We start from the raw sequence: 57,671 nt of genomic DNA, 5'->3' as shown, positions 1-57,671 counted from the left end.
AAATGAAAGAAGCAACTATTGAGCAAAGCAGAGTTTTCCCTGAACAACACACACCTATTGGTAGATCAGGTACAGGTGAGGATATAGCACGTTCCGTATTATTTCTTTGTCAAAAAGATTCAGATATGATAACTGGTTCAGTATTTGAGATTACAGGCGGATTAGATGTTATTCATCGACACCTTTGATTATTGTTAATCATGTTAGAAGCAATTGGTATAACGCCAGTTGCTTTTCTAGACTTTGAGGCTTATTCAAGTTAATAACTAAAATTTCACACCAAAAAAATAAATGATATCCGTTGGCTATTTTAGTTTGATGTAACGTTCCTTGCGTCGCACTTACCATCAACTACGACATAATTTAACGGCTTATCTCGCTTTAAAAATCCACTACGCTTTCCGCAGGCACGTCTTCAGCTAACTTCTTGAAGCAAAAAGCGCTTCAAGAAGTGGATCTTCAGATCGCGCTGTTCCTGCAGGAGTCGTAGTGGATTTTCATCGCTGGTCGGTAATATGTTTATTGATGAAGTTGCAACAGCAACAATATCAGGCCTTTTCGAATAATGTTCATATAACTAAACACTGTCATAAACGTAATAAAACTTTAGGAGCCAATAGATAGCTGAGGTTGTGCCCACGGAAAGCGAAACCATTTGCTGACATAGCGGTTAAGAAAGTTAAATTACGTCGCAGTTTCTATCAAGTTCGTCAAATGAAATCCATGCTGCTTATAAATGTTGCATAAAGTTATATTTTATTTTATATCAAGTATTCTTTGCCTGTTTCATTCTGCGAAAGTTAAGTTATTCTTATTAAATATATTATAAAAGAAGTATTTAAAGCTATTTGTTTTAGATGCTGAAAGATTATGTTAGAGTAAGGTGTAAATACTTTTAAAAAAATGAAACCTTTTTTTAGATTCATTCGTACAATTAGTATAAGGTTTTTAGAGAAGAGGTGTTTAATATGGGAATGTTCTCTAAACTTTTCCAAAAAAAGAATACAAAACCAAAAGTGAAAGAAAGGGATCCATTATCGATAAGAATTGGTGATATTATTGAGTATGATTTAGGTGACTATGAAGTAGTTGGAAAAATCACGTATCGACAAGATTCATATGAATGGATTAGCTACCAACTTTTAGAAGGAAGGAACACCATTTGGTTATCAGCTGAGATGGATGATAAGCTAGAACTAGGTATTTATAAAACAATACCTTTATCTGTTCAAAAACCTTTCCCGAAACAATTAACTTACAAGGATAAAACATATTATTTAGATGAGTATGGTGAAGCCAGGGTTGTTGGAGAGGGCAGAAGTGTTAATATTAATGGACGCGAAATGGAGTACGCAGAATATTACGATGATAGTGAAAGTGAATTTATCAGTTTAGAAGACTGGGGTAGTGAAATAGAAGTAAGTATCGGTTTTGAAATTAAAGATTATGAAGTTAAAATTATAGCTGGTTCTAATTAATCAAGGAGGAATATAAATGTTTAAATTTTTTAGTCGAGTAAAAACGGTAGTTGGAGCAGAAATGAATGCAATGTTAGACAAAGCAGAAGATCCGGTGAAAATGCTTGATCAATTTATGAGAGATATGGGATCAGATATACGCGATGCGGAAGCTGCTGTGGCAAAACAAATTGCCAATGAGAAGATGTTGAAAAGAAAGTATGACGATGCCAATGCATTGGTTGAGAAAAGACAGACACAAGCAGAGAGAGCAATAGAAGCTGGCAATGAAGATTTAGCTCGTCGCGCATTAGAAGATAAAAAAGATCAAGTAGAACAAGCAGACTCCTTATATCAATCATGGGAACGTGCGAAGCAAGATGCAGATCAATTGCGCAAAAAATTAGATGAAATGAAAAAAGAATATCAAGAAATGAAACTGAAGAAAGATTCGCTTAAAGCACGTGCAGAATCTGCTCAAACAAGAACTAAAATGAATCGTACGATGTCTACTGTTGGAAGTGACGACTCAAAACAAGGCTTTTCTAGAATGGAAGAGAAAGTTATGCAGTACGAAGCAGAAGCAGATACAAGTGATGATATGTCAGAATCAAGCAAAACATTAGATGATGAATTCGATCAACTTGGTGATAGCGAAGTTGATGATGAGTTAGCAGCATTGAAGAAAAAGATGGGTAAAGAGTAAGAATAAAATTTCTCTTTCTCTAAATGATATATATGAAATTAATAGGAAGATGAACCTCTGTAATGAAAGTTTGCAGAGGTTCGTTTCCTGCTAAATATGGAGTGGAAGGGAGGCATATAAATTTCATGAAAAAGACTATCGGTTTTTTTTCGTTATTCATTCTACTCATGCTCTCAGCATGTTCTGAAGCAGAACCTGCGTCAGTAGATGAAATACCTTCAGAATCATCACAATCTGAAATAACCAGCCAATTAGAAAGCTCGAGCACCTCTGACATTGAAATATTGTTATCAGATGCATTTTATAAATTGGATACTATTGTTGGGGATCATGAGGAAGCAAACATCTATGCAACAAGGTTATTCACAATTGATGAAATTGTTGATACTGTATCAGGAGTTATTACACCCGATGAAATCAGTGAAAAAAAGGGTAGCGAACAGATGCTAATTTATCCAAATCATTTTGTTACATTTAAGCAAAGCGAGGAAGATGCAGAAGTTGTTTTAATGGAAGTAGCAACAGATACTTTTGTTCGCAATAATTACTCACCTAACTATTTGAATAGTTTTTTTACATACGTCATGATAAACAGAATGTTATCTTCTAATAATTGGGCGCAGAATAGACAGAGTCAATGTGGTACTAGTGGCTCTTGTTATGGTGGTTATAGCACAGGAACAAGTACATTTGGTGGTAGCGTTTCTACAAATCGAGCAAATAGAGGTATGTCAACAATTCGTGGTGGTGGAACAAGTTCAGGAAAATAATATGAAGGAGGCGTTATAATGGACGCGTTTATTAGTACATTTATTTATTTTGTAATCGCAATTATTGTTGTATTGATAGGGTTGGTGATTTTCGAATGGATCACAACGAAATATAAGGATTGGGATGAGATTGCGAATAACAATCAAGCCGTGGCTTTATCAATAGCAGGTAAGATAATCGGAATATGTATTATTTTAGCTTTTGCAATTTACCATAGTGTTACAGTTTGGGAAACATTAATTTGGGGTGGATACGGCGTTGTATTACAAATGATTGCATATTTTGTCTTTGAATTCGCTACTAGAAAGTTCTCAGTAGAAGAAAAAATCAAGGGAAACAACGTTTCAGTTGGTATTATATCATTAGCTGTTTCAATCGGTTTAGCATTCGTAATTGGTGCGTCAATTACATAATAAACATGATTGTAAAAAAAACTATCTGGTAGTAAATGATTTGGCCTGACCTCTATTCTAGGGTCAGGCCAGTATTTTTTAGTTAATATATATATAGTCGGAGTGAAGAAGTTTGGATCAATTAGCTATAAAACAGAGTTATTTTATTTATTGGGCATCTGGAATAGTCTCCATTTGTGGAATTATTTTTGAGGTTTTATTTGGCGCTCTAGGTTCTTACATATTAGGTGATGGCGTTAAACAATATACACTTGTCATCTCGTTATTTTTAACAGGTATGGGAATAGGCGCTAGTTTGAGCGAGAGAGTAATGAAGAACCTTATTATTGCGTTTATTTATATCGAATTTATGGTCGCTTTAATTGGAGGTTTTTCAAGTTTTATTATGTTCGGCATAACGGCCTTTTCACCAGCAGGGACAGATGCATTATTCCTGTACTTAATTACCATAACTGTCGGTGCTTTAACAGGTGTTGAACTTCCAATTCTTATTCGGAAGGCAAATGCTATTGGTGTGTCACTAAACCGAAGTACAGCGCGTGTATTATTCTCTGATTATGCAGGTGGGTTAATTGGGGGCTTATTATTTGCTTTTCTACTTCGTCCACAGTTAGGTATGGTAAAAACAGCTTTTCTTGTCGGTTTTATTAATTTAATTGTAGCTTCAATTGTACTTTGGCTGTTTCGAAAAGAGATAAAACGTTTTATGGTTCATGGAATAGTTGCTACTGTGATTGGTATTTTATTACTGCTAGGCTTCCTATTTGGAGAAGAGATGGCTTTTACATTTGAACAAAAACTGTACAAAGATCCAATTATTCATATGGAAGAAAGTAATTACCAGAAAATCATTCTTACTCAAAAAGGAGATGATTTAAGGTTATATCTTAATGGTGGTTTGCAATTAAGTTCGATTGATGAGTATCGTTATCATGAAACGCTTGTTCATCCGGTCATGGAACAAGCAGACCAACCTAAAGATATCTTGATATTGGGTGGTGGCGACGGTGTTGCAGCGAAAGAGGTATTAAAATATGAAGAAGTAGAGTCAATTACACTAGTAGATTTAGATCCGGCAGTTGTGGCACTGGCAAATAAAAATGAAAAATTATTAAGTATAAATGAACATGCCCTACAAGATGAGAAAGTAGAAGTTATTAATCAAGATGCTTATAAATTTTTAGAAGAAACAGAACAAGTTTTTGATGCAATTATTGTCGATCTCCCCGATCCGAACGATGAAAGCTTGAATAAATTGTATACAAAGGAATTCTATGCTTTAGCAAGAAATCATATGGCACTAAATGGTGCAATGATGGTACAGGCTACTAGCCCTATTTTTGCAACAGAAGTATATTGGACCATAAATGAAACAATTGCATCCAATGATTTAAATACGGAGAATTTTCATGTTGATGTCCCGAGTTTTGGCAATTGGGGATTTGTTCTTGCCAGCAGACAAGTAATCGATGTATCAGAATTAAGTGTATCAGTTGATACACGCTACTTAACTACAGATATATTAGAAGGTTTAACTGTCTTTGGTAAAGATATTGATCAAACGATTACAGCGGAAAATGGTAATAATATTGAGTTAAAACCTAACACGTTAATCGATCCGCATTTAATTCAAATATATGAACGATCTTGGGAATATTATTAAATCAACTTTCACTACCATCATGGCGTTTCATCTGACGAACTTGATAGAAACGGCGATTTAACCGAAGACCCTTACCCGCCTCACAAGAGAAATGAGCTCGCTTTCCGTGGGCACAACCTCAGCTATCTATAGAAGCAAAGATCGCTTCTATAGAGGATCTTCGGTTTGTGCTGTGCCCACAGAAAGGGAACCCATTTGCTTCCATAGCGGGTAAATTATGTCGCAGTTGATTATTAATCCGACGTAAATCTTATAGAAAGCAGTTTCACTAAAAGTATGTCATGCAATATAACAGCTATACGGCAAATTTACTTTTATTTTCGGGTAAACAAGTAGTAAAACCAAGCATTTCATGGATCCGTGTTTTATGACGAACAGGGAGAAGCAATTTATGCTGGAATGCCGGCTGGTATTTTGTTAACAGTAGATGGTAAAACAATTTATCATGCAGGTGATACAGGCTTATTCTCAGATATAAAGTTAATTGGTGAAATGAATGACATTGATCTTGCGTCCTTACCTATTGGCGATAATTTCACGATGGGACCAGAGGATGCATTAATTGCCGCGCAGTGGACGAAAGCAACTTATATCGTACCAATCCACTACAATGCGTTTCCTTTAATTGAACAAGATGGTGATGCGTTTGCTGAAAAGGTTCAACCAGGTAAGGGAATTGCCTTAAAACCAGGGGAGCATATTGAAATCTAAAAAGCTTTAGCAAAAATCAGAAGGGTTGTCCCTCTGATTTTTTATTTTCTGCATAGAGATAAAACATGATCTTTTAAGGATAAGCATAAACTATTAATACCATCTTAAAAGGAGTGTTTAAACATGAAACAATATGCGGTTTTACGATTATTATTAGCTGGTTTTTTATTATATTTAGCTTTACCAAGTATACAAACCCATCCACAAGGTTTAGCGCAGCTGTATTGGTTTAGTTGGTTAGTCTTGTTTTCACTAGTTTTTGGTGCAAACTTAGCAACTGTACTAATAGGAAAAGAGGTAACCAGTAGAGCGGTCGAGCATACAAAACAAGTAAAAACAATGAAAAATTGATACAATCGCCAGACAACTGTATAATAACACTATAGTCTAAAATATTAGTACAGTTAGAAAGAATGGTGAATTACCGTGACCACTAAACATGAACAGATTTTACTACACATAGAGTCATTAAAAGTCGGAAATAAAATTTCTGTAAGGCAAATTGCAAAAGAATTAAATGTAAGTGAAGGTACGGCTTATCGAGCTATTAAAGAAGCAGAGAACCAAGGTATAGTTAGCACGATTGAGCGAGTGGGTACTATTCGAATTGAACAGAAAAAGAAAGAGAACTTTGAGCAGCTTACATTCGCTGAAATTGTTGGAATTGTAGATGGACAAGTGTTAGGTGGTCGAGATGGGTTATATAAGACATTACATAAATTTGTCATAGGTGCGATGAAATTAGAAGCAATGATGCGCTATACTGAAAGGGATTCGTTATTAATAGTCGGTAACCGTGTTGAAGCACACGAACTAGCACTAAAGGAAGGCGCAGCTGTATTAATTACTGGTGGCTTTGATACAGATGATCATGTTAAGCGATTAGCAGATGAAAAAGAACTCCCAATAATATCAACAAGCTATGATACATTTACTGTTGCAGCAATGATTAATCGAGCGATTTACGATCAACTTATTAAAAAAGAAATTGTTATTGTAGGAGATATATTTACTCCTTTCACAGAGACATATTATGTAATGAATAAGGATCCACTCTCGAAATGGTATGCATTCAATGAAAAAACAACGCATAGTCGGTATCCAGTTGTTGATGATCAAAATCGTGTAACAGGTATAGTAACATCCAAAGATATTATAGGAAAACAACATCATCTCACTATCGATAAGGTCATGACAAAAAATCCGATGACGGTATTGAAAGAAACCTCTTTAGCCTACGCAGCACATATGATGATCTGGGAAGGTATAGAAATTATGCCAGTAGTTGATAACTACAATCGTCTACTTGGATTAATTTCAAGACAAGATGTGTTAAAGGCATTACAACAGGTACAAAGACAACCACAAGTTGGAGAAACGATTGATGATATTATCACAAGTGGTCTTTTGGTCATATCAAATGATCCACAACAAATGGTATTTCGTTCAAACGTGACCCCCCAAATGACAAATGCACTTGGAACCTTGTCATATGGTGTACTTGTTTCTTTTGTAACCGAAGCGGGAAGCAGACTTATACGTCAACTTAAAAGAGCTGATATAGTTGTCGAGAATTTATCTGTTTACTTCTTAAAGCCCGTTCAATTAGAAAATACACTAGACATTAAACCGAGGTTACTAGAGATGGGACGAAAGTCTGCTAAAGTAGATGTAGAAATTTTTCATGATAAAGAAATAATAGGAAAAGCAATATTGATCGCACAATTAATTGATCGTTATTAGATCTAGTAATTGATATGAAGTTATAAATAACAATGAGGTGTTAATGTGATAGTAAAAGATATAATAATGAAGATTAAATCATATGAAAGAATTATTATTCATCGACATGTTCGTCCAGATCCAGATGCGCTTGGTTCACAAGTAGGATTAGCAGAAATTATTAAGACGAGTTTTCCAGACAAAGAGGTTTTTGTTGTAGGCGATGAAGAAGAATCATTACTCTTTTTAGCTAAAATGGATCAAATAGACGACGAAAAATTTAATGGTGCATTAGCAATCATTTGTGATGCAGCAAATCAAGAGCGGATTTCAGATAAACGCTACCTTCAAGCAGCAGAGGTTATTAAAATTGATCATCATCCTGAGGTAGATATTTACGGCGATATTTCATGGATAAATACGAAATCAAGTTCAACAAGTGAGATGGTTTATGAGCTTTTTGTTAATGGAAAAGAAATAGGGATTAAAGTTTCAAATCATGCCGCAATGCTTTTATATGCTGGTATTGTTGGAGATACAGGTAGATTTCTTTTTCCAAGTGCCACAGATATAACCTTTCAATATGCTTCTGAATTAGTTAAATATGATTTTAATCGAACAGAATTATACGATAATCTATATAGAATGAATGAAAATATTGCACATCTTAAAGGATATATTTTACAAAACTTTACTGTTTCACCAAACGGTGTTAGCGCAATTAAAATAACAAAAGAAATCTTAGCAGAATACTTTCTAACTCCGGAAGAAACGAGTAAACTTGTAGGTGTATTAGGTGAAATTGAAGGTATTCGTGCTTGGGTGATCTTTGTAGAAGATGATGGGCTTATTCGTGTTAGATTACGATCTAAAGGACCTGTTATTCATAAAATTGCGGCGAAATTTAATGGTGGAGGACACCCGTTAGCGTCTGGGGCAACTATTTATGACTGGAAAGAAACGGAAGCTGTAATAGCTGAACTTGAACATGCATGTCAACAATATACTGAATAGAACAGGTAGTGTGAAAGGTTGTAGAAAGAAATACAAATTAGTAGTATTTCTTTCTAGTTCCGTTAAGACTAGTTGGCTGTAATGTGGATACCTAAGTACCAGGTGTTAATTCAATCTGTAAGCTGAGTACTTCAGTAATAAATAGATGTTTTACTTCAGCTTGATAAGAGAAGTCATCAATCCGATAGGTTTTATTTTCAATCGTTTTGATAAGTAAACTATAATTCTCAGATAGACTTTCAACATCTCTTCCAATTATGTCCGTCATTTCAGTTTTTATTTTTTCTTCGAATTCTCTTGCAATTAAACGATCCAAGTCTAATTTCTCTTGATTCGTTATGGTTATTTTAATTGAAGTAATGGTTACTTTTTGTTGATACTTTTGATCTAACTCTTTATTATTTTCTTCTAGGGCTTTATAGTTTGAATTTAATTCTTGTAAAGCAGCATGTAATTCTAAATTTTCTTCTACCCAATTTTCATATAATTGTCCATACATATAAACAAATACACAAAAGGCTAAAATCGCACCAACAAAAGTACCTGCCATAAACCGTTGCCAACTTTCACGTTTATAGAGTGGTGGAATATGCACTATTCTATCTCCTCTTGAATAAGCCATTCGATCACTAATAAAGCAGTTTGGACGCCACCCATGGCAGTTATAATTAGTAGGATTTGTTTTATCATATCTAAGGTTGAGCCTTCAAATATCCCTCTTTCAAAATTGGATATCGCATCAAATGTCCCACCAATTGCTGCGACAATAGCCCAAATACGCAGACTTTTTGCAATTCTCCCCATCATGGTCATTGGTGGTTCACCTGTTGCAAAGGCTCCAATGCTGCCTATGAAGGCACCACCAATAATGACTCCAAGTGCGATAAAATAGCATTGAATCATCGATGCTAAAAAACGTTCTTCCATTTTAGGTTCTCCTTCATACATTCAGGTATCGGTAAGGGAATCATTCTTACTATCTAGTCTTTCTAACTATATGAAAAAAAGGGACAAGGTATGTTATTGATTTTCAAGTTAAACAAGAATCATATATAATGAAATAGACGATTTCATACAAGGAGGTGCGAGAAATTGGCATTTACTCATTTACAAGTTCGTAGTGGTTATAGCATGATGAAAAGTACAGTTAAATTAAAAAAATTAGTAGAGCAAGCAAAAGAATATAAAATGGGTGCCATCGCATTAACAGATGAAAATGTGTTACACGGAGCCGTGTCTTTTTATCGCCTTTGTATGGACGCGGGGATTAAGCCAATTATAGGAATGGTAATTAGTGTGCAAGAGAACACGGGTGAAACGACTCAACTTATCGCTCTTGCTAAAAATAATCAAGGTTATAAAAATCTTTTACAAATTAGTTCAACGATTCAAACTGCTGGAATAGGTTTTATTGATCAAAATGATTTACTCGCGTATGGACAGGATATTATATTTATTTTGCCAGTAGCTAATTCAGCGCTACACGATTTAGCTGAAGCGAATAAGGCGAAAGAAATGACTGCATATATAAAAGACTGGAACAAGGTGATGCCTGAATTCCCAATATATATAGGTGTCCAGAGTATAGATGAATTACAATTCGCTATTTTAAAACAAGTATGCGAAACGCTTCCAAACGAAGCTATTGCAATTAGTGATGTACGCTATCTCCTTCGTGAAGATCATAAGGCATACAATTGTTTGCGTGCTATGGAACAAGGGGAAAAATGGTCCTATCAAGCTGAAACAAGTGTACAGGAAAATCAGTACTTTCAGACACCTGAAGAGATAGCAATAAATTATCAGAAATGGCCTGAACTAATTGAAAAAGCGAGTGAAGTTGTGGAACAATGTCATGTAAAACTCGTATTAGATCAACCTGCTCTGCCTAAATTTCCATTACCTGAAGCAACAGCGGCATCTACATATTTAAAAGAGTTATGTGAAAAAGCATTTAAAGCAAAATATCCAAATGCAACAAATGACATAAGAGAACGGTTGGAAAGAGAATTGGACGTAATAGAACGCATGCAATTCAGTGATTATTTCTTAATTGTATGGGATTTTGTTCAGTATGCGAAACAGCAATCCATAATGGTAGGACCTGGTAGAGGGTCTGCATCTGGTTCAATTGTGGCCTATTTGTTAGATGTTACGGAAGTGGATCCAATCAGATATCACTTATTATTTGAACGATTCTTAAATCCAGAGCGTATTTCTATGCCAGATATTGATATAGACTTTTCAGATAATCGTCGTGATGAAGTTATTGGCTATGTTAAAGAAAAGTATGGAAAAGACCATGTGGCTCAAATTGGAACTTTTGGAACATTTGCCACGCGTTCTATTATCAGAGAGCTGTGTAAAACGATGGAAATAACGGCTGAAGAGCTATCCTTCATTTTAAAGGAAATTCCAAGTCAAGGTGCTAAATCTGTTGCCGAAAGCTTGAAATATTCCGCATCATTAATGGAGTATGTGAAACAGTCGCCCCAATTGCAACAATTATTTAAAATCGCAACAAAACTAGAAGGGTTACCAAGGCATTTGTCAACACATGCTGCTGGAATCGTTATTAGTGAGCGACCTTTGGTTGAAAGTACCGCATTAACAACTAGTGGGAATGGAGAAATGTATCTAACACAGTTTGCGATGAAGGACATTGAAGCTGTAGGATTATTAAAAATGGATTTTTTAGGGTTGCGTAATCTGACATTAATAGAAAGAATTGTTCGTACGGTTGAAAAAAATGAAAAACGTTCAATTATTATAAAAGATCTTCCATTAAATGATCAAGCAACTTTTGAGCTCTTGCAAAAAGGTGGTACAAATGGTGTCTTCCAGTTGGAATCATCAGGAATGCAACGTGTGTTAAAAGATTTATTTCCTACAGAATTTGAGGATATTGTAGCGGTGAACGCATTATATCGACCAGGTCCAATGGAGTTTATACCTACATATGTTAGTAGAAAACATGGTAAAGAACCAATAAGTTATGCACATCCTGATTTAAGAGCCATTTTAGAACCAACCTATGGCGTACTGATTTATCAAGAACAAATCATGCAAATTGCGAATAAAATGGCTGGTTTTTCATATGGACAAGCTGATATTTTACGTCGTGCAGTTAGTAAAAAACAAAAAGAACAAATGGAAGAAATACAACAATTGTTTATACAAGGATGTATCAACAACGGGTATCAGCAAAAAGTGGCAGAGGAATTGTTTACATGGATTATACGATTTTCTAATTATGGATTTAATCGTAGTCATGCAGTAGCATACAGTTTAATTTCCTATCAATTGGCATACTTAAAAGCGCATTATCCAGCATATTTTCTAACTGATATACTTAGTTCGGTAGCTGGTCAGCATGATAAAATAAACTTATATGCCAAAGAAGCGAAAGAGCTTGGAATTAAAATTCTTCAACCATCGATAAACAAAAGCTACGGTGGCTTTATTGTGGAAAAAGGAAATATTAGAATAGGTTTATGGTCGATAAAGGGCATTGGGAATCAAGTTATAAAAGAAATCTTACAAGCAAGAAAAGCCGGGAAATTCAAGCATTTATTTGATTTTTGTTTACGTGTACCGGTCCAAATTGTTAATCGATCAACATTAGAAGCTTTGATAATGGCAGGTGCATTTGATGAAACGGACAACGATCGCGCTAAATTGTTAGCAACAATTGATCAAGCGTTAGAGCAAGGCGAATTATTTAGTGAATTTGAAGATCAGACTTCTTTCTTTCGAGATGATTTACAATTAGATGTTAGTTATGTTGAAGTAGAACCATTTACAAGCATCCAACAACTGGCTTTAGAAAAGGAATTACTTGGAATGTATGTATCAAGTCATCCGCTTACAACATACCGCGAAGAGCTTCGTGCAAACGGTTATTTGTCGCTAACACATCTACAGAATATGGTAGGTAAAAACAATCGACATACTGTTGTTGTTGTGCAACAAATTAAAGTTATTCGAACAAAGCGTGGCGATCAAATGGCATTTCTTACGTTAGCTGATGAGGATATGGAGATGGATGCAGTTGTGTTTCCGGATGTTTATCGTGAAATAAATCGATGGATTAAAGAAGAAATGTTAGTTACAATAAAAGGAAAGCCAGAAGAACGACAAAATAAGATTCAATTACTCGTTACGCAAATAAATCGATTTGATCCGACTTTACTAACAGAAGTTACTAATAAGCAACGTTTGTTTGTAAAAGTTGATCAGGAAACTGAACGAGTAACATTGAAGCTTTTAAAGGAATTAGCAGAAAAATATCCAGGAAAAACACCTGTTATTGTTTATCATTCCCTTAAAGATGTAACCTACCAATTAGCGGCCACGTATAATTTAGAACTTGAAAGAGAGTGTTTAGATAAGCTTAAAGGTGCACTTGGCAAAGAAAATGTTGTAGTCAAAAAGTAATTCTGTTATGTAGAAAAACTTTACAGTGATAATGCATCTGCTATAATAGAAGAGTTGTTTGATCAGAATGATAGAAGCCTTAAGATATCTTTTGATTTCTTACTTGTAAGGGAGATGTTGTAATGTCTAATGTGTATGAAGACGCTCTTTCAATGCATCGTGAAAAAAAAGGGAAATTAACAATTCAAGCAAAAGTTGAGATTAATAATCAAAAGGATTTAAGTTTAGCGTATTCTCCTGGAGTTGCAGAGCCATGTAAAGAAATTGCGAAAAATCCAGATGAGGCATATACATATACAATGAAGTCAAACATGGTGGGTGTTGTAACAGATGGTTCAGCGGTTTTAGGTTTGGGTAATATAGGATCTCAGGCAGCGCTTCCTGTTATGGAAGGTAAAGCTGTACTATTTAAAAATTTTGCTAATGTTGACGCATTTCCAATTTGTTTAGACACGCAAGATGCGGATGAAATTATACAAACTGTTAAACGAATAGCCCCAACCTTTGGTGGTATTAACTTAGAAGATATTGCAGCTCCAAATTGTTTTTTTATTGAATCAACGTTAAAAAAAGAATTGAATATTCCAGTGTTTCATGATGATCAACATGGTACTGCAATTGTTACCTTAGCTGGTTTATTTAATGCATTAAAGCTAGTAAATAAAAAATTTGAAACGATAAAGGTTGTTATAAATGGTGCTGGGGCTGCTGGTATAGCTATTTTAAAGTTACTCTACCACTTCGGTGTTCGTAATATGATTCTTTGTGATTCAAAAGGTGCAATCTATCAAGGACGATCACAAGGAATGAATGTCATGAAGGAAGAAATAGCGACATATACAAATCAACAAAAGGAAACTGGTGATTTGGTATCCGTAATCAAACATGCAGATGTATTTATTGGGGTTTCACTAGGAGGATTAGTCACTGGAGAAATGATTGCGAGCATGAATGAAAATGCAATTGTTTTTGCTATGGCTAATCCAGAACCAGAAATTAGACCAGAAATAGCAAAACAAGCAGGCGCGGCGGTAATTGGGACTGGTAGATCAGACTATCCGAACCAAGTAAATAACGTGTTGGCTTTTCCAGGTATTTTTCGTGGTGCATTAGATGTACGAGCTTCTGATATAAACGAAGAAATGAAAATAGCAGCTGTAAAAGCAATTGCCTCTTTAATCTCAACTGAGGAGCTTAATCAGGACTATGTTATTCCAAATCCATTTGACGCTAGAGTTGCATCTGCAGTTGCAAAGGCTGTTGCACATGCAGCGATTGAATCAGGAGTAGCGCGAGTGTAACTGAATTTAGAATGGATATATAGTCCCAAATAAGATAAGGAGGGATCATCTTTGCCGATAAAAGATATATTTACAAAAAAGAAAAAATACGCATCGATTCCAAGTGAGAAAGCAAAACAAGATATACCACATGGATTAATGAAAAAGTGTAATGGATGTCAAAAGATTTTTTATGAAAAGGAATGGGCTAAAAATTTGAATGTTTGTCCAGAATGTGGTTTACATCACCAATTGCCAGCTTTTGAGCGAATTGAAATATTGTGTGATGAAGCTACCTTCCAAGAGTGGGATAAAGATTTACAATCAAACGATCCTTTGGAATTTCCAGGATATAAGCAAAAAGTTACAAAAGATAAAGAAAAAACTGGTTTAAATGAAGCGGTTGTAACAGGAAAAGGTAAAATTAATGGATATGAAACTGCAATAGTTGTAATGGATGCAAGGTTTCGTATGGGTAGTATGGGTGCAGTTGTAGGTGAAAAAGTAGCGCGTGCAATTGAGCATGCTAATAAACTTTCTATCCCTATTATTATTTTCACAGCATCTGGTGGTGCACGAATGCAAGAAGGTATGATTAGTCTGATGCAAATGGCTAAAACATCTATTGCCATTCAACGCTTTAACAAATCCGGTGGTTGTATGATTTGTGTTATGACTAATCCTACAACAGGCGGTGTATCGGCAAGTTTTGCATCGATTGGTGATTATCATTTTGCAGAACCTGGAGCACTAATTGGATTTGCAGGGAGAAGAATTATTGAACAAACAATTCGCGAAAAACTTCCGAGTGATTTCCAAACTGCGGAATTTCAACTTGAACATGGACAAATTGATAAAGTTGTAACTAGGAAAGAAATGAAAAAAGTTTTAACAACCGTATTAGATCTTCACCAGGCAAGGGGGCAAGAAGATTGAAACAAGTATTGGAATATGAAAAGCCAGTAATAGAGCTGCGCGAAAAAATAAACGAACTAAAGAAGTTAACAGAAGGTAGTAATATTGATTTATCAAATGAGATTACTACACTTGAGAAGCGTTTGGAGAAATTAGAAGAAGATATCTATGGAAATATAAAACCTTGGGATCGAGTTATGATCGCTCGACACACGGATCGTCCTACTACTTTAGATTATATTGAACGTCTATTCACTGACTTTTTGGAATTGCATGGAGATCGCTTATTTGGTGACGATACAGCGATAGTAACAGGTATAGCAAAATATCAAGGTATGCCGGTAACAGTAATAGGCCATCAACGTGGTAAGAATACAAAAGATAATATTTATCGTAATTTTGGTAGTCCACATCCAGAAGGCTTTCGTAAAGCGTTGCGTCATATGAAGCTAGCAGCTAAATTTAATCGCCCTATTATTACTTTTATTGATACAAAAGGTGCACACCCTGGCAAAGCTGCAGAAGAGCGGGGACAAAGTGAAGCAATTGCTCGTAACCTAATGGAAATGGGTGGTTTAGAAGTACCGATTATCTCTGTTGTTATTGGAGAAGGTGGTAGTGGAGGGGCCCTAGCATTAGGTGTCGCTGATGACTTATACATGTTAGAGAACTCAACATACTCGGTTATTTCACCTGAAGGAGCAGCAAGTATCTTATGGAAAGATGCAAAACATGCACAAGAAGCTGCCGAATCATTGAAAATTACAGCAAAAGATCTGAAAGAATTAAAGATAATTGACGATGTTATTCCAGAACCGAGGGGTGGAGCTCATCGAGATGTTGAATTACAGGCATCTTATATCGATCCATTTATTAAAAGGTCTTTGAAAAAACTAGTCGATATTGACTCAGATGTATTAGTTGAACGAAGATGGGAAAAATACAAAAATATTGGTTCAAGTTGATTTTTTTGACAAAATCTAACATTTACGGAAGCGTATTTTTGAAAATAAAATGAAATCAGTGTAAATTAGCTTAAAATCGTCATATTTAGGGGTGAGTTTCCCTGATTTTTCATGTATAATTTTAAGTGCAATAAAGCGTACTCATAATTAAGTCAAATTAGTTTGAAAAAGCGCTTTAAAGGAAATATTTAAGTAGGAGTTGTATTTTATGAAAAAGATAGGTGTCTTAACTAGTGGGGGTGACTCTCCAGGTATGAATGCAGCAATTCGTGCAGTTATACGAAAAGGAATCTTTCACGACATGGAAGTTTACGGTATCTACAATGGTTACCAAGGTTTAATGGCCGGTAACATAAAAAGATTAGAACTTGGATCTGCTGGCGATATTATTCAACGTGGAGGTACAATTCTGTTTTCAGCTCGATCAGAAGAGTTTAAAACAGAAGAAGGCCAAAATGTCGCAATTGAACAACTGAATAAATTTGGAATCGAAGGTTTAATTGTAATTGGAGGAGATGGATCTTTCCAAGGTGCTGCTAAATTAACAGCAAAAGGTTATCCTTGTATCGGTGTACCTGGTACAATCGATAATGATATTCCAGGAACAGATTACACAATTGGTTTTGATACGGCCTTAAATACAATTATAGATGCTATTGATAAAATTCGTGATACGGCAACGTCACACGAGCGGACGTATGTGATTGAAGTCATGGGACGTAATGCAGGTGATTTAGCTTTATGGGCAGGACTTGCGGATGGAGCAGAGAGTATTTTGATTCCAGAAAACGAAAATGATTTTGAAATCGTGGTAAATCGGTTAAAAAGAGGACAAGCAAGAGGGAAGAAACATAGTATCATTGTACTTGCAGAAGGTGTTGGTAACGGCATGGACTATGGTAAACAAATTCAAGATGCTACCGGTATGGAAACACGAGTAACCGTTCTTGGCCATATTCAAAGAGGCGGAAAACCATCTGGATTTGATCGTGTACTTGCAAGTCGTCTTGGTGCTAAAGCTGTTGAATTATTGTTAAATGGTGAGGCTGGAAAAATGGTTGGTATTCAAAATAATCAACTAGTTAGTCATGATATTATTGAAGTGTTAAAACAAAAGCATGAAATTGATTTAGATATGTATAGACTCTCTAATGAACTATCTATATAGATAAGATACAAAGGGAAAGTGTTATAAAATTGAAGGAGGAAATTTTTAATGAGAAGAACTAAAATAGTTTGTACAATTGGACCAGCATCAGAAACAGTAGAACAATTAGTCCAATTAATTGAAGCAGGAATGAACGTAGCGCGTCTGAATTTTTCACATGGTGATTTTGAGGAGCACGGTCAACGTATCGTTAACATTAGAGAAGCTGCTAAAAAAACCGGTAAAACTGTAGCTATCTTACTTGACACAAAGGGACCTGAAATCAGAACAAATACTATGGAAAATGGTGAAGTACATATTAAGAAAGGAAAAGAAATTAATATCTCAATGAAAGAAGTGGTAGGAACAGAAGAGAAATTTTCTGTCAGCTATCCACAATTAATTGATGATGTACATGTTGGATCTAAAATTCTATTAGATGATGGATTAATCGAATTAGAAGTAATAGAGATTCTAAATGATCAAAAAGAATTAAAAACAAAAGCATTAAATTCTGGCGTTTTAAAGAATAAAAAAGGTGTGAACGTTCCAAACGTAAGTGTTAACTTGCCTGGAATCACAGATAAGGATGCAGCAGACATCAAATTTGGTATTGAGCAAGATGTTGACTTTATTGCAGCATCATTTGTGCGCCGTGCAGCAGATGTATTAGAAATTAAAGAGTTATTGGAAAACAACAATGCATCTCATATTCACATCATTCCTAAGATCGAGAATCAAGAAGGTGTCGATAATCTTGATGCTATCCTACAGGTAAGTGATGGACTAATGGTTGCACGTGGCGACTTAGGTGTTGAAATTCCACCTGAAGATGTACCACTTGTGCAAAAAGATATGATTCGTAAATGTAATACTGCAGGAAAGCCTGTTATTACAGCAACACAAATGTTAGATTCTATGCAACGCAACCCACGTCCTACTCGTGCTGAGGCATCAGATGTTGCGAACGCTATTTTTGATGGTTCTGATGCAATCATGCTTTCTGGTGAAACAGCAGCAGGTGATTATCCTGTTGAAGCAGTTCAAACAATGAGCAATATTGCTACAAAAGCAGAAACAGCAATTGACCATAAGGCTGTTTTAGATATACGTTCTAAATCAAGTGAATTAACTATTACTGATGCAATTAGTCAATCTGTAAATCATTCTGCTATGAACTTAGACGTAGATGCAATTCTTACACCTACTGCTAGTGGACATACAGCACGTATGATTTCTAAATATCGTCCTGAGGCTCCAATTATTGCGGTAACGTTTGATGAGAGAATCAGTCGTCGTCTTGCACTTGTATGGGGTGTACAATCTATTCTTGGTGAATTAGCATACTCAACAGATGATGTGTTAGATTTAGCTATTCAAAAAGGTTTATCAACCGGTCATTTTAATTACGGAGACCGTGTTATTATTACAGCAGGTGTACCTGTTGGAGAAAGTGGTACAACGAATCTAATGAAGATCCACATCATTGGTGATGTCTTAACAAAAGGCCAAGGAATTGGAAAAGGCAGTTCATATGGTAAAGCAGTTTTAGCTAAAAATGCTGAAGAAGCAAAAGCAAAAATGAAAAAAGGTGACATTCTTGTTACTTATGGTACAGATAAGGACATGATGGAAGCAGTAGAAAAAGCAAGTGGTATTGTTACTGAAGAGGGTGGATTAACTTCTCACGCTGCATTAGTTGGATTAGACTTAGGAATCCCTGTTATTGTTGGTGTCGAAAAGGCAATTAATGTAATTGAAGATGGACAAGAGATCACCATTGATGCTAAAAAAGGTGATATTTACAGTGGCCACGCAAGTATATTATAATAGTTTTAGATAAAAAGAAGGGGTGATCCCTTCTTTTTTTCACCTAATGAAGAATATACATTAAAAAGGAGTGTAATCATTTGTTTCGATGGTTGTTACTATTTATTTTAGTTGTACCAGCGTTAGAAATTGGTATTTTTATCTGGGCTGGAGGATACATCGGTACATGGTGGGTAATAGGTTTAATTGTCATAACTGGAATTATGGGAGCTGCTTTAGCTAAGAAACAAGGTTTGGAAACATTAAATCAAGCTAGAACACAAATGAGTTATGGTCAAGCACCTGCTGAACAAATTTTTGATGGTATTTGTATATTAATAGGTGCAATTGTTCTATTAACGCCTGGTTTTATTACCGATGCAATAGGTTTTCTTTTGTTGTTTCCTGTAACAAGAACACCGATTAAACGGTGGCTACGTAATGTGTTACAAACAATGTTGGATAAAGGAACAATCACAATATTTAGACGTTAAAATCGCTGACAAAACCTTAATTAAAGTTAATCTTTCCCTTCATAAATAAAATGCCACAAGTAATGAAGAATACCAGTTTGAGATAATGTTTGCATAAACATAACGATTACCGGTGCAACAAAAACACCAAACAATCCAATTAATTGATAGGATGCAAAAGCTGCGATCAGCATCCATAGTGGGTTAACCCCAATGTGGGAGGCTAATAATTTTGGTTCCATCAGTTGCCGCTGGATTATAACTATCATGTATAACGCACATAATTGGATAGTTAAATCAAAATTTCCATTAAAAAATTGGTAGACAATCCAAGGGATAAAGAATAATCCAGTACCCAGATATGGAATAAAATCAACAATGCCAATTAAAAGCGCAAGTGTAAAAGAATACTCAACATTTATTACAAGTAATCCTATAAAAATAAGTGTTGTAGAAATTAAAGTTAGTATGAGCTGTGCTTTAAAATAACGAATCAATGTAAGCTTAAATGTCTTGGTTACGGACGTCATCTTATTTTGAAATTTATCTGGTATTATTTTATGGTATCTGCGTTGAAGCTTGTACCAATCTTTACTAATAAAAAAGGTGCCTAATAAAATAAAAAAAGAAACAGATAATAAGTTTGGAAGACCTCTAATAAATTTTGTTGCTGTAATAAAGAAATCTTCTAAAATAGCAGAACCATTTGCAGCAATGTTACTTATTGTTTGTTGTAATTGTTTCAAAATAGTAGTTTGCTGTGCAGATTGTAAATGTTCATATCGAAGCAATAATCTTTCGTATATTGGCAAAACTGTTGAATCAATCCATACCTGAAGATAATGTAAAAATTCTTGGAAATGTGCAGGGATATATTTGGCTAAAAACAGCAGTGCTTGAAGCGATTCGAGCATACAGATCATGACAAATGTAATTAAAAGTGTCGCTATAATTGAAAGTGTCAATAAACTTGCTAAAGTACGGTGTAAATGCCACTTTTGTTCAATAAACGTAACCAATGGGTTTAATAATAAAGCAATAATAAAAGCGATAACAAATGGATAGGTATATCTAATTAAAATAGAAAGAAAGATAATAGAAAGAAAGACTAGTAAAGCGACATAGAATAAACGAATAATACGAGCCATTACATGTTGAGGAATCATGTGTAACCTCCCTTATACATAAAGATATTTTCCATTTGTGTATATTATGTGATAATATAAAAATTAATCGACGTTTGCCGTTATTGGTAACGCAAGTGGAGGCGTCACGGCTATGATAAATCAATCAACATTGTTTTTATTAGTATTATTTGCATTAGGTTACATAGGAAAAAACCAATCAATTATGATAGCGGTCTATGTATTGTTGGGTATGAAGCTTTTTAAGATGGATGATAAATTATTTCCTTATATACAAGATAAAGGAATGTTGTGGGGAGTTACCATTATTACAATAGCTGTACTAATACCAATTGCAAATGGAGATATTGGATTTAAAGACTTACTCGAAAGTGTGAAATCTTACTATGGTTGGATCGCTCTTGGAGCTGGCGCATTTGTGGCTATTGTAGCTAAGGGTGGACTGGACTTATTAGCTAATGACCCACATTTAACGACTGCACTTGTTATGGGTACTATATTAGCTGTAGTTTTATTTCAGGGTGTAGCAGTTGGGCCATTAATTGGAGCTGGCATTGCTTACATGGTTATGCGTATTGTAGACTTTTTTATACCATAAATGAACTGGAATATAAGTCGATCAGATTTAGAAAATAATGATTCTAGTTAACTGAATAAAAATGTAAAAGTAAAGGAGTGGAATGCAATGTCAACTACAAAAGGCCTAGAGGGAGTCATTGCTACAGAATCATCGATTAGTTCAATTATTGATGACCAATTGACCTATGTGGGTTACAAAATTGATGATCTTGCAGAACATTCTAGTTTTGAGGAAGTTGTCTATCTACTATGGCATAAACGACTTCCAACACAATCAGAATTAATTAAGATTCAAAATGAATTGACTTCTAATATGGTTATTCCAGATGAAGTCATTAAATTTTTTAATATGTATGACCTTTCTACTATTCAACCAATGGCTGCTTTACGTACTGCTATCTCATTATTGGGTTTATCTGATCCAGAGGTAGACATCATGGAGCCGAAAGCTAATTTACGAAAAGCAATCAGGTTACAAGCCAAAATATCCACTGTAATTACTGCATTTTCTCGTATAAGAGAGGGTGAAGAGCCGATTAGTCCAAAACAAGGACTTAGCTATGCTGAAAATTTTCTTTATATGTTAAAAGGAAAAGAAGCTCAGGCTATTGAAGTAGAAGCATTCAATAAGGCACTTGTTCTCCATGCTGACCATGAATTAAATGCCTCTACGTTTACAGCACGTGTGTGTGTTGCTACATTGTCTGATCTTTACTCAGGTGTTATTGCGGCTATCGGTGCTTTAAAGGGTCCATTACACGGTGGGGCTAATGAACAGGTTATGCAAATGTTAACTGAAATAGGAGAAGTAGATAATGCTATACCTTATATACAAGAAAAATTAGAAAAGAAAGAAAAAATTATGGGAATGGGACACCGTGTTTATCGAACGGGTGATCCAAGAGCCAAACATCTCAAAAAAATGTCTCAACAATTAACAGAAGTAACAGGCCAATCTAAGTGGTATGAGATGTCTGTTAAAATTGAGGCGTATATTAAAGAAGAAAAAGGTTTACCAGCTAATGTGGATTTTTATTCTGCATCTGTATATCATAGTCTTGGTATAGCACATGACTTGTTTACTCCAATTTTTGCAATGAGTAGAACTTCTGGTTGGTTAGCACATATTTTAGAACAGTACGATAACAATCGCTTGATTCGTCCACGCGCTGAATATATCGGGCCAATCAGCCAACCATTTATAGCACTACAGGATAGATAAGCTAGCTATTGTAGCTTTAAATATACTTATTTTATATGATAGTAATTATAGGAGGTAATAGAATGTCTAAAGGTGAAAAAATAACAGTAGAAAATGGTGTAGTACATACTCCAGATCACGCAATCATTCCATTTATTGAAGGCGACGGTATTGGCGCTGATATTTGGGCAGCTTCAAGTAAAGTGATTGAAGCCGCAGTGGAGAAAGCATATCAAGGTAAAAAATCTGTTATATGGAAAGAAGTATATGCAGGTCAAAAGGCTTTCGATCGAACAGGAGAATGGTTACCAGAGGAGACTTTGGATGCGATACGTGAATATAAAATTGCTATAAAAGGACCCCTGACAACACCGATTGGTGGAGGGATTCGTTCTTTAAATGTTGCACTGAGACAACAATTAGATCTATTTACATGTCTAAGACCAGTTCGATACTTTGATGGTGTCCCATCACCTGTTAAACGTCCTCAAGATACAGATATGGTAATCTTCCGAGAGAATACAGAGGATATCTATGCAGGTATTGAATGGCAACAGGGTTCGGTTGAAGCGAAAAAGGTAATTGACTTCTTGCAGAATGAAATGGGAGTTAAGAATATTCGTTTCCCTGAAACATCTGGAATCGGTGTAAAGCCTGTATCTTCAGAAGGTACAAAGCGCCTAGTCCGTGCCGCAATTGATTATGCAATTAATGAAGGTAGAAAGAGTGTTACTTTGGTTCATAAAGGTAATATAATGAAGTTTACAGAAGGTGCTTTCAAAACCTGGGGCTATGAATTAGCAGAAGAAGAATATGGTGACAAGGTTTTCACTTGGGCTGCGTATGATAAAATTGTTGAAGAAAAAGGTCGTGAAGCGGCTGATAAGGTTCAGGCTGAAGCTGAAAAAGCTGGCAAAATTATTATCAAAGATTCAATTGCAGATATCTTCTTACAACAAATCTTAACGCGACCTAAAGAATTTGAAGTTGTTGCAACAATGAACTTGAATGGTGATTATATTTCAGATGCATTAGCAGCTCAAGTTGGTGGAATTGGTATTGCTCCTGGAGCAAATATTAATTACGAAACAGGGCATGCAATCTTTGAAGCAACTCATGGAACAGCACCGAAATATGCTGGTTTAGACAAAGTGAATCCTTCATCAGTCATTTTATCTGCTGTATTAATGCTAGAACACATAGGTTGGAAAGAAGCAGCTCAGTTAATTACGAAAGCAATGGATAAAACGATTAGTGAAAAAGTAGTGACATACGACTTTGCTCGTATGATGGAAAACGCTACAGAAGTTAAAACATCAGAATTTGGTGCAGCATTAATTAATAACATGGATTGATTATTAAATGCAATAAAAAACAACCTCTCTTACACGTTAAAAGAGGTTGTTTTTTCTGTTTTTGGTTAAATTTATATACGTCGTATTTGATAGAAACTGCGACGTACCCCTCTTATCACAAACAAAAATCAATTACTCTAGACACGCTACGTAAGCCAATGGTCTCCCTTTCCGTGGGCACGACTTCAGCTAACTTAGTAAAGCAAAAAACGCTTTACTAAGTGGATCTTCAGCCCGTGCTGTTCCCACTGGAGAGTCGACCATTTGCTTACTCCGCTGGTTTGTAATAATAACAAACGCAGAAATGACTTATTTTTTTACTCTCACCTAACTTGTAAGAAGAAATAATACAGAGATTGTAATCATTCAGTAAAATAGCTTTTTATTATCTGGAAATTTTGACCACCTCACTTTCTGATTTAGCTAACAGCTCATTTATCAAGCTGTTTATTATACCTGTAATTTCCAGTAAAGCAATGAATTGGCACTATATGCGCGAAGGAAGCAAAGGCTTGAGACTCCTGTGGGAACAGCACAAACCGAAGATCCTCTATAGAGGCGCTCTTTGCTTCTATATGAAGCTTTAGGTTGTGCCCACGGAAAGCGAAAGCCTTTGCTGACGTAGCAGGTAACAAGCTCATTATGTCGTAGTTGATGGGAATTGCGATAAAAGATATCGTTTTGGTACAATAGTACTACTAGATCGAAAAGTGTGTTCTTACTTCCCTTGTATAAACAAATGATTTTTTATTCTGTGGATAATTTTTTTGATGGAATGAGAAACAGATAGTCAGTACGTTAATTCGGTGCTTTTAATTTTTCCTTCTTCAAAAAAGTAATTATATTAATTAAACTATAAATTGTAAATAAAATTTTACATTAGGAAAGACTACTTTATGTGCTAATTCTATTCACATACAGTTAGCTTCCATGTATGATGAAGAAAGATAAGTTTTACATATAGGGAATGATTTTCATTTATTAATCTATTTTTTTTAGACAGAAAAACTGGGGGTTTTTACAATGAACGAAAGGATACTAATTGTTGATGATGAGGAATCGATTGTAACATTGTTACAATACAATATTGAAAAATCAGGTTTTAAAACGGAGGTTGCCTATACAGGAACCGAGGGTTTAGAGAAGGCAACAACAGGAATGTTTGATCTAATCATATTAGATTTAATGTTGCCTGAATTAGAAGGTACAGAGGTTTGTAAATTATTACGACAAAGAAAAGTCGAGACACCAATTTTAATGTTAACGGCAAAAGATGATGAGTTTGATAAAGTATTAGGATTGGAATTAGGGGCAGATGATTATTTAACAAAACCATTTAGTCCAAAAGAGGTTGTAGCTAGAATAAAAGCAATTTTAAGAAGATCAAATAAACAGCAAACCGAACTTGATCCACCAGTAATAAGAGTTTCAGAACTTTCGATTTATCCTGAACAATACGAAGCTATTATTCGAGATAAGACACTTTCATTCACTCGAAAAGAATTTGAACTTCTATTATATTTGGCAAAGAACAAAGGGAAGGTTTTATCTCGTGACCAACTTTTAAGTTCCGTATGGAATTATGATTTTGTCGGTGATACTCGTATTGTAGATGTGCATGTTAGTCATTTACGCGATAAAATTGAACCTGATACCAAACATCCTGTATATATAAAAACAATACGAGGACTTGGTTATAAAATGGAGGAACCTTTTTCATGATTCAAACCAATTTTCGTTTATTTTTCACGTACGTAGCTGTTGTTACAGTGATGTTGTGTAGTATTGGTTTTATTATGTTACCACTTGTCTCAGGAAATGATCAGATCATTGTTTTTTTAACATTACTAGGTAGTTTTATAATTTTTTTAGTTATTATTTATCAATTATTTGATCGCTATATTAAACCTGTACGTTCTGCTGCATCTGTAGCAGAGGAATTAGTGAAGGGAAATTATAAAACAAGAACATATGAAAATCATTATGGGGATGCAGGTAGATTGAGTAATGCAATTAACTTACTTGCGAGAAACTTGCAAGAAATGACGATACAAGAAAAGATTCAAGGAAGTCAATTACGCACGGTGATCGATAATATGGAAAGTGGCGTAATATTGATTGATGAACGTGGTTATGTCCACCTGGTAAATCGTAAATTTTTGAAAATTTTTGGTAAAAAGACGAAAGATTATATAGGTTATCTATATTATGATGTGTTAGAAGAAGAAAGAATTTATAAAGCGGTACAGGAAGCCTTTTTATATGAACAGAAAGTTAAAAATGCCTTCACGATTTCACTGGAAGTTGAAAAACTTTACATCGAAATTGGAGGTGCTCCAATTTTTAATGAAATAAATGAACTAAAAGGTGCAGTATTAGTTTTCCATGATATAACAGAATTGAAGCGTCTAGAACAAATGCGTAAAGACTTTGTTGCGAATGTATCTCATGAATTAAAAACGCCTATTACGTCAATCAAGGGTTTTGCAGAAACTTTATTAGATGAGAGTATGGATGATGATGCGATTCGAAATAAATTTTTAGAAATTATCTACAAAGAAAGTGAAAGGATTCAAGCATTAGTTAATGATTTATTAGAATTATCGAAATTAGAGAAAGATGAGATGCATATTCTCTATGAAAAGGTCAATATATCGGAATTGCTTGAAGAAATAACACCGATCGTACAACAACCAGCAACAAGAAAAGAAATTACGTTAGTAACGAATCTTGAACCTAATTTAATAATAGACGGAGATTTCGATCGGTTAAAACAAGTATGTATTAATTTATTGAATAACGCGATCAGTTATACGCCCGTTGGTGGAAAAGTTACTTTGGAAGTAAAGAAAGTCGTTGATAACTTGCATATTACTGTAATTGATACAGGAATTGGCATACCAGAAGATAAAATGAATCGCGTATTTGAGAGGTTCTATCGAGTAGATAAAGCAAGAAGTAGAAATACTGGTGGTACAGGTTTAGGTCTTGCAATTGTGAAGCATATTGTCGAAGCACATAATGGAACAATTAAATTAGATAGTAAAGTAGGAGAAGGTTCAACGTTTTCTGTGAAAGTTCCAGTCAACAAAAAATTTATATTAAAAGATTAAAAAAAGGCTGAAGAGCTTTTTTTTTTTGAATAAATATATGAATGACGATCATACATATTGAAGATTATCTGTTAGACAGTGATTTTTTTCTATTTTCAATTAAACATGGTAGAATATAATTGACATTATTAAAAAGAATTTCGTGAACATTTGGAAGGGGCCCTAATCAACAATGACCAATAAATTAGTATTAATAGATGGTAATAGTATTCTGTATCGCGCTTTTTTCGCTCTGCCATTACTGAATAATGATAAAGGTGTTTATACAAATGCAGTGTATGGTTTTACAACAATGCTGATGAAAATTTTAGAAACAGAAAAACCAACACATTTGCTTGTAGCATTTGATGCAGGAAAAACAACATTTCGTCATGAAACGTATCAAGAATATAAAGGTGGAAGACAGAAGACCCCACCAGAATTATCAGAACAATTTCCTTTAATAAAAGAATTACTTGATGCATCTTCAATTAAGCATTATGAGTTACCTAATTATGAAGCGGATGATATCATTGGCACACTAGCTAGAGTTGCTGAACAGGAATCTTTTGATGTTCGTGTTATTTCTGGTGACAAGGACATGTTGCAACTTGTAACGGATCGTGTACAAGTACAATTAACCAAAAAAGGGTTAAGTGATATTGATACATACACACCAGAATTTATGAAAGAGAAAATGGAAATCAATCCTGACCAAATTATTGATATGAAAGCTCTAATGGGTGATAGTTCAGATAATATACCAGGCATTCCAGGTATTGGTCAAAAAACTGCAGTGAAATTATTGAATCAATTTAATACGTTAGAGAAAGTTTTTGAGAATGTAGAATCAGTTACTGCTAAAAAGTTAAAAGAAAAGTTAGAAAATCATCAAGATGATGCATTTATGAGTAAACAATTAGTAACAATCAATTGTGAGTCTCCAATAAAAGTGGAATTAAAAGATACGCTTTACTCTGGATACGATACGAATAAGTTGAGTGCCATGTTTAAAGACTTGGGATTTAATTCACTATTAACCAAATTAACTGGTGAAGTCATTGTAGAAGAGAAAGAAGCACTTGAAGATGTTAGCATAGAAATACTAGATAACGTTTCAGCATCCCTATTTACTGGAGTAGAGGCGCTAGAGGTGGAGATATTAACGGATAATTATCACATTGCACCTATTGAAGGTTTTGGGATTGTTAATAAGGATCACAAATATTTCATTCCAACGGAGATTGCTGTTAAATCAGATGCATTTAAACAATGGGCGGAAGATCCAGATAAAGAAAAATGGGTATTTGATGCAAAGAAAGTAACAGTTTCTTTACTAAATCATGGAATTGTCGTTAGTGGAATTACGTTTGATTTATTATTAGCGTCTTATTTAATAGATCCTTCAGAGAATCATCATACCATTCCTGCGATCAGTCATCGCATGGGGCAAAAACAAGTGCTTTTTGATGAAGAAGTCTACGGTAAAGGTGCTAAACTACAAGTCCCAAGTCAAGACCAATTAGCGAATCATATCGGACGTAAAACAATGATGTTATTTGCTTTGAAAACACAGGTAGAAGAAGAGCTGGAAGCAAATCAACAGATTGAGCTATTGTATAAATTAGAATTACCGTTGGCGGTTATCTTAGGTAAAATGGAAGCCACAGGTGTTAAAATAGATCAAGATCAACTAAATGTGATGCAAAAAGAATTGAAAATTCGTTTAGATAAAATTGAAATTGAAGTACATGAACTTGCAGGTGAAGACTTTAATTTAAACTCCCCTAAACAATTAGGGCCCATTTTATTTGAAAAGTTAGAATTACCTATTATTAAAAAAACGAAAACAGGGTATTCGACTTCAGCGGATATATTGGAACAATTAAAACAAAAGCATCCGATTATACCTAAGCTATTGCTATATCGACAGTTACGAAAATTACAATCAACTTATATCGAAGGACTCTTGAAAGTGGTGAATCCCGATACAGGAAAGATTCACACGCGTTTTAACCAAGCGCTTACTCAAACAGGACGATTAAGCTCGACAGAACCTAATATGCAGAACATTCCGATTCGGCTAGAGGAAGGAAAGAAAATTAGAAAAGCTTTTATTCCTTCTGAAAAAGATTGGGTGATTTTCGCGGCAGATTATTCGCAGATTGAACTACGTGTGTTGGCTGATATCTCAAAGGATCCATTATTAGTACAAGCATTCCAAGAAGACATGGATATTCATACGCGAACAGCAATGGATGTATTCCATGTAGACGCACAGGACGTAGACAGCAATATGCGCCGTCAAGCAAAGGCTGTTAATTTTGGTATTGTATATGGAATTAGTGACTATGGTTTATCACAGAATCTTGGAATTACACGTAAAGAAGCAAAAGCATTTATCGAACGCTATTTTAACAGTTATCCAGGTGTGAAAACGTATATGGAAGAGATCGTTACAGAAGCGAAACAAAAAGGGTATGTCACAACTCTTATGCAGCGCAGACGTTATTTGCCAGATATCACAAATCGTAATTTTAATCTCCGTAGTTTTGCAGAAAGAACAGCAATGAACACACCGATTCAAGGTAGTGCAGCAGATATTATAAAAAAAGCAATGATCGACTTAGAACTTGCACTAAAAGAAAATAATTTGAAAGCACGTATGTTATTACAAGTACATGATGAATTGATAATAGAGGCACCTGAAACAGAAATTGAGATATTAAAAGAACTAGTCCCAAGGGTTATGGAAAATACTGTGTCATTATCTGTGCCATTAAAGGTTGATTATGCGTATGGCAAGACGTGGTTTGATGCAAAATAAGTGAGGTAGAAATGCATGCCAGAATTACCAGAAGTGGAAACGATTAGAAAAACGTTAATAGAGATGGTTGTCAATCAAAAAATTGAAGCTGTAACTGTTAATTGGGCAAAAATCATTAAAGAACCAGATGACCATCTAATCTTCAGTCAGTTAGTTAAGGGTGAAACAATTTTAGATATTCATCGAAAAGGTAAATTTTTATTGTTTGAGTTAACAAACTATACGCTTGTTTCCCATTTACGTATGGAAGGTAAATATGGTGTTTTTGAACAAGATACTCCCGTAACGAAGCACACACATGTAATTTTTCATTTTGAAAGCGGAAAAGAATTACGTTACCAAGATGTTCGTAAATTTGGAACAATGCACTTGTATCCAAAAGGAGAAGAGTTCTTAGTAAAACCATTAAACCAAATTGGTCCAGACCCGTTTGAAGAAGGATACACGTTTGATAAGTTATATGAAAAGATTCATAAAAGCCAAAGGGCGATAAAAAATATTTTGTTAGATCAGCAAGTTATAGCGGGCCTAGGTAATATTTATGTAGATGAAACGTTATATAAGGCTCAAATTCACCCTTTAACTAAGGGAGCTGAACTTAATAAAGCTGAGATAAAACGTCTGTTGAAACATGCAAAAGAAACACTAACAGAAGCTGTTGCACAAGGTGGAACAACCATTCGTTCTTATGTGAATAGTCAAGGCCAAATTGGAATGTTTCAGCAACAGTTATTTGCTTATGGACAAGAGAATACACCGTGTAAACGTTGTGGTGAACCAATTGTTAAAATAAAAGTTGCAGGCAGAGGTACACATCTATGTACAATATGCCAACCTATAAAGGAATAGGCGATTGACCCAATCTTTTTGCACAACTGTTTTGGACCTTCCATATACTACTCATGTGTTTTAACATGAATTTGTATGATGAAGGGGCTTGTGTTGTATGAAAGAATTATCAACCCTATTATTGTTGGCTTGTGCAGTTAGCTTAGATAGTTTTATGGTAGCTTTTACGTATGGATTACGTCAGATGAAATTAGCATTTCAATCTGTAATCATGATTGGTTTAATTTCAGGAACAGTCTTCCTCTGTGCTATGGCACTTGGGGATTGGCTTGGATCTTATCTATCTGAAAAAAGTGCCGAGATGATTGGTGGAGGATTACTCGTATTAATTGGCATATGGGTGCTTGTATCATTTTTTCGTTCGGATAGTTCTCACGAAAAAACGGAACCTTATGAGATTAAATTTGAAATTAAATCACTTGGCATCGTTATTCAAATTCTTAAGAAACCAATGATGGCTGATATGGATGAATCCGGGAATATAGCTGGAATTGAAGTGTTTATTCTTGGCTTAGCTTTATCGCTTGATTCATTAGGCGCAGGAATTGGAGCAGCTCTAATTGGTTTACCTGTTATTCTCTCTGCGATTGGAATCGGTGTAGCTACAAGTTTATTCTTATCACTTGGGTTGAAAAGTGGTGTAATTCTATCAGGATGGCAAGGATTACATCGTTTTAACTTTTTACCAGGTTTAATTTTAATTATCATAGGTGTTGTGAAAATGATTGGATGAAGATATCAATTACTTGAATCAAAATGAAAACCATGAAAACGATAGACAAGGGTGATAATGATCGATGACGAAAATAATCGGATTAACTGGAGGAATAGCTTCAGGTAAAAGTACAGTAGCTAATTTTTTTCGAGAAAAACAAATACCAATAATTGATGCAGATGTCATCGCAAAAGAAGTTGTTGAACCTGATAAAGAAGCTTATTTTAAAATAGTTGAAGCATTTGGTGAGGGTATTTTACAATCCAATCGCATGATTGATCGTAAAAAACTAGGTCATATTGTTTTCCAAGATAAAGTTGCAATAAAAAAATTAAATGAAATTGTTCATCCCTTTGTAAAAAGGGAAATGTCTAAGCAAAAAAATACTTATGTAAATGCGCAAGAAAAAATAATCGTTTTAGATATTCCATTACTATTTGAAAGTAAGTTAACATCTTTGGTTGATCAAGTTTGGGTGGTTTTTGTTAAGGAGTCAACACAATTAACTAGATTAATGAAACGCAATGATTTATCAGAATATGATGCTATCAGTCGTATACGCGCTCAAATTCCGTTAGATCAAAAAGCGGAGAATGCAGATGTTATTATTAATAATAATGGTTCAGTAGAAGATACAAAAAGGCAATTTGAAAAGTATATAAATCAAATATAAACCTATCTACGCAATTTGCTAAGATAGGTTTTATTTTGTGGATTTAGGGAAAAATAAAGGAAGTCAAAAGACTATTTTTGCAAAAAAAATCTTGCCAAACTTTTAAAAAACATATATAATTCGTTTGCATGTGCTTATGATAAATAATACATTATAAATATGTTATACTAATAGCAAATATTTTAAATAGGTGCATTAATGAATGCTTAAAGGGTTAGGACCTCTTTGGACTAACTTTCCCCCGTGGCAACTCATCCAGGTTTATTTAAAAGAGAAATGAATTAATAAATAAGGGGGAATTATCGAATGGATACAATGGGTAGACATGTTATTGCTGAAATGTGGGATTGTAATATAAATACTTTAAATGATATGGGACAAATAGAGAAGATATTTGTTGACGCGGCTTTAAAAGCAGGTGCGGAGATAAGAGAAGTTGCTTTTCATAAGTTTGCTCCACATGGTGTTAGTGGTGTAGTAATTATTTCAGAGTCGCATTTAACGATTCACAGTTTTCCTGAACATGGTTATGCAAGTATTGACGTATTTACATGCGGAGATATTATTGATCCAAATGTTGCTTGTGATTACATTTCAGAAGCACTAGAGTCTGGAAATTGTGAAAAAGTTGAATTGCCACGTGGTATGGGTCCAATTCAAGTACCTAAATATAATGTTCTTTAAATAATTTGATTTGCAGCCCCTTTGCTGGAATAAACAGTAAAAGGGTTTTTTTATCTAGTAAAACAAAAAAATAAACGCTTTGATATCGTTTTCTTATAGGAAACATGTTAGAATAATGGTAGAAGAATATAATGTGTAACTATAGATATTGAGGTGCAGTATATGGCGATTAGAGAATCAATTGATAAGTTTTTTAACAATCATTCGGAAACAAAAGACAAACATTGGGACAAACAATTACAAACACGCTATTTTAAAACGACAAAAGATAGAGCATTTAAGATAGTAGAAGCTTATTTTAAGAGTAAGCCAGGATGCGAAATAATTGCGATATCAGATGAGCATGGTGAAATTAGCTGCAACCTTAAACTTCGGAAAAAGGTTTTTATTACTGCAACCATTATCATGGTAAAACCATTTCGAACAGCGGTTGATTTCTCAGTTACAACGGAGTCCGTTCTACCTTTTGACCTAGGATATAGTCATAAACTAATTCCTAAGCTTTATGCTGATCTAAAAAAAGAAATGACACTTGTTGATTAGAATTACACACAAAGATAGATGGAATAAATGATAGGGATGATAACAGATGCGGTGCCCAAATTGTCAATATAAAAACACAAGAGTACTGGATTCGAGGCCAATAGAAGAAGGTCGGGCGATCAGAAGAAGACGTGAATGTGAAGAATGTGATTTTCGTTATACAACTTTTGAGCGTATTGAAGAAGTTCCTTTAATTGTTGTTAAAAAAGAGGGAATTAGAGAAGAATTCAGTAGAGAAAAATTACTTCGTGGGTTGATTAAAGCATGTGAGAAGCGTCCAGTTGCACTGCAACAATTGGAACAACTTACAATGGAAGTAGAGGACGAATTAAGGAGTCGTGGTACCGCAGAAGTACAAAGTCAAGAAGTTGGCGAATTAATTATGGACCGACTCTCATCAATTGATGAAGTTGCATATGTACGATTTGCATCTGTTTATCGCCAATTTAAGGATATTAGTGTGTTCCTAGATGAATTAAAGGATTTAATCAATAATTCAGATGATAAGTCGTAGATTATAGATGAGCCACGCGGCTCTTTTTTTCTTTCAAAATAGAAGGAGAGGGGGGAAATAATGCAACAACATATTGGAAAATTACTACCAGGTCATGGGTACGTAATAATGTCCGAACAACAACTTACACAAGCACACCTTCAAGCTTTAATGCAATTATATCAGCCATTAGTTGGTCTTCATGCAGTTTCACTCTACTTAACATTATCAAGTCAATTCTTTAGTACATCAAATCCAAATGATGTCCAGACACACCATATGTTGATGCAGTATTTAAATATACCTCTTCCTCAAATTTATGAAGCACGACAAAAATTAGAGGCGATCGGCATATTACAAACATTTCAATATGATGATGAAAACCAGACTAAATTCACTTATAAATTATTGCCACCTTGTTCGCCAGTTTCATTCTTTGAAAATGGTATGTTGTCCCAGTTGTTGTACCATCAACTGGGAGCTGATAAATATGATCAGTTATATCATATATTTAAAGATGAAAAAGTGACAACGCAGGATAAAGGTGTTAATGTTACGGCACACTTTACAGACGTTTTTAGTAGGAATAAAGCAAATGCAATAGTCGAAGTATCAGATGGTTTATCTGTAGATGATGAAAGTGATGGGCCTATGATTGGCAATCAAACAATTGACATGGATTGGTTGGCACAGTTATTGAAGCAGCGAATGTTACCGATTAATAAAATTCTGACAGCATCTAATATAAAATTGATAGAGCAAATGAGCGTATTATATCATTTGACTAATTTAGAAATTGAAAAAGCATTGTTGTGGGCCATTACAGATGAGAATAGTCTCAATCACAAGGAATTTAAAACTGCTTGTATGGATTTATCAGAAAGTATGCAAGCTCAACCAAAACATGCTCAGAATTTAGTGAATCAAAAAACGAATTATACAAAAAAGGAAGACAAGCCAAAAAATAAGCAAGATCAATTTATGCAAATGTTAGAAGAAAGAACACCAAAACAATTATTAGAAGATTTATCTAGTGGAAATCACGCTTCTCAACAAGATTTAAAAATAGTTGCTGATGTAATGTCATTACATGGCATATCACCTGGTGTTATGAACGTACTTATCCATTATGTACTTCTGAAAACAGATATGAAGTTAACAAAATCATATGTAGAGAAAATAGCTAGCCATTGGGCTAGAAAAAATGTGAAAACAGTTAGACAAGCTATTACACTAGCAAAATCCGAACATAACAAGTATCAAGAATGGGGAAACAATAAAAAGTCTTATTATAAGCCAGCCGGAAAAAAAGAGGTTGTGCCAGATTGGTTTAAGGAACAGAAGCAAACACAAGCTGCTAAAGAAAAAGAAAAAACTGTTCGTGATATAGAGCAAAAAGAAGATGTTAGTGAATTGTTACGTAAATATAAAGAGCAAAAATCAAATCATTCTTAAGGATGGTGCACATGGAACCAATTCAAACTTCATTAAAAAAATGGATGAGGGAAAATCAGTCTTTTCAAACCTTTTATAAAGAAATGAAGCAAGAGGTTTTACAAGATCCTGAAATTAAAAAGCTTTTAGGAGACCATCCGCTTTTATCTAATAAAGATATCGAAAGACAATTAATGAAATTATACGAATATCATTCACAAAATAAGGACTGTTCTAATTGTCCAACAAATGGCTGTGCTAATAATGTATTGCCAGGATATAAACCAAGGATAGAAATAGACGGTAAAGAAATTCGTTTAGCTTATGAGAAATGTAAGTACACATTACAGCAAGAAGAACAAAAAAGAAAATCATCTTTAATTAAAAGCTTGTATATGCCAAAAGATATCCTTCAAGCGTCAATTGCAAAATTGGATGATAAAGATGAAAAACGACATAAAGCGATTAGAGAAGTTGTCACGTATATTAGTAAAATAAGTGGTGAGCTACCTGAAAAAGGTTTGTACTTTTACGGTCCTTTTGGAGTAGGTAAAACATACTTTTTAGGTGCTATTGCAAATGAGTTAGCGGAAAAAAACATTGCTTCTATGTTAATTTATATGCCTGAATTTGTTCGTGAAATCAAGTCTTCATTCAAAGATGATTCATTAAATGAAAAAGTAGAAAAGTTTAAAAAGGTGCCTGTACTTATGATAGACGATATTGGTGCTGAATCAATTTCTTCTTGGTTTCGTGATGAGATTTTAGGATCGATATTGCAGTATCGTATGATGGAACGCTTACCAGTGTTTTTTAGTTCTAATTTTAGTTTAGCTCAATTAGAAAAGCACTTAGCAACATCAACTAAAGGTGATATTGAGGAACTTAAGGCAGGTAGAATCATAGAGCGGATTAAGCAAGTAAGTAAAGAAGTCGCGATATTTTCTGAAAATCGTAGAGGAGAATAACCTGCTTTTAAACATGTACGACACAAAAAGACCGAGTTGGATTGATATCCTCCTCGGTTTTTTTATGCACTAATTTTAATGAATATATTGACAACGTATAATTATAAGTTATTATGTATAAATATTAACTGAATTCGGAGGTGTTAAAATATGAATATAACAATTAGTCAACGATCACCCAAAAAAGATGATTTCATAAAATTGCATCAAACGACGGGATGGAATAAAGCTGGTATATATACATATGATCAGCTTTTTAGTGCGATTTGCAATAGTTGGCATACTGTCTCTATTTATTGTAATAATAATTTAATAGGGTTTGGTAGAATTCTTTCAGATGGAATATATCAAACTTTCATATGTGATGTTATGGTCGATCCGAATTATCAAGGAATGGGAATTGGAAGAAAAGTTATCACGGCTCTTCTTGATAAGTGTGATAGTTCAGGGATAAAATCGGTTCAATTATTTAGTGCTAAAGGAAAACAACATTTTTATCAAAAATTCGGATTTGAGGAAAGAGATATGGATTCACCAGGCATGTCGCTGTTTCTATAATAGTGAAGCTTTTTATGTAACAGATTTTTATAGTGTAAAAAAGCATGTTTTCATCACTAGTCCCATATAATGTAACAGTTTGATTGTGATGAGGATGAGGGACATGTTAAATGTGTATTTGGAAAAAGAGCAAGACGCAAAGTTGTTTAGCAAAAAGCTAAGTTATTATGAATTTGATTGGCATTTGGAACATAAAGGGGGGTTTTATTTTGAAATAAAGGAGCAGTTTTCTTTTCAAAAGCTTGATAATACGATTGCGCTCTTATTAATGGAACTATGGATGACACATACAAAAAAAGAGCATATTTCAGAAATAATACGTTATAATTATTACTATCAGAATGATGAAGAAATAGATCATATTCTAGAAATAGCAATGGAAATGATTTTAGGGGATGAGCTTTCTTTTTTTACAACCTCAAATGAAATAAAAGAAACAATTTTTGAATGGTTTAGCCAGTACACAATAGATGGCGTATTAGACTATGAGGCATGTGTACAGGCTAATCAACTAGCAGCTGACACTATTTTATTAGAGCTTGTAGGCAGAGCAATTGATGAATGGAAGCAAGAAGAGGAATATCAATACTTCGTACATGCTATACGTGAATATGTAGCTAACAGTTCAAGTAAATGTGAAAATGTCTATATGGTGCAAAGGAAAAAAAAGTTCTTGTTTTATAGAGAAGATGGACACTTATACACAACCAAAGAATTAAAGATGTTAATTAAGCAAGAACCAATGTATATCGTTGGATTAGATGAAAATGAATTAAACTTAACACCTTTATTAGCTTTAATGCCGAAGTTCATTTATATTTATGGTGATGATCCATTAGAGAGTAAAACAGTTTCATTGCTGAATATATTTGAAGAACAGGTTACATTTAAACCGTTAAGTGATTTTCCATTCGCACTTGTTTAAATTTTAGATACATGCTTGATTTTTTCAGTGGATAGCTTTATAATACAAGTCATATTAAGAAGCATAAAAGTATTGATAAGGACTTGATTTTGTAAGACGATCTATAGAGAAGGAAGTATTTGCTGGGAGCTTCCTGTTCAGTCTACAATAATTACCACCTTTGAACTCTGGGTTTGAAAGCTAAATTAGTGATTAGAACACAGCGTATTCTCTACGTTACAGGGCAAATGAAGCTGAATCGAACGTTTTTGATTCGGAAATTAGGGTGGAACCACGAGCTAACGCTTGTCCCTTTGCTATGAGGCAGAGGGATAAGCGTTTTTATATGGACTTTTTCAATACGCGCTCTGCTATCATTTTATTTATTTTATATAAGGAGTGAATCACATGTCAGATCAATTAGTTATTACTTTTCCAGATGGAGCAAATAAGGAATTTCCTCAAGGTACGACAGGAGAAGATATTGCACAATCAATTTCACCAGGTTTAAGAAAACAAGCATTAGCTGTTACTTTAGATGGCACATTCTTTGATTTACGCACAGCCCTACCTAAAGATGGTAAAATTGCAATTATTACGAATAAACAAGATGAAGGTATAGAGATTATGCGTCATTCAAGCGCACATGTAATGGCTCAAGCTATTAAGCGGTTATACGGTGATGACGTTAAATTAGGTGTTGGTCCTACTATTGAGGATGGCTTTTATTATGACATCGATATGGACCATTCACTTACACCAGAAGACTTACCGAAAATCGAAAAAGAAATGCAACGAATTATTGATGAAAATGTAGAATTCATTCGTGTTGAAGTCTCACGTGATGAAGCCAAAAAGCGTTTTGAAGCAATTGGTGATAACTTAAAACTAGAATTATTAGATGCTATTCCGGAAGATGAAACTGTAACAATCTATGAACAGGGTGAATTCTTTGATTTATGTCGAGGTGTTCACATTCCTTCAACTAGTAAAATTAAAGTCTTTCAATTATTGAGTATCTCGGGTGCTTATTGGCGTGGTGATAGCAATAATAAAATGTTGCAACGCATTTATGGAACAGCGTTTGCTAAAAAGACAGACTTAGATGACTATCTTCGTTTTCGTGAAGAAGCAAAAGAACGAGATCATCGTAAGTTAGGTAAGGAATTAAATTTATTTACAGTTTCTCAAAAAGTAGGACAAGGTTTACCTTTATGGTTACCTAAAGGTGCAACCATCCGTCGTACAATAGAACGTTATATTGTTGATTTAGAAGAACGTCTTGGCTATGATCATGTATATACACCAATCCTTGGAAATGTTGAATTATATAAAACCAGTGGGCACTGGGATCATTATAAAGATGACAACTTCCCAATACTTGAAATGGATAACGAAGATTTAATGTTACGTCCGATGAACTGTCCGCACCATATGATGGTTTATAAAAATCAACTATATAGCTATCGTAATCTGCCAGTTCGTATTGCAGAATTAGGAATGATGCACCGTCACGAGATGTCTGGAGCATTAGCTGGTTTACAACGTGTTCGAGCAATGACATTAAATGATGCACATATCTTTGCTAGACCGGATCAACTAAAAGATGAATTTATTCGTGTAGTTGAGCTAGTACAAAATGTTTATAAAGACTTCGGTATCGATGACTACTATTTCCGCTTATCTTATCGTGACCCAGAAGATAAAGAAAAATATATTGATAATGATGAAATGTGGAATAAGGCTCAATCACTTTTAAAAGAAACAATGGAAGAAATGAATTTAGAATTTGTTGAGGCAGAAGGCGAAGCGGCGTTTTATGGTCCAAAATTAGATGTGCAAGTAAAAACAGCTTTAGGTAAAGATGAAACATTGTCAACTGTTCAATTGGACTTCCATCTTCCAGAGCGTTTTGACTTAACTTACATTGGTGAAGATGGTAAGGAACATCGTCCTGTCGTTATTCACCGTGGTGTCGTCTCAACGATGGAACGTTTCGTAGCGTTCTTAATTGAAGAATACAAAGGTGCTTTTCCAGCATGGCTTTCACCAATACAAGCAAGAATTATACCTGTATCTGCATCCGTTCACGCAGATTATGCGAAAAAAGTGGAAGATGCATTGCGATTTGCTGGTATTCGTGTGGATGTAGATGAGCGTGATGAAAAAATTGGGTATAAGATACGTGAAGCGCAAACACAAAAGATTCCTTTCTCACTTATTGTAGGCGATAAGGAAATGACAGATGGGGCAGTTAATGTTAGGCGATATGGTGAGCAAGATTCTGAGACAATAGGTTTAGACGAATTTATTAAAGTGATAAAAAAAGAGATAGAAGAAAAAGTATTGCATCATAAGTAAAATAAGGTTATATTTAATTTAAGACAGATGTTGTTTTGACATCTGTCTTTTATCTTGTAAAGAACACGCAGTGAAAATAAAATAATTGACAGCACTATAATAGCATGTTATGATTTTATAAGTGAAATTGAATATGATCGAAAGACAAGTAGAGGCACCCGCTTCTCGCCTGATTGACGCATGTAAAGTGTAGTTTCCAGGTTAACATTCTGATTATTAAACAGAAGATGTGTGTGGGTGCAGTGTGTACCGACACTTTTTTTATGCATATAATTAACTAGCTTGTCAGATGGCTGTTGGTAAAGGTCAAGATTACTTTTTTAAAATAATAGTAATCGATCATAAATCATGACGCTTTTAAAAATTCACGGAGGTGGCTGATTATTAGCAAAGATATGAACGTCAATGAGAAAATTAGAGCACGTGAAGTGCGACTCATTGATTCTAATGGGGATCAACTTGGAGTTAAAACTCGTCAAGAAGCATTGGAAATTGCTCAAACAAGAGAATTAGACCTTGTTCTTGTTGCACCGACAGCAAAACCGCCGGTGTGTAGAATAATGGACTTTGGTAAATTCCGTTTTGAACAACAGAAAAAAGAAAAAGAAGCCCGTAAGAAACAGAAAATCATTAATCTTAAGGAAGTACGCTTAAGTCCTGGGATAGAAGAACATGATTTTAATACGAAGCTTCGCAATGCTAGAAAGTTTCTTGATAAAGGTGACAAGGTTAAAGTTTCGATTCGTTTCCGCGGACGTGCGATCACCCATAAAGAATTAGGACAGAAAGTATTAGTACGCATGGCTGAAGAATGTAAAGATCTTTCCACAATTGAGCAAAGACCAAAAATGGAAGGTCGCAGCATGTTCTTAACGCTTGCACCAGTAAACGAAAAATAAGAATTAGCTTAAATGTTTTGAAGGAGGAACTAATCATGCCAAAAATGAAAACACATAAAGGCTCACAAAAACGATTCAAAAGAACAGGTTCAGGAAAACTGAAACGTTCACACGCATATACTAGTCACTTGTTTGCTAACAAGTCACAAAAACAAAAACGTAAATTACGTAAAAGCGCAGTTGTTTCTGCCGGTGATTACAAACGCATCAAACAAATGGTACCATACAAATAAAAAATGGAATTCGTTGATATATCTAGGAGGGAATTACAATGGCACGTGTTAAAGGTGGAACAGTTACACGCAAGCGTCGCAAACGCATATTAAAACTTGCAAAAGGATATTATGGTTCAAAACATGCGCTATTTAAAGTAGCAAAGCAACAAGTATGGAAATCAGGTCAGTACGCTTATCGTGACCGCAGAAACAAGAAACGTGACTTCCGTAGATTATGGATTACACGTATCAATGCTGCTGCACGTTTAAATGACCTTTCATATAGTCGTTTAATGCACGGTTTAAAATTAGCTGGTATCGAAGTTAATCGTAAAATGCTTGCTGAATTAGCAGTTAGTGATGAAAAAGCTTTCACACAAATTGCAGACCAAGCAAAAACTGCTTTAAAATAGTTTTACTAAAAGAAGAACTGTTTTCTCATCGTGAGAAAGTAGTTCTTCTTTTTATTAGGTGCTTACAGTAATACAATTTGTTTTAAAACGACGTAATAGATGAAAACTGCGACGTACCAGAAGCCCCTTATCCGCTACGGAAGCAAATGGTCTCCCTTTCCGCAGGCACGGCTTCAGCTAACTCGGATAAGCAAAGATCGCTTTCCGAGTGGATCTTCAGCCCGTGCTGTTCCTGCTGGAGAGTCGACCATTTGCTTCCTTCGCTAGAAAGAACTTAATGTTCGAAAAGGTCTGTTATCGTTGATAAAGCAAATTCATCAATAAACATATTACTGACCAGCGATGAAAATCCACTACGACTCCTGCAGGAACAGCGCGATCTGAAGATCCACTTGGAAGTGTCTTTCTTCCAAGTTAGCTGAAGACGTGCCTGCGGAAAGCGTAGTGGATTTTCAGAGCGAAGTAATCTGTTGAGTTACGTCGTAGTTTATGAAAATACCGTCTTCATTTAAATAAAAAAGGAAAGAAGGAAAATAATGAAGTACATTATCATTTATGTCTTTTTGGTTAATTTGATTGCTTTTATATTGATGGGCTTAGATAAGCGGAAGGCAAAGAAAGGAAAATGGCGTATACCTGAAAAGACGTTATGGTTTAGTGCAGTAATGGGTGGTGCATTTGGCAGTTTACTAGGCATGCAGCTGTTTCGACATAAGACAAAGCATAAAGCATTTACGATTGGCATGCCGTTGGTTATTATGTTACATATAACAATTATAATTTTGATTTACTGGTATATCTAAAAACTGTCATAATAGCTCGTCTCTTGTCATATAGTTAATAGTGTAGACACATCTAGAGGGGGCTTACTATGGAATACATCAGTGTTTACGTTATGACAGTCGTTCAAACAGGAGGAGTTTTTGCTCCACTATTGTTTATTGTCTTACATTTATTACGTCCGCTTTTATTTCTGCCAGTCGTTTTTCTATGTATAACGGGCGGGATATTATTTGGTGTGATTCCAGGAATTATTTATTCTGTAATAGGGATCACGATATCTAGCTTTATTTTTTACAAAATGACAAAGCGTATGCCAGCAACAATGGATAGGTTTGTTAGAATGAAACAAAAAATAATAGGAGAACATGCAAATTTTACAACAGGGCAAATTGCTATTTTGCGCCTTATTCCGTTTATTCACTTTCACCTGTTATCACTATGTATTATAGAAATCTCCGCACAACTAAAAGATTATATGCGTACATCCTTTGTATCAAACGTACCACTTGCAGTTGTTTATACTTCTATCGGCAGATCAATTACGAACTTTTCCCCGTTAGTTGCAGGCAGTGTAATACTTGGTATTCTGCCACTTTTGTACATTTTAAGAAGAAAAGAGATACGCATAGGCTGGCAGGACTTTTTTAACGTAAAGCCGTCCAATGCAGGTATATAGCAAATAAAAAATTGAAACGAGTATAAACTAAACTCGTTTCAATTTTTTATGAGTAATAAACTATTTATTGGTTGTTTCCACTCTACAGTTGCGTATGGATAGTGAATTAAGATTTCCTCTTCAAGAAAATATAAATCATTACGTTCCAAACCTTTCAACGCATCAGGATTATGTGTTGAAACACTAATGTTGATTACATCAAAGGAATTCTCTGTTGTACCAAGATACTTTTCTCCTTCAAATAAAATTCCTTTATATGTCATTAGAAAGTTCTTTTTGATATTATCAGATTCATCAAGAAAATAGAATGCTCTTTTATTCTTTGCTACCTCTAACTTTCGTTTCGGATTAATAATATATTGATATACGGTGTAGAATAAAAAGGCAATAGCGACAAATAGTAATAAACGGAATATAAAAACTATAATCATTTTCACCGACTCCTTGTCAAGTAAACAGTTCTTTAACTATCTACGAATGATACTACTATTAGGTTTCACTTTTTTCATGTTATAATAAATGTTGTTTAAAAAAAGGTTATACATAAGGGAGATTTTTATGGATTGGTTAAAATTATTTACCATGCAAGAACAACTTGATACTTATATTCAAACAAATCATCAGATACATGCAAATGATTTGTTTGATAAAAAAATATTAGCGTTATTAGTTGAAGTTGGAGAACTAGCTAATGAAACGCGCTGTTTTAAATTTTGGAGTAATAAAGCGCCGAGTGAGAAGGCAGTTATTTTGGAAGAATACGTTGATGGTGTTCATTTTATATTATCTATTGGAATTGACTTGGGTTATACAAAAGAAACATTTGAAGGCGAGCCAATAGAGGGTGATGCAACGGCTCTGTTTAACCTTGTTTATGAGAAGATAAATCAGCTGAAAAAAGAACCAACAGTCCTAAATTACAAAGAACTATTTACTGCTTTTTTACGTTTAGGGGAAGTGCTTGGTTTTCAAGAAGAAGATATTCAACAAGCCTATTTCGAGAAAAATAAAGTTAATTTCACAAGACAAGATACCAATTATTAAGTAATAATCTTTGAATATAAAGAGGCGGAAGTCTATAATTGATGGTGTTAGAAGGAGGAAATACATAATGGCAAAATTAAATGAAAAGTTAACAATGCTTAAAGAATTAACAGATGCAAAAGGAATATCAGGTAATGAAAGAGAAGCGCGTGAGGTTATGGAAAGGTATATCTCTCCATACGCTACAGAGGTTTATACCGATAATCTTGGTAGTTTGATCGCCAAAAAAGTAGGCCAAGAAGATGGACCAAAAATTATGATTGCAGGTCACCTAGATGAAGTTGGTTTTATGGTGACACGAATAGATGATAATGGTTTTATTTATTTTCAAACGATTGGTGGCTGGTGGGGGCAAGTAATGTTAGCACAACGTGTCACAATTGTGACAGCTAATGGTGACATCACTGGTATTATAGGATCAAAACCACCTCATATCATGCCTGCTGAGGCACGTAAAAAGCCAGTAGAAATAAAAGATATGTTTATTGACATCGGTGCAACAAGTAAAGAAGAGGCAGAGTCCTTTGGCGTACGCCCTGGTGATTCAGCTGTCCCATACTTTGAGTTCACGCAAATGAAAAATGAGAAGTTACTTCTAGCGAAAGCATGGGATAACCGCATTGGCTGTGCTATTGCTATTGAAGTCTTAAAACATTTAAAAGGCGAAGAACATCCAAACGTTGTCTATGGTGTTGGAACCGTGCAAGAAGAAGTTGGGTTACGTGGTGCGAAAACAGCGACAAGTGTGATAAAACCTGATATTGGTTTTGCAGTTGATGTAGGTATTGCGGGTGATACACCAGGAATTTCACCAAAAGAAGCGGACAGCAAGATAGGTGAAGGACCTCAGATCGTATTATTTGACGCTTCAATGATTTCACATAAAGGTGTTCGGGACTTTGTTGTTGGAACTGCGGATAAGAACAACATTCCATATCAATATGCAACACTTGCTGCAGGTGGTACTGATTCAGGATCGATTCATCTAACAGCAAATGGTGTTCCTGCTCTATCAATTGGTATTGCTTCCCGTTATATTCACACCCATGCTGCGATTATCCATCAGGATGATTTTGATAATGCGGTAAAATTAATTGTTGAAGTAATTAAAGGTCTAGATGCTGATAAAGTGAAAGAAATAACATTTGGTTAATTGCATAAAAAAAGTGACGAAGATTAGAAAATCTTCGTCACTTTTTAGTGTTTATGCTAAATAGCTATTCATTACTTTTTTAACATAATTCTGTGTTTCTTTAAATGGTGGTATACCATCATATTTATCAACGTTACCTTGTCCTGCATTATAAGCCGCTAATGCTAATGTAGTATCACCATCATAGCGATCAAGCATCTGACTCAAGTATTTCGTACCACCAAAGATATTTTGTTGCGCGTTGAAAGAATCAGTGACACCCAGGCCTTTTGCTGTAGCAGGCATAAGTTGCATATATCCTTGTGCACCTGCACTACTAACTGCATTTTGGTCATAATTTGATTCAGCTTTGATTACGGATTGAATTAAACTCTTATCAACACCATACCTTGAAGCAGCTTGTTCAATAATATCAGTTACATCACCTGAGATATTTTGCTGAACTGGAGAGATTGTATTATATAAACTTTTGTTCGTCAGTGTATTAGATTGTATACTTTCACGACTGGAAGAAGTATCGTTTGTTGTTGAGGTCAATTCACTCATCATCATTTGGAACATTTCTTCAAACATCGAGGAGCTAGAAGAATTAGTTGAGCTGTTTGATGAGAAATTAGACATGGCTTGTGCCTGCATCATATTTTGCAACAATCTGATATCCATTAATGTACCTCATTTCGTTCTATTATTACTTCTATTTTAACGGATGGGCTCTATTATAGCAATTAGTATTTATCTTTTGAAAAAAACAAAAAGAGTTGCTCAAATGAACAACTCCATGTAATCGATCACTACTGTATTTGTTTTACACCTTGTTCTAATAAATCAAGCATTTCTTTTTGCTCACTTTGATCAGATTGTTGCCAAATTAATTCAAATAATACACCTAATCCAGGTAACATTTTTTCTTCGCCACTTTCAATAGCATCAACTATTGTTGCTTCTAATTGTGATTGATCATTATCTGATACATTAGCCAAAATTGCTTTACGTAGATTTAAATCCATACATTCACCCCGTTATAATATATTTTTACTACTATTAGTTTGACCAGACCTAGTAAAAATATGTATGATAGGGAAGAGAATAAATAAAGGATGAATATAATGATTACATCAGTAAAAAATGAAACGATTAAACAATGGAATAAATTAAAAATCAAGAAACATCGTGAGCTTCAGCAACTATTTTTAATAGAGGGATTGCATCTTGTCCAAGAGGTACTAAGCAGTGATTGGATGGTAGAGGCTATTGTTCTGCAAGAGGGTGTTCAAGTACCAGCAGGCGTTTCAATAGATGAAATTACGTATGTTACGGATAACGTAATGCAACATCTTACAGATACGAAAGCACCACAAGGAATTGCTGCGGTTGTTCAAATGAAAGAATTGGATATCATAAAAAACGAAAAACTGTTATTACTTGATGCGATTCAAGATCCTGGAAATGTTGGAACAATGATTCGAACTGCCGATGCAGCAGGTTTTGATGCTGTGGTGTTAGGTGATGGAACAGTTGATCTTTATAATGATAAAGTAATTCGAGCATCACAAGGATCACTTTTTCACTTACCGATTGCAAGAAAGAATCTACTAGCATACACAAAGGAATTAAAAGGACAGAATGTGAGCATTTGGGGTTCAACATTAGAACAAGCAAGTCCAATTCAAGAGATAGCCATTCCAGAAAAAATAGCATTAATTGTTGGAAACGAAGGTGCTGGAGTTGCTCATAATTTGTTAGAAGAAGCAGATCAACGGGTCCATATCCCAATCTATGGCCGAGCAGAGTCTTTAAATGTTAGTGTGGCAACGGGTATCATGCTCTATCAAATTGTGGCAGCAAAACAATAAAGCTAATTTTTAAGAATATTAGTTGCATCTTTCTTTGGAATTTTCTATAATAAGACAAGATACATATATACTTACAAGCAACGAAAGAGTCAGTAAACTTTATAACGATTCGATGATTCAGGGAAAAGAAGCCTTAGACTGTAAGCTTCTTGCATTGGGTAAAGTTGAAATTTCACTCTGGAGCTGGCGTTTAGACCTTTATTATGAAGTAAAAACGTTCCGGAATTAATTCCGTTATCAAGTTAGAGTGGGCAAATATTTTTTTGTCAACAAGGGTGGTACCGCGATTCGAAGCCTCGTCCCTTTTATGGGATGAAGGCTTTTTATATGCGTAAATTTAACGGAAAAAGAAAAAATTTAAGGAGGTTATTTCATGAAAGAACGTTTACAAGTGTTACAAGAAGAAGCTTTAGCGAAAGTTGAAGAGGCTTCAACAGTAGAAGCACTACAGCAAGTTCGTGTTTCCTACTTAGGAAAAAAAGGGCCGATCACAGAAGTATTAAGAGGAATGGGTAAACTATCTGCTGAAGAACGCCCAGTTATCGGTGATTTAGCTAATAAAGTTCGTGAAGCTATTGCGACACAATTAGATGAAAAGAAAGCAACACTAGAAACAAAAGCTTTAGATGAAAAACTATTAACTGAAAAAATTGATGTTACGTTACCAGGTAGGCCGGTTCAGGTTGGAGGACCACATCTATTAACAAGTATTGTTGAAGAAATTGAAGATTTATTTATTGGGATGGGCTTTGAAGTGCGTGAAGGTCCAGAAGTAGAAACAGATTATTATAATTTTGAAGCATTAAATTTACCAAAAGACCACCCAGCTCGTGATATGCAAGATTCATTCTATATTACAGAAGAATTGTTATTGCGCACACATACTTCTCCTGTTCAAGCACGAACAATGGGTGAATATAAAGGTAGCAAAGCAGTGAAAATGATTTGCCCTGGAAAAGTTTATCGCCGTGATACGGATGATGCGACACACTCGCATCAGTTTACACAAGTCGAGGGTCTATATGTTGATAAAGATGTTAAAATGAGTGATTTAAAAGGTGTCTTAAATCAATTCGCTAAACAATTTTTTGGAGAAGAAAGAGAAATTCGTTTACGTCCAAGCTTTTTCCCGTTTACAGAACCATCAGTTGAAATGGATATTTCTTGTAAGGTTTGTGGTGGAGAAGGCTGTTCTGTTTGTAAAAACACAGGCTGGATTGAAATTCTTGGTGGCGGTATGGTTCACCCAGATGTATTGGAAATGGCCGGATATGATCCTAAGGTCTATAGTGGCTTTGCGTTTGGAATGGGACCAGAGCGTATTGCAATGTTGAAATACGGTGTCGATGATATTCGCCATTTTTATACGAATGATGCTCGATTCTTAAAACAATATCATAAAGCGTAACTAGGAGGGATATACATGCTCGTATCGATGAATTGGTTAAAACAATATGTTGATTTAGGTGACATTTCACCGGAATCATTAGCAGATAAAATTACAAAGACCGGAATTGAAGTAGAAGGCATTGAATATATAGCAGCCAAAAGTACAAATGTTGTTGTTGGCTATGTAGAAGAATGTGAGAAACATCCTAACGCTGATAAATTAAATCTTTGTCAGGTTAACGTGGGTGATGAGACACTACAAATTATTTGTGGTGCGCCAAATATTGCAAAAGGACAAAAGGTAGCAGTAGCAAAACCAGGGGCTGTGTTACCTGGCAATTTCAAAATCAAGAAAGCTAAACTTCGTGGCGTTGAATCTAACGGTATGATTTGTTCCTTACAAGAGTTAGGGATAGAAGAGAAGTTTGTACCGAAAGATATTGCAGATGGCATTTTTGTTTTTCCTAGCGATGTAGAAGTAGGGACAGAAGCAGCTACGTTATTGAATTTAGACGACGCAATCTTAGAATTAGGCTTAACACCAAATCGTTCAGATGCACTAAGTATGCTTGGTGTGGCATATGAAGTAGCGGCAATTTTAGATGTACCTGTGCAACTACCTGATGAAACGGTTGAGACAACCGCAGAAAAAGCAACAGACCAAGTTAAGGTTACAGTAGAAGCACCGGAGTTAAATCCGTATTACGGTGCATTCGTTGTGCGAAATATTAAAGTTGGACCTTCACCATTATGGATGTCAAATTATTTAATGGCAGCTGGTATACGACCGATTAACAATGTGGTTGATATTACAAACTATGTATTGCTTGAATATGGTCAGCCATTACATGCGTTTGACTTTGATCAGTTTGGTTCAAATGAAATTATTGTTCGACGAGCAAAAGAAAGTGAATTAATACAAACATTAGATGATCAAGAGCGTACATTAAAAACCGACCATCTTGTTATTACAAATGGCACGATACCAACAGCACTAGCGGGTGTAATGGGTGGTGCAAACGCAGAGGTTACAGATGAAACGACAACTGTCCTCTTAGAAGCAGCGTATTTTGATCCAAAAGTAGTGCGAATAGCTTCTAAGGACCATGGTCTAAGAAGTGAATCGAGTACACGTTTTGAAAAAGGTGTTGATCCAAATCGTGTCAAACGTGCTGGACTGCGTGCTTGTCAGTTACTAAGTCAATATGCTAATGGTAAGGTTTTATCTGGTGTAGCTGAGTTTGATCAGTTAGATAGGTCAGAAAAAGAGGTAATAATTGAAGCGGATCGTGTGAATAATCGTCTTGGTACAGATATCTCTGCAGAAGATATCGCTGATATTCTCCGAAAGCTTGGATTTAATTTTGACAAAAACGAAGCAACATTCAAGATTTACGTACCAACACGTAGACAAGATATCACAATTTTTGAAGATATGTTGGAAGAAATTGCACGCATTTATGGGTATGATTTGTTGCCTTACACATTACCTCAAGGAGCACAAGCTGGAGGTTTAACAAAGCGTCAAACTGTTAAACGCGAAGTGAAGAAATACTTCGAAAGTGCTGGCTTGATGGAAGCTATTACGTACTCGTTAACAACGAAGGAACGGGCAACAATGTTGGTGAGTCCTGAAATCAAGGAAGCGGCGTACACGCCTGTACAGCTTTCTATGCCAATGAGTGAAGAACATAGTACACTACGTTTAAGTATATTACCGGAAATGCTTGATTCTCTTTCGTATAATATTGCGAGAAAACAAGTTAACCTAGGCTATTATGAAGTTGGCTCTGTTTTCCTATCAAAAGAGGAAAATGTAACGAAACAGCCAGAAGAAAAAATTAGAGCAACTATAGCAATCACAGGTGAATGGTTAACACATCCATGGCAACAGGAGAAAAAGGCAGTTGATTTTTATCTTGTAAAAGGCATGTTAGAAGGGTTACTGGATCGTTTAAATCTTGTTGCAACTTTTGAAGAAACAGTAATCGAAGGAATGCATCCAGGTAGAACAGCGCAAGTGAAAATAAATAATGTTGTAGTAGGCTTTATTGGCCAAGTACATCCACGCTTGCAACAGACATTTGATTTAAAAGATACGTATGTATGTGATATTGATTTGGATCATGTAATGGATGCCCATATAGATGAGCCAAACTTTGCGAAGATTCCACGTTTCCCAACCGTTTCACGGGATATCGCTTTAGTCGTAGATCAAGAAGTTCCAGCAGGATCTATTCAAGCTACAATAGAGGCTTCAGCAGGGAATTTAGTGAAAGAAGTACGCGTATTCGATCTTTATCAAGGAGAGAACTTAGAAGCTGGTAAGAAATCACTCGCATTTAATTTACTTTATCTTGATCCAGAGAGAACTCTAACAGATGAAGAAGTAGAAAACTCTTATCAAGCAATTTTAACCGCTGTAAAAGCAGGACATCAAGCGGAATTAAGAGGATAATTCTAACATTTAGAAAGTTAAATAATTAGTTGTTTTTTATAAACACTATAAAATCCGACAGCGTCTAATACTTTAGACGCTGTCGGATTTATTTGATTTGATTGTATTTATGAGTTGTTAAACGTTTGTTTAATCACTTTATCTGCAATAAAAGTATTGCCAGCTTCTCTATTTTTGTGCTCATTTATCGAATCGCCATGTTGCTCTCTATCGATGTCTAATAAGTTATTACTTAATCCAGAGTCAACACTTATGCGTTCACGATTTTTTTCTTCTTGTATAGTTAGATCTTTCTTATTTTGTTCCATCTAATCATCACCTCAATTGTTAATATGTTCAGATTGTTTCAATTTATAAGGTTTGATTTTATGAATTAATCTATTTAAATTTCAGCTTAATGTTAAATAATGTTATATTATGCTATGATAATTTTAATAAGTATATTAAAATTAAATCGATAAGGAGGGGAATACCATGTTTTTAGCTGCAGGATTAAGTGGATTTAACATCGGTGATATACTTTTCACTGTTATTTCTTTTATTGTACTTATTATATTTATTTTATTTATAATTCTTATTGTAAAATTAATTACTCATGGTAAAAAAAGAAAAAGTGACTTAACTAGAATTGAAGAGAAATTAGATACTTTGCTGAAGGAAAAAGATAAGCTATAGAGCATGATGTTGGACCTTTTCTATAGCGTTTTTGTTACATAGGCAGACGTGATTGAATCCTTGGAATTCAATTTATATTTTACTTTTCAATCGAGTTATTACAATTCCTTGTACGATAAATGTCAATAGTACAAGCACCCATATGCAGTCGCGATAAGTATTAAATGTTAGCTCCTTTAGATGAGCGTGATACACCTCTGTTAGTAACCATCCAATTGGAAATATAGGTGATGATACCTTATAGGACATATTAATGATGTGTTCTCCACGCTCATCCTTACTTTCGTTACCCCAAATAAATTTCAATGAAATATATAGGAAAATAATGAATATTGGAACTAATAATATATAAACTAATGCGAACATTTTACCAGATCCTTTCTATAAATATTTTTGGAATAGTATTGCAATCGAAACTATTCCTTCGCGTTTATTTTGTATTGAAAAACTTCAAAAATTTCTTTATCAAAGCTAGCTGAAATTTCAAAAGCTAAAATTAAAGATGGATTAAAGCGATTGGATTCTATAGAAGCAATAGTTTGTCGGGTAACACCAACACGAGTTGCTAATTCTTGTTGAGACCATTTTTTTTCAGCTCTTAAAACATGTAATCGATTATATAATTGACCATTTTTCTTCATCTCTACTACAACTCCTTGTTTTTATTGTATGTTATAGTTTACATTTTGTAAACTATATTTAACGTATGAAACCTAAAAATACATAGTTATAAATTAATTTCTAAATATGTTAATATAATCATGTGAACGTATGTAATAAGAAAGGAAGTGAATGTTTATGGCTAATAAAGAGGCACAATGGCAAAGATGGGAAAAGATTAGAAAGATGGGTAAGTGGAAGTATGTACTTTTATATGGTGTTCTTTTAGGTGGTATACTGTTCTTTTTAATCAGCTGGGGACTGGATTATTTCTTTACTAATACATTTGAAGCGCTACCTGTTTATATTCTAAATGCTGTGATATTTGGTTTAATATATGGCATCATAAGTTGGTTTTTTAGCGAAACAAGATATAAAAAATATTTTGATAATAAAACCGATTAGTAATGATCACAAAACCGACTGAAATGATCAGATACGCAATAAGTTGATCACAAAATCCTAAAAATGATCATAATCCAGCAATTTTGATCACAAACTGACTGGAATGATCACAAAATAATGTTTCAAAGCTAAAATACCATCTCGTCCTTCGATGACAAGTGAATGTCAGCCCCTATGGGTAAGCAATGTCCATTAGATCCGTGCCCGAGCTGATTTGTTTTTGCAATAGGCAGTTGATACTTATCTGTAATCTCTAAAGCAAGTTCCTCCACTGTTGGTTGGACCATATTTGATTCCATTTCTGTGAATGTACCTAATAGTACGCCATTACATTGATTGAAATAGCCAATTTGGTCAAGTTGTGCTAATAATGAAGCAGTTCTATTTGCAGCCCCACCGAGACTTTCAAGAAATAATATCTTGTTGGTTGGATTCGGTAAATAAGGTGTACCTGCTAATTTTAAGAAACATCTAATATTACCACCAATTACTGTTCCATCTAGCATGTTTCCGCGTAAGAAAGTATAAGAGAAGGTTATAAACGGATTAGCAGATTGATTTTCTTTAAAAAACAAAGTGTTAAAAAGATCGATTTGGTCATATGCACGGTCGCCAACCAGAGTAGCAATTTTAAAATGGTAATTACAAACACCAGAACGTGTATGGATTCCATTAAGTAAAACAGATAAATCACTTATACCGAAAAATGGCTTTGGATGCTTACTGATTAGTTGAAAATCTAAATAAGGTAAAATTTGATTGGCTGTATCACCGCCAGAAATATCAAAGATCGCTTTAATAGATGGATCAAGATATAAGTGCATTAATTCTTTAGCCCTTTTTTGAGGCGTACCACTAAATGGTGTGTCGCCAATTTGATATATCGTCTTAGCGAATTTGGTTTGGAGTTCTAACCTTGTTAAAACTTCAGCTAAACGTTTAATAGTTGTTTCACTTTCTGGCTGTTTCCCATCTGAACATGAGATGATTCCTACAGTATCTCCATTTGTTAATAGCGGTCCCATAAAAACCCTCCTTTACCTAGAAATAAAAAAAGCAGGGTCCTAAAGATAGGCTTCTGCTTTTTTTGTATTGCCAAAATGTATTTTACTATATTTTTCAAGTTCTTCGCGACCACCACGTTCTAAAATAGTTCCTGCAACGCTATCCACTTTTGCAGATGCACCTTTAGGTAAGGTAAAGCCAGCTTCTGCTGAAAGTTTATTCATTTCCTGTAAGTAACTAGCTCGAGCAAGAATCGAACCTGCTGCAACGGCGATAGAATGACTTTCGGCTTTTGTTAAAAAGTAAACATTGTTTTGTAACGTGGCATCTTCGGCACGCAAATGCTTTTCGTAAACACTTGGTTGAGAAAATTGATCAATTAAAATGCCCATTGGCTCTTTAGGTGCAATTTTTTTAAGGACGTTGGTAATCGCTTGGTGATGTAGCATTGTCTTAATCTTACCTTGTGTCCAACCTTTTTGTTGAAGCTCATTGTATTTTTCATTATGTAAAATCACAAGAGCGTATGGAATTTCTAATTGTAACAATTTCTTAGCAATTGTTTGAATCGTTGAATCCGTCAAGTTTTTTGACTCTTTTACGCCTAATTCTTTTAACATGTTCATCTGTTCAGCTTTCACATATACAGCTCCAACAGTTACTGGTCCAAAGTAATCACCAGTTCCGGCCTCATCTGATCCAATATGTGATTGGTTGAAAAGACCAGGATCAGGTTCGTAACCATGCTTTGGCTTTTTCTTCGCCTTTTTTGTTTTTTCTTCATAAGCATCTGGAGTTTCCCATTGTTCAGCATCTATTTCAGGATTTTCACCTTCAAATAATACTTTACCAGATTCGTAAGCAGTAATGGAACTGTTTGGCGTTGTTGCTGCAAAAAGTGCACCTTCTGGGGCATCTTTCAGCATAGATTCATATGCTTGTTTCATTTCTTCGGTTTTCTTTGTGGAAAGTGTTAATTCAATTTGTCCCATATGATCTCCTTTATATTCATGATATATATCTATTATAACAAAGATAATGGAAAGAGAATAGTTTCCTAAATGATTGTGTTCATGTTACTATTAAATTTAGGAATAATTGAATCAAGTGAGGGGGGTATAATCGTGTCCCAAACAAATAAAACACGAACAACAGTTGACATATATGGTAAACAATATACGATAATGGGAAAAGCGAATGCCCACCATGTTCGAATGGTGGCAACTCTAGTAGATGATAAAATGCGTGAGATACACGCAGCTAACAAAAGCTTAGATACAACAAAGTTAGCTGTATTGACAGCAGTAAATACAATGAATGATTATATGAACTTAGAAAAACAGTACGAAGAACTCAAACGTTCAATACAAATGAAAGAGGAATAAAAAGATCATGATAGATATTATACTAATTGGATTACTTATATTAGGCGTGCTAAGAGGCTTAAAGCGAGGCTTTATATTACAAGCGTTTCATTTAATTGGTTTTATTGTAGCATTTATCGTTGCAGCGATGTACTATGACAATCTTTCCAATAAATTAGAAATGTGGATACCATACCCGGATTTAGCAGAAGGGGAAACATGGGCTGTGTTTCTGGAAGCATTACCATTAGAGAGTGCTTTTTATAATGCAATTGCGTTTGCGTTAATATTTTTTGTCACTAAAATTATTTTGAATATTATTAGCTCTATGCTTGATTTTGTTGCGGAATTACCAATTTTGAACTCAATAAATGGTTTGTTGGGTGGAATATTTGGTTTTCTTGAAACATACTTCATTTTGTTTGTTATTTTATACATAGTAGCACTGGTGCCAAATGGATCTGTACAACAAGCAATGGAAGGGTCATCAATAGCTGCTTTCATCATTGAACATACACCTGTTTTATCAGAACAAATTAAAACATTGTGGTTTGATCATGTCATCAGTCTAATCGGTGATTGATATATTTTATTTCATGGAATATTGAAAACCCTTGTGAATCATAATAGCAAGGGTTTTCTCAGGTTATAACAACTATTAGTGTGGAGGAGAAACAATGACAATTGATAAAAAAGATGTGATACGTTTGTTGGATACAATTGCAGTATATTTAGAGTTAAAAGGTGAAAATCCATTTAAAATAGGAGCTTATCGTAAAGCTGCACAAGCACTTGAAACAGATGATCGATCATTAAATGAAATAACGGACTTTACAGCTATAAATGGTATTGGTAAAGGTACTGCTGCTGTAATTGATGAATATATTCAAGCCGAACAATCAGAGACACTTGAATCGTTGCAAAAAGAAGTACCAGAAGGACTTGTACCATTATTAGATTTACCTGGATTAGGTGGGAAGAAAATCGCCAAGCTCTATAAAGAATTAGAAGTAATTGATGCTGATACATTAAAAGCAGCTTGTGAAAGTGGTGCTGTTGCCAATTTAAAAGGTTTTGGACAAAAAACGGCAGATAAAATATTAAAATCAATTTCTGAGGCTTCTACGAGACCAGAACGTTTACCAATTGCTTTTATGTTACCAATTGTAGATGAAATTGAAACATACTTAAGCAGTGTAGAAGTAGTCGAGCGTTTTTCTAGAGCAGGAAGTATTCGACGTATGAGAGAAACGGTAAAAGACCTTGATTTTATTATTGCAAGTAAGGATCCTTTAGCAGTTCGTGATGCATTATTACAGATTGATTTGATAAAAGAAGTCATTGCATCTGGAGAAACAAAAGTATCTGTTGTGTTAGAGAAACGTCTTGATGTTTCTGTTGATTTCCGAATCGTAGCACCAGAAGCTTTTGCGACAACGCTTCATCATTTTACTGGATCAAAGGATCACAATGTTGCATTACGTCAACGTGCAAAACAACAAGGGGAAAAAATAAGTGAGTATGGAGTCGAAAATACCGAAACGGGTGAAGTTGAGACATTTGAAACAGAAGCAGCCTTTTTCAAACATTTTGGTTTGCATTATATAACACCGGAACTTCGTCAAAATAACGGGGAACTTGAGGCGTTTGAAAAAGATGTATCGCTTATTTCAATAGAAGATATCCGCGGCGATTTACACATGCACACAACGTGGAGCGATGGAGCTCAATCTGCAGAAGAAATGGTTAAGATGGCGATAGAACGTAAGTATGAATATATAGCAATTACAGATCACTCGAAATTTTTGAAAGTAGCAAATGGACTTGATGAAACACGCTTACGTAAACAACGAGAAGAAATTGAAAGATTAAAGGGAGAATATCCTGAAATTCATATTTTTGCTGGGGTAGAAATGGATATTCGTCCAGATGGTTCTTTAGATTTTACGGATGATTTTCTCCAAGAAATGGACTACGTTATTGGTGCAATCCATTCCAGCTTCAACCAAACTGAAGAAGAAATTATGAAACGATTAACAACAGCGCTTGAAAACCCATACGTTAATATTATCGCGCATCCAACAGGACGTATAATTGGTCGTAGAGAGGGATATCGTGCGAATGTAGAAGCGTTAATTGCGAAAGCGAAAGAAACGAATACGATATTGGAACTAAATGCAAATCCTAATCGCTTCGATTTATCAGCAAAATGGATTGAAAAAGCACAGGAACAAGGTGTGAAAATTGCTATTAACACGGATGCACATAGTTATAAAACGATGTCTTTCATGGAAGAGGGAGTTCGTGTCGCTAAAAAGGGTTGGTTGCGTCCAGAAACAGTAGTTAATACATGGACAAAGGATGACCTGATTGAACTTTTTAAAAGTAAACGTTAAAAGGAGTCACAAATAATGAACCCGCGAATATTTAAGGTTTTAGAATTTAATAGAATTATTCAGATGCTAAAAGATCAAGCCGCTTCTTCTTTAGGGAAGGAAAGTGCAAATCGCTTAAAGCCATCTACTGATTTAGCTGAAGTAATTCGTTTACAAGACGAAACGGACGAAGCGGTTAGTATTGTACGCTTGTATGGAAATGTTCCACTTGGAGGTATCGTTGATATTAAACCAAGTATTAAGCGTGCAGAAATTGGTGGCGTATTAAATCCAAAAGAATGTTTGGATATCGCTGGTACAATTTATGGCGGTAAAACACTGCGTCGTTTTATAGAATCGATTGAAGAGTTGGAAATACCAATTATCAATGAACTTGTGGAACAAATTGACCCGTTAAGTGAATTAGAACGTGAGATCAG

59 protein-coding genes, 1 pseudogene and 3 other annotated features (2 of these 63 running past the window's edge) are annotated in these 57,671 nt (G+C 34.8%); of the genes and pseudogenes, 50 read left to right on the top strand and 10 right to left on the bottom strand.

Going from position 1 to position 57,671, the window contains the following annotated elements; genetic code table 11:
• The 10 genes and pseudogenes from D2K60_RS18610 to D2K60_RS18565 all read left to right on the top strand — a co-directional run.
• On the top strand, positions 1-188 hold the final stretch of the coding sequence (locus tag D2K60_RS18610) for an SDR family oxidoreductase (RefSeq protein ID WP_117170567.1). Its footprint begins 559 nt before the window's first position; only the last 188 of its 747 coding nucleotides appear in the window; its start codon lies off the left edge, out of view; it ends in the stop codon at positions 186-188.
• Positions 189-968: 780 nt separating this feature from the next.
• A complete protein-coding gene (locus tag D2K60_RS18605) occupies positions 969-1,478 on the top strand; it encodes a DUF4178 domain-containing protein (RefSeq protein ID WP_117170566.1) in 510 nt (169 codons plus the stop codon).
• 16 nt (positions 1,479-1,494) lie between these two features.
• Positions 1,495-2,163, top strand: a complete 669-nt coding sequence (locus D2K60_RS18600; RefSeq protein ID WP_117170565.1) for a PspA/IM30 family protein — start codon at positions 1,495-1,497, stop codon at positions 2,161-2,163.
• A gap of 125 nt (positions 2,164-2,288) precedes the next feature.
• Entirely contained in the window at positions 2,289-2,933 is a 645-nt protein-coding gene (locus D2K60_RS18595) for a DUF4247 domain-containing protein (RefSeq protein WP_162880791.1), read from the top strand.
• Positions 2,934-2,951: 18 nt separating this feature from the next.
• Entirely contained in the window at positions 2,952-3,347 is a 396-nt protein-coding gene (locus D2K60_RS18590) for a DUF350 domain-containing protein (RefSeq protein ID WP_117170563.1), read from the top strand.
• A gap of 112 nt (positions 3,348-3,459) precedes the next feature.
• On the top strand, positions 3,460-5,010 hold the full coding sequence (locus D2K60_RS18585) for a polyamine aminopropyltransferase (protein ID WP_117170562.1): 1,551 nt from the start codon (positions 3,460-3,462) through the stop codon (positions 5,008-5,010).
• A gap of 342 nt (positions 5,011-5,352) precedes the next feature.
• Positions 5,353-5,721, top strand: a pseudogene (locus D2K60_RS18580) (metal-dependent hydrolase); the annotation flags it as partial.
• 123 nt (positions 5,722-5,844) lie between these two features.
• Entirely contained in the window at positions 5,845-6,072 is a 228-nt protein-coding gene (locus D2K60_RS18575) for a hypothetical protein (protein ID WP_117170560.1), read from the top strand.
• 75 nt (positions 6,073-6,147) lie between these two features.
• A complete protein-coding gene (locus tag D2K60_RS18570) occupies positions 6,148-7,464 on the top strand; it encodes a DRTGG domain-containing protein (RefSeq protein WP_117170559.1) in 1,317 nt (438 codons plus the stop codon).
• Positions 7,465-7,530: 66 nt separating this feature from the next.
• Positions 7,531-8,457, top strand: a complete 927-nt coding sequence (locus D2K60_RS18565) for a DHH family phosphoesterase (protein ID WP_117170676.1) — start codon at positions 7,531-7,533, stop codon at positions 8,455-8,457.
• 91 nt (positions 8,458-8,548) lie between these two features.
• On the opposite strand, the gene ytrI is transcribed toward D2K60_RS18565, so the two are convergent.
• Complete coding sequence (ytrI, locus tag D2K60_RS18560) at positions 8,549-9,052, bottom strand: sporulation membrane protein YtrI (protein WP_117170558.1); 504 nt, start codon at positions 9,050-9,052, stop codon at positions 8,549-8,551.
• Entirely contained in the window at positions 9,052-9,384 is a 333-nt protein-coding gene (gene ytrH / locus D2K60_RS18555; RefSeq protein WP_112181604.1) for a sporulation membrane protein YtrH, read from the bottom strand. The genes ytrI and ytrH overlap by 1 nt, the downstream gene beginning before the upstream one ends.
• Positions 9,385-9,549: 165 nt before the next feature.
• Between ytrH and dnaE the strand changes: the two genes are divergently transcribed.
• The 7 genes from dnaE (at position 9,550) to D2K60_RS18520 (ending at position 19,504) form a co-directional block, all read left to right on the top strand.
• On the top strand, positions 9,550-12,894 hold the full coding sequence (gene dnaE, locus D2K60_RS18550; protein ID WP_117170557.1) for a DNA polymerase III subunit alpha: 3,345 nt from the start codon (positions 9,550-9,552) through the stop codon (positions 12,892-12,894).
• Positions 12,895-13,016: 122 nt separating this feature from the next.
• The gene (gene ystJ / locus D2K60_RS18545) at positions 13,017-14,195 is read left to right on the top strand and encodes an NADP-dependent malic enzyme (RefSeq protein WP_117170556.1); all 1,179 of its coding nucleotides are present in this window, start codon (positions 13,017-13,019) and stop codon (positions 14,193-14,195) included.
• 51 nt (positions 14,196-14,246) lie between these two features.
• On the top strand, positions 14,247-15,110 hold the full coding sequence (accD, locus tag D2K60_RS18540) for an acetyl-CoA carboxylase, carboxyltransferase subunit beta (protein ID WP_117170555.1): 864 nt from the start codon (positions 14,247-14,249) through the stop codon (positions 15,108-15,110).
• Positions 15,107-16,054 carry an acetyl-CoA carboxylase carboxyltransferase subunit alpha gene (locus D2K60_RS18535; protein WP_117170554.1) on the top strand — a complete coding sequence of 316 codons (948 nt, stop codon included), beginning with the start codon at positions 15,107-15,109 and terminating at the stop codon, positions 16,052-16,054. Before accD ends, D2K60_RS18535 begins: the two co-directional genes overlap by 4 nt.
• Positions 16,055-16,262: 208 nt before the next feature.
• Positions 16,263-17,222 carry a 6-phosphofructokinase gene (gene pfkA, locus D2K60_RS18530; protein WP_117170553.1) on the top strand — a complete coding sequence of 320 codons (960 nt, stop codon included), beginning with the start codon at positions 16,263-16,265 and terminating at the stop codon, positions 17,220-17,222.
• A 48-nt stretch (positions 17,223-17,270) separates the two neighbouring features.
• Positions 17,271-19,031 carry a pyruvate kinase gene (gene pyk / locus D2K60_RS18525; RefSeq protein WP_117170552.1) on the top strand — a complete coding sequence of 587 codons (1,761 nt, stop codon included), beginning with the start codon at positions 17,271-17,273 and terminating at the stop codon, positions 19,029-19,031.
• 80 nt (positions 19,032-19,111) lie between these two features.
• Positions 19,112-19,504 (top strand): FxsA family protein, encoded by a 393-nt coding sequence (locus D2K60_RS18520; protein WP_117170551.1) that lies wholly within the window; start codon positions 19,112-19,114, stop codon positions 19,502-19,504.
• Positions 19,505-19,530: 26 nt separating this feature from the next.
• Here the strand turns inward: D2K60_RS18520 and ytvI are convergent, their stop codons facing one another.
• Entirely contained in the window at positions 19,531-20,649 is a 1,119-nt protein-coding gene (gene ytvI / locus D2K60_RS18515; RefSeq protein WP_117170550.1) for a sporulation integral membrane protein YtvI, read from the bottom strand.
• A 112-nt stretch (positions 20,650-20,761) separates the two neighbouring features.
• Between ytvI and D2K60_RS18510 the strand changes: the two genes are divergently transcribed.
• From D2K60_RS18510 to D2K60_RS18405, 22 genes are all read left to right on the top strand, one after another.
• Positions 20,762-21,226, top strand: coding sequence for a DUF441 domain-containing protein (locus tag D2K60_RS18510; RefSeq protein ID WP_117170549.1), 465 nt, complete (start codon positions 20,762-20,764; stop codon positions 21,224-21,226).
• Between the two features lie 87 nt (positions 21,227-21,313).
• Complete coding sequence (gene citZ, locus D2K60_RS18505) at positions 21,314-22,429, top strand: citrate synthase (RefSeq protein ID WP_117170548.1); 1,116 nt, start codon at positions 21,314-21,316, stop codon at positions 22,427-22,429.
• Positions 22,430-22,491: 62 nt separating this feature from the next.
• Positions 22,492-23,763 (top strand): NADP-dependent isocitrate dehydrogenase, encoded by a 1,272-nt coding sequence (gene icd, locus D2K60_RS18500; RefSeq protein WP_117170547.1) that lies wholly within the window; start codon positions 22,492-22,494, stop codon positions 23,761-23,763.
• 1,023 nt (positions 23,764-24,786) lie between these two features.
• Complete coding sequence (locus D2K60_RS18495; protein ID WP_117170546.1) at positions 24,787-25,485, top strand: response regulator transcription factor; 699 nt, start codon at positions 24,787-24,789, stop codon at positions 25,483-25,485.
• Positions 25,482-26,876, top strand: a complete 1,395-nt coding sequence (gene pnpS / locus D2K60_RS18490) for a two-component system histidine kinase PnpS (protein WP_117170545.1) — start codon at positions 25,482-25,484, stop codon at positions 26,874-26,876. The genes D2K60_RS18495 and pnpS overlap by 4 nt, the downstream gene beginning before the upstream one ends.
• A 172-nt stretch (positions 26,877-27,048) precedes the next feature.
• A complete protein-coding gene (polA, locus tag D2K60_RS18485) occupies positions 27,049-29,682 on the top strand; it encodes a DNA polymerase I (RefSeq protein WP_117170544.1) in 2,634 nt (877 codons plus the stop codon).
• 15 nt (positions 29,683-29,697) lie between these two features.
• Positions 29,698-30,531 carry a DNA-formamidopyrimidine glycosylase gene (gene mutM, locus D2K60_RS18480; protein ID WP_117170543.1) on the top strand — a complete coding sequence of 278 codons (834 nt, stop codon included), beginning with the start codon at positions 29,698-29,700 and terminating at the stop codon, positions 30,529-30,531.
• Between the two features lie 97 nt (positions 30,532-30,628).
• The gene (gene ytaF / locus D2K60_RS18475) at positions 30,629-31,264 is read left to right on the top strand and encodes a sporulation membrane protein YtaF (RefSeq protein ID WP_117170542.1); all 636 of its coding nucleotides are present in this window, start codon (positions 30,629-30,631) and stop codon (positions 31,262-31,264) included.
• 64 nt (positions 31,265-31,328) lie between these two features.
• Positions 31,329-31,919: a dephospho-CoA kinase gene (gene coaE / locus D2K60_RS18470; RefSeq protein ID WP_117170541.1), complete on the top strand. Its 591-nt coding sequence runs from the start codon at positions 31,329-31,331 to the stop codon at positions 31,917-31,919.
• A gap of 306 nt (positions 31,920-32,225) precedes the next feature.
• Positions 32,226-32,603 (top strand): adenosylmethionine decarboxylase, encoded by a 378-nt coding sequence (gene speD / locus D2K60_RS18465; protein ID WP_117170540.1) that lies wholly within the window; start codon positions 32,226-32,228, stop codon positions 32,601-32,603.
• A 162-nt stretch (positions 32,604-32,765) separates the two neighbouring features.
• Positions 32,766-33,146 (top strand): cytosolic protein, encoded by a 381-nt coding sequence (locus D2K60_RS18460; protein ID WP_117170539.1) that lies wholly within the window; start codon positions 32,766-32,768, stop codon positions 33,144-33,146.
• 46 nt (positions 33,147-33,192) lie between these two features.
• Positions 33,193-33,660 carry a transcriptional regulator NrdR gene (gene nrdR / locus D2K60_RS18455; protein WP_117170538.1) on the top strand — a complete coding sequence of 156 codons (468 nt, stop codon included), beginning with the start codon at positions 33,193-33,195 and terminating at the stop codon, positions 33,658-33,660.
• A gap of 60 nt (positions 33,661-33,720) precedes the next feature.
• A complete protein-coding gene (locus D2K60_RS18450) occupies positions 33,721-35,094 on the top strand; it encodes a replication initiation and membrane attachment family protein (RefSeq protein ID WP_117170537.1) in 1,374 nt (457 codons plus the stop codon).
• A gap of 11 nt (positions 35,095-35,105) precedes the next feature.
• The gene (gene dnaI, locus D2K60_RS18445) at positions 35,106-36,041 is read left to right on the top strand and encodes a primosomal protein DnaI (RefSeq protein ID WP_117170536.1); all 936 of its coding nucleotides are present in this window, start codon (positions 35,106-35,108) and stop codon (positions 36,039-36,041) included.
• A 150-nt stretch (positions 36,042-36,191) separates the two neighbouring features.
• Entirely contained in the window at positions 36,192-36,599 is a 408-nt protein-coding gene (locus D2K60_RS18440) for a GNAT family N-acetyltransferase (protein WP_117170535.1), read from the top strand.
• Positions 36,600-36,702: 103 nt separating this feature from the next.
• Positions 36,703-37,524 carry a sporulation protein YtxC gene (ytxC, locus tag D2K60_RS18435; RefSeq protein WP_162880790.1) on the top strand — a complete coding sequence of 274 codons (822 nt, stop codon included), beginning with the start codon at positions 36,703-36,705 and terminating at the stop codon, positions 37,522-37,524.
• 63 nt (positions 37,525-37,587) lie between these two features.
• Positions 37,588-37,820 (top strand) — a binding site (T-box leader).
• A gap of 91 nt (positions 37,821-37,911) precedes the next feature.
• The gene (gene thrS / locus D2K60_RS18430; protein ID WP_117170533.1) at positions 37,912-39,864 is read left to right on the top strand and encodes a threonine--tRNA ligase; all 1,953 of its coding nucleotides are present in this window, start codon (positions 37,912-37,914) and stop codon (positions 39,862-39,864) included.
• 140 nt (positions 39,865-40,004) lie between these two features.
• Positions 40,005-40,132 (top strand) — a sequence feature (ribosomal protein L20 leader region).
• Positions 40,133-40,259: 127 nt separating this feature from the next.
• A complete protein-coding gene (gene infC, locus D2K60_RS18425; protein WP_117170532.1) occupies positions 40,260-40,763 on the top strand; it encodes a translation initiation factor IF-3 in 504 nt (167 codons plus the stop codon).
• Positions 40,764-40,798: 35 nt separating this feature from the next.
• Complete coding sequence (gene rpmI, locus D2K60_RS18420) at positions 40,799-40,996, top strand: 50S ribosomal protein L35 (protein WP_117170531.1); 198 nt, start codon at positions 40,799-40,801, stop codon at positions 40,994-40,996.
• 38 nt (positions 40,997-41,034) lie between these two features.
• Positions 41,035-41,391, top strand: coding sequence for a 50S ribosomal protein L20 (gene rplT, locus D2K60_RS18415; protein ID WP_117170530.1), 357 nt, complete (start codon positions 41,035-41,037; stop codon positions 41,389-41,391).
• 536 nt (positions 41,392-41,927) lie between these two features.
• Positions 41,928-42,194 (top strand): DUF1294 domain-containing protein, encoded by a 267-nt coding sequence (locus D2K60_RS18410; protein ID WP_117170529.1) that lies wholly within the window; start codon positions 41,928-41,930, stop codon positions 42,192-42,194.
• A 68-nt stretch (positions 42,195-42,262) separates the two neighbouring features.
• Positions 42,263-42,850, top strand: coding sequence for a TVP38/TMEM64 family protein (locus D2K60_RS18405; RefSeq protein ID WP_117170528.1), 588 nt, complete (start codon positions 42,263-42,265; stop codon positions 42,848-42,850).
• Between the two features lie 38 nt (positions 42,851-42,888).
• Here D2K60_RS18405 and D2K60_RS18400 read toward each other — a convergent pair whose 3' ends face one another.
• Positions 42,889-43,278, bottom strand: a complete 390-nt coding sequence (locus D2K60_RS18400) for a sigma-w pathway protein ysdB (protein ID WP_117170674.1) — start codon at positions 43,276-43,278, stop codon at positions 42,889-42,891.
• Positions 43,279-43,408: 130 nt separating this feature from the next.
• Between D2K60_RS18400 and D2K60_RS18395 the strand changes: the two genes are divergently transcribed.
• Entirely contained in the window at positions 43,409-43,894 is a 486-nt protein-coding gene (locus D2K60_RS18395) for a dUTP diphosphatase (RefSeq protein ID WP_117170527.1), read from the top strand.
• Positions 43,895-43,961: 67 nt separating this feature from the next.
• Positions 43,962-45,047 carry a M42 family metallopeptidase gene (locus tag D2K60_RS18390; RefSeq protein WP_117170526.1) on the top strand — a complete coding sequence of 362 codons (1,086 nt, stop codon included), beginning with the start codon at positions 43,962-43,964 and terminating at the stop codon, positions 45,045-45,047.
• Between the two features lie 51 nt (positions 45,048-45,098).
• Here D2K60_RS18390 and D2K60_RS18385 read toward each other — a convergent pair whose 3' ends face one another.
• Entirely contained in the window at positions 45,099-45,710 is a 612-nt protein-coding gene (locus D2K60_RS18385) for a lytic transglycosylase domain-containing protein (protein ID WP_117170525.1), read from the bottom strand.
• A gap of 128 nt (positions 45,711-45,838) precedes the next feature.
• Positions 45,839-46,054: a small acid-soluble spore protein SspI gene (sspI, locus tag D2K60_RS18380; protein ID WP_117170524.1), complete on the bottom strand. Its 216-nt coding sequence runs from the start codon at positions 46,052-46,054 to the stop codon at positions 45,839-45,841.
• Between the two features lie 99 nt (positions 46,055-46,153).
• Between sspI and D2K60_RS18375 the strand changes: the two genes are divergently transcribed.
• The 3 genes from D2K60_RS18375 to pheT all read left to right on the top strand — a co-directional run bounded on the left by D2K60_RS18375 (position 46,154) and on the right by pheT (position 50,747).
• Positions 46,154-46,900, top strand: a complete 747-nt coding sequence (locus D2K60_RS18375) for a TrmH family RNA methyltransferase (RefSeq protein ID WP_117170523.1) — start codon at positions 46,154-46,156, stop codon at positions 46,898-46,900.
• A gap of 71 nt (positions 46,901-46,971) precedes the next feature.
• Positions 46,972-47,207 (top strand) — a binding site (T-box leader).
• 66 nt (positions 47,208-47,273) lie between these two features.
• Entirely contained in the window at positions 47,274-48,308 is a 1,035-nt protein-coding gene (pheS, locus tag D2K60_RS18370) for a phenylalanine--tRNA ligase subunit alpha (protein WP_117170522.1), read from the top strand.
• A 15-nt stretch (positions 48,309-48,323) separates the two neighbouring features.
• Positions 48,324-50,747 (top strand): phenylalanine--tRNA ligase subunit beta, encoded by a 2,424-nt coding sequence (pheT, locus tag D2K60_RS18365; RefSeq protein WP_117170521.1) that lies wholly within the window; start codon positions 48,324-48,326, stop codon positions 50,745-50,747.
• A 107-nt stretch (positions 50,748-50,854) separates the two neighbouring features.
• Here pheT and D2K60_RS18360 read toward each other — a convergent pair whose 3' ends face one another.
• On the bottom strand, positions 50,855-51,055 hold the full coding sequence (locus D2K60_RS18360; RefSeq protein WP_117170520.1) for a hypothetical protein: 201 nt from the start codon (positions 51,053-51,055) through the stop codon (positions 50,855-50,857).
• Positions 51,056-51,221: 166 nt separating this feature from the next.
• On the opposite strand from D2K60_RS18360, the gene D2K60_RS18355 reads away from it, so the two are divergent.
• Positions 51,222-51,422 (top strand): hypothetical protein, encoded by a 201-nt coding sequence (locus D2K60_RS18355; protein WP_117170519.1) that lies wholly within the window; start codon positions 51,222-51,224, stop codon positions 51,420-51,422.
• 416 nt (positions 51,423-51,838) lie between these two features.
• Here the strand turns inward: D2K60_RS18355 and D2K60_RS18345 are convergent, their stop codons facing one another.
• Complete coding sequence (locus tag D2K60_RS18345; RefSeq protein ID WP_117170517.1) at positions 51,839-52,063, bottom strand: helix-turn-helix transcriptional regulator; 225 nt, start codon at positions 52,061-52,063, stop codon at positions 51,839-51,841.
• Positions 52,064-52,220: 157 nt separating this feature from the next.
• On the opposite strand from D2K60_RS18345, the gene D2K60_RS18340 reads away from it, so the two are divergent.
• A complete protein-coding gene (locus D2K60_RS18340) occupies positions 52,221-52,487 on the top strand; it encodes a hypothetical protein (RefSeq protein ID WP_117170516.1) in 267 nt (88 codons plus the stop codon).
• Positions 52,488-52,615: 128 nt separating this feature from the next.
• On the opposite strand, the gene D2K60_RS18335 is transcribed toward D2K60_RS18340, so the two are convergent.
• On the bottom strand, positions 52,616-53,512 hold the full coding sequence (locus D2K60_RS18335; RefSeq protein WP_117170515.1) for a S66 peptidase family protein: 897 nt from the start codon (positions 53,510-53,512) through the stop codon (positions 52,616-52,618).
• Positions 53,513-53,551: 39 nt separating this feature from the next.
• A complete protein-coding gene (gene rnhC / locus D2K60_RS18330) occupies positions 53,552-54,484 on the bottom strand; it encodes a ribonuclease HIII (RefSeq protein WP_117170514.1) in 933 nt (310 codons plus the stop codon).
• Positions 54,485-54,616: 132 nt separating this feature from the next.
• Here rnhC and zapA point away from each other — a divergent pair, with 132 nt between their 5' ends.
• From zapA to D2K60_RS18310, 4 genes are all read left to right on the top strand, one after another.
• Positions 54,617-54,877, top strand: a complete 261-nt coding sequence (zapA, locus tag D2K60_RS18325; RefSeq protein ID WP_117170513.1) for a cell division protein ZapA — start codon at positions 54,617-54,619, stop codon at positions 54,875-54,877.
• 7 nt (positions 54,878-54,884) lie between these two features.
• The gene (locus D2K60_RS18320) at positions 54,885-55,439 is read left to right on the top strand and encodes a CvpA family protein (RefSeq protein WP_117170512.1); all 555 of its coding nucleotides are present in this window, start codon (positions 54,885-54,887) and stop codon (positions 55,437-55,439) included.
• A 94-nt stretch (positions 55,440-55,533) separates the two neighbouring features.
• The gene (polX, locus tag D2K60_RS18315; protein WP_117170511.1) at positions 55,534-57,252 is read left to right on the top strand and encodes a DNA polymerase/3'-5' exonuclease PolX; all 1,719 of its coding nucleotides are present in this window, start codon (positions 55,534-55,536) and stop codon (positions 57,250-57,252) included.
• A gap of 15 nt (positions 57,253-57,267) precedes the next feature.
• On the top strand, positions 57,268-57,671 hold the 5' portion of the coding sequence (locus D2K60_RS18310) for an endonuclease MutS2 (RefSeq protein ID WP_117170510.1). 1,939 nt of this gene lie beyond the right edge of the window; the window shows 404 of its 2,343 coding nt (coding positions 1-404); its start codon is at positions 57,268-57,270; its stop codon lies off the right edge, out of view.

The sequence above is a fragment of the Paraliobacillus sediminis genome (assembly GCF_003426055.1).
The sequence above is the reverse complement of the archived record's forward strand: the minus strand, read 5'-3'. Positions and strand labels throughout refer to the sequence as shown.

Coding starts and splice junctions, on each gene's coding strand:
- D2K60_RS18605 (WP_117170566.1), top strand. CDS start 969: ATGGGAATGTTCTCTAAACTTTTCCAAAAAAAGAATACAAAACCAAAA.
- D2K60_RS18600 (WP_117170565.1), top strand. CDS start 1,495: ATGTTTAAATTTTTTAGTCGAGTAAAAACGGTAGTTGGAGCAGAAATG.
- D2K60_RS18595 (WP_162880791.1), top strand. CDS start 2,289: ATGAAAAAGACTATCGGTTTTTTTTCGTTATTCATTCTACTCATGCTC.
- D2K60_RS18590 (WP_117170563.1), top strand. CDS start 2,952: ATGGACGCGTTTATTAGTACATTTATTTATTTTGTAATCGCAATTATT.
- D2K60_RS18575 (WP_117170560.1), top strand. CDS start 5,845: ATGAAACAATATGCGGTTTTACGATTATTATTAGCTGGTTTTTTATTA.
- D2K60_RS18565 (WP_117170676.1), top strand. CDS start 7,531: ATGAAGATTAAATCATATGAAAGAATTATTATTCATCGACATGTTCGT.
- ytrH (WP_112181604.1), bottom strand. CDS start 9,384: ATGGAAGAACGTTTTTTAGCATCGATGATTCAATGCTATTTTATCGCA.
- ystJ (WP_117170556.1), top strand. CDS start 13,017: ATGTCTAATGTGTATGAAGACGCTCTTTCAATGCATCGTGAAAAAAAA.
- pfkA (WP_117170553.1), top strand. CDS start 16,263: ATGAAAAAGATAGGTGTCTTAACTAGTGGGGGTGACTCTCCAGGTATG.
- pyk (WP_117170552.1), top strand. CDS start 17,271: ATGAGAAGAACTAAAATAGTTTGTACAATTGGACCAGCATCAGAAACA.
- ytvI (WP_117170550.1), bottom strand. CDS start 20,649: ATGATTCCTCAACATGTAATGGCTCGTATTATTCGTTTATTCTATGTC.
- D2K60_RS18510 (WP_117170549.1), top strand. CDS start 20,762: ATGATAAATCAATCAACATTGTTTTTATTAGTATTATTTGCATTAGGT.
- citZ (WP_117170548.1), top strand. CDS start 21,314: ATGTCAACTACAAAAGGCCTAGAGGGAGTCATTGCTACAGAATCATCG.
- icd (WP_117170547.1), top strand. CDS start 22,492: ATGTCTAAAGGTGAAAAAATAACAGTAGAAAATGGTGTAGTACATACT.
- D2K60_RS18495 (WP_117170546.1), top strand. CDS start 24,787: ATGAACGAAAGGATACTAATTGTTGATGATGAGGAATCGATTGTAACA.
- pnpS (WP_117170545.1), top strand. CDS start 25,482: ATGATTCAAACCAATTTTCGTTTATTTTTCACGTACGTAGCTGTTGTT.
- polA (WP_117170544.1), top strand. CDS start 27,049: ATGACCAATAAATTAGTATTAATAGATGGTAATAGTATTCTGTATCGC.
- mutM (WP_117170543.1), top strand. CDS start 29,698: ATGCCAGAATTACCAGAAGTGGAAACGATTAGAAAAACGTTAATAGAG.
- ytaF (WP_117170542.1), top strand. CDS start 30,629: ATGAAAGAATTATCAACCCTATTATTGTTGGCTTGTGCAGTTAGCTTA.
- coaE (WP_117170541.1), top strand. CDS start 31,329: ATGACGAAAATAATCGGATTAACTGGAGGAATAGCTTCAGGTAAAAGT.
- speD (WP_117170540.1), top strand. CDS start 32,226: ATGGATACAATGGGTAGACATGTTATTGCTGAAATGTGGGATTGTAAT.
- D2K60_RS18460 (WP_117170539.1), top strand. CDS start 32,766: ATGGCGATTAGAGAATCAATTGATAAGTTTTTTAACAATCATTCGGAA.
- nrdR (WP_117170538.1), top strand. CDS start 33,193: ATGCGGTGCCCAAATTGTCAATATAAAAACACAAGAGTACTGGATTCG.
- D2K60_RS18450 (WP_117170537.1), top strand. CDS start 33,721: ATGCAACAACATATTGGAAAATTACTACCAGGTCATGGGTACGTAATA.
- dnaI (WP_117170536.1), top strand. CDS start 35,106: ATGGAACCAATTCAAACTTCATTAAAAAAATGGATGAGGGAAAATCAG.
- D2K60_RS18440 (WP_117170535.1), top strand. CDS start 36,192: ATGAATATAACAATTAGTCAACGATCACCCAAAAAAGATGATTTCATA.
- ytxC (WP_162880790.1), top strand. CDS start 36,703: ATGTTAAATGTGTATTTGGAAAAAGAGCAAGACGCAAAGTTGTTTAGC.
- thrS (WP_117170533.1), top strand. CDS start 37,912: ATGTCAGATCAATTAGTTATTACTTTTCCAGATGGAGCAAATAAGGAA.
- infC (WP_117170532.1), top strand. CDS start 40,260: ATGAACGTCAATGAGAAAATTAGAGCACGTGAAGTGCGACTCATTGAT.
- rpmI (WP_117170531.1), top strand. CDS start 40,799: ATGCCAAAAATGAAAACACATAAAGGCTCACAAAAACGATTCAAAAGA.
- rplT (WP_117170530.1), top strand. CDS start 41,035: ATGGCACGTGTTAAAGGTGGAACAGTTACACGCAAGCGTCGCAAACGC.
- D2K60_RS18410 (WP_117170529.1), top strand. CDS start 41,928: ATGAAGTACATTATCATTTATGTCTTTTTGGTTAATTTGATTGCTTTT.
- D2K60_RS18405 (WP_117170528.1), top strand. CDS start 42,263: ATGGAATACATCAGTGTTTACGTTATGACAGTCGTTCAAACAGGAGGA.
- D2K60_RS18395 (WP_117170527.1), top strand. CDS start 43,409: ATGGATTGGTTAAAATTATTTACCATGCAAGAACAACTTGATACTTAT.
- D2K60_RS18390 (WP_117170526.1), top strand. CDS start 43,962: ATGGCAAAATTAAATGAAAAGTTAACAATGCTTAAAGAATTAACAGAT.
- D2K60_RS18385 (WP_117170525.1), bottom strand. CDS start 45,710: ATGGATATCAGATTGTTGCAAAATATGATGCAGGCACAAGCCATGTCT.
- sspI (WP_117170524.1), bottom strand. CDS start 46,054: ATGGATTTAAATCTACGTAAAGCAATTTTGGCTAATGTATCAGATAAT.
- D2K60_RS18375 (WP_117170523.1), top strand. CDS start 46,154: ATGATTACATCAGTAAAAAATGAAACGATTAAACAATGGAATAAATTA.
- pheS (WP_117170522.1), top strand. CDS start 47,274: ATGAAAGAACGTTTACAAGTGTTACAAGAAGAAGCTTTAGCGAAAGTT.
- pheT (WP_117170521.1), top strand. CDS start 48,324: ATGCTCGTATCGATGAATTGGTTAAAACAATATGTTGATTTAGGTGAC.
- D2K60_RS18360 (WP_117170520.1), bottom strand. CDS start 51,055: ATGGAACAAAATAAGAAAGATCTAACTATACAAGAAGAAAAAAATCGT.
- D2K60_RS18355 (WP_117170519.1), top strand. CDS start 51,222: ATGTTTTTAGCTGCAGGATTAAGTGGATTTAACATCGGTGATATACTT.
- D2K60_RS18345 (WP_117170517.1), bottom strand. CDS start 52,063: ATGAAGAAAAATGGTCAATTATATAATCGATTACATGTTTTAAGAGCT.
- D2K60_RS18340 (WP_117170516.1), top strand. CDS start 52,221: ATGGCTAATAAAGAGGCACAATGGCAAAGATGGGAAAAGATTAGAAAG.
- D2K60_RS18335 (WP_117170515.1), bottom strand. CDS start 53,512: ATGGGACCGCTATTAACAAATGGAGATACTGTAGGAATCATCTCATGT.
- rnhC (WP_117170514.1), bottom strand. CDS start 54,484: ATGGGACAAATTGAATTAACACTTTCCACAAAGAAAACCGAAGAAATG.
- D2K60_RS18320 (WP_117170512.1), top strand. CDS start 54,885: ATGATAGATATTATACTAATTGGATTACTTATATTAGGCGTGCTAAGA.
- polX (WP_117170511.1), top strand. CDS start 55,534: ATGACAATTGATAAAAAAGATGTGATACGTTTGTTGGATACAATTGCA.